The sequence below is a fragment of the Streptomyces sp. NPDC091376 genome (assembly GCF_044757085.1).
Lineage (GTDB): Bacteria > Actinomycetota > Actinomycetes > Streptomycetales > Streptomycetaceae > Streptomyces > Streptomyces pratisoli.
Window position 1 is genome coordinate 675,213 of record NZ_JBIVUF010000002.1, and the last position, 56,783, is coordinate 731,995.

The window sequence follows — 56,783 nt, forward strand, 5'->3', positions numbered from 1 at the left end:
GCGGAGCTTGCCGAGGTTCACGCCGTGATCGTCACCGCGCTTCTCGTTCGCCTCGCGCATCTTCGGGTCCTCGAGCACGGCCAAGTCGGCCATCACCTCGGCCACCGTCGTCCCGGCCACCTCAGTCTCCTGTCCGTCGCGCATGAGGCCCCAGCCTACGGCTGACGGTGACCTCGCACCGGTGCCGTACGCCGAAGTACCGGACACCCCCTACGGCGACGGCCTCCGTGGCGTCGGGTTCGGTATGCCCAGGAGTCCCCAGGGCGCGCAGATCTCGCACATCTCCAGGTCCGGGAACTGATCGAACGCGATCACGACATGCTCTTTGTCCAGGTATCCGGTCAGGGTCTTGAAGAGCCCGCAGTTGCCGCGGTGCAGCATGGGCTGCGCGCCGTCTGCGCGCGGCGGCTGGAGCTTCCAGCTCATCTCGACGCGGGCCACCTCGCGACGCCGCCGGTCTTCCTCCACCTGTCGCTCAAGGCGCCGAATCGCTTCGTCGGACTGGGAGAGCTGCCACCGAAGCCAGTCGCGCAACGTCCTCTGCTTGTCGAGACGCTCCTCCGGCGTCAGCTCGGGCATGGCTCGCCGCCTCGTTACGCGGTCGTGGTGTCCGCCGGCGCGGTGTCGGGGTGGTTCTTCAGCGTCATACGGGCCGTCACCCGCGGCTCGCCCTCCACGGTCGACCAGTACGGGTGCGTCGACACCTCGATCGACAGCTCCCGAACCAGGGCCCAGAGTCGAGCCTCTTCCGTCTTCTGCTCGTCGGTGTAACCCGGACTCCCCGCGCGGCCCCCGGTGACGACGCCGGTATGCGGGTGCTCCTCGCCCGCCCAGCCCTCCAACGGCTCCACCGACCAGGGCAAGGCCCGGCACAGGGCCCTGTACTCGGCGTTGGCCCGGTGGAGACGACGCTGGGCGTCGATCAGGTCGGACGGAAAGGTATCAGCCACAGCCGGAATGATACGCCTGTTCGAATACGTGCGGGGGAGCGGCGCGCCCGGAGGCGTCATCGCCGGTGTCTGGCGAAGAGATCGAACGCGAGTCGGAGTCGAGGGGGGAGCTGGCCCGGGTCAGGCGCCGCCCGCACCCCGGGAGGCCCGGTCGCAGCCTCGAATGCCGCCCGGGCTCGCCGCCGCAGCTGGGGCGGGCCCAGAAACGGGGTCCGCATCACGCACAACGCGAAGAAGGCCTGGCCCGCGACGGGGATGAACAGGATCTCCGGAGAGCCTCCGAAGAGGAGGAACCAGATGGGCAGGAGCAGGAGCCCGGCCAGCGGGACTCGGAACGCTGCCCCTGTACGGGGGTTCTTGAGTCCGTAGAGGAAGCTGATCAGGATCGACGGAATCCCGATCACCGAGAAGAAGCTCAGCCAGTCACGATCTGCACATCCGCCGGTAGGGATGCATCCACAGCGGCCCAGGTGATGGCGAACGTGACGGCATAGCGCACCGCCAGATCGACGAGCCGTAGCCCGATGACGCCCAGGTTCCGCCAGGGTGTGCTCTCGTTCACAAGCCGGCCCTCTCCCGGCACAACAGATCGCGGCATGCCTGCCGACCGTGCCGAGAGCCCATCCTGCCAGGAAAGTTGAACGCGTTCAATTGCTGGGAGTCGGATTGCTCGGCCCGGAACCACGATCGTGGGCGCCTGTCGAACCCTTCTGAAGTGCTGGCGCCTCCTGACCGGCAGGGAGTCGGCGACGCCTACTCGATCACGGGTATGGGAGCCGCCAGGCACGGACCGGCACGAACCGCGAAACCAACTGAGACGGAAAGGGGACGCTGCTGGGCGGGGGCGAATGAGGCCAGGGCTGAGGCCACAGCTGAGGCCAGGGCGCCGGGTCAGACCTTCTTGACGACGATGGTGTCAGGGACGAGCTTCTCCAGGTCGTCCACGTCCGAGGTGAACACGGTGACCTGTCCCTTCTGTTGGCGTGCGATGACAGCGAGCACGGCATCGATCGCGTACTTGTGACCGTGCAGCTCGGCGTCGGCCAGGAGGCGCCGGGCCTGGCGGGCCTCGTCCTTTCCGATGTCGGCGACCTTGAGCCGGGAGAGCACCCAGTCCCAGCGCTGCTCGGTGGTTCTGCCGTCGTACGCCTCGACCAGCGCCATGGGAGACGTCACCACCTCTGCCTCGCCCTCGGCCGCGAGGTCGAGCCAGGCGATCATCTTCCGGTCGCCGCGCACGGCCAGGGACAAGGCCTCGGAGTCGAGCAGGAAGACGCGCAGGGGCCGTTGGCCGTGCTCACGGGCGCGCTTCTTCACGCGGCTTCTCCGGCGTTGTGTCCTCCTGTGGTGCGGCGGCGCTCGTGCTCGGCGTCGAGATCTTCCAGTTCCGCGAGGGCTGCAGCGCGCTCGTCCTCGGTGACCGGGCCGTGTTCCTCCTGCAGCCAGTCGACCAGCTCCAGCAGCCGGTCCCGGTCGCGCTTGAACCGCAGTGCTTCGGCCACATACGCCGAAAGTCCCCGCTCAGCCGCCTCGGCGCGGATCTCGTCCAGGAGATCCTCGGGGATCGTCACTGTCACTTTCTTGGTCGCCATACAAGAGACCATACTCTTGGTGTAAACGCTCCTACCAGCGAGTTGCTGTGAGTCAGTCAGACCCAGGCGGGAGACGGTCAACCGATGAGCCTTTCCCGCACATGGCCGCGCGGCCATGCCGCGCCACTCGGTCATCTCATTCCGTTCACTCTTACCGGCGCATGCACCGGCTGATGCGGATGGCCGCCCTTCCCTGTTGGCGAGCCTCCTGCGGTCGGCGGAACGACCAGGAGGAGTCCATGTCCTTGCTGCCTTCGGCAGACGCCTTCAGATCGGCGGCTGGAGCTGAGTTCGCGAGGCCATGGGACTGAGGACCGGCTGCCGGAAGTTGAGAACACGTCGAAGGGCCCCACCGCGAACGGTGGGGCCCTTCGACTTCGTGCCCGGTGAGGCACTGGCGGAGGATACGAGATTCGAACTCGTGAGGGGTTGCCCCCAACACGCTTTCCAAGCGTGCGCCCTAGGCCTCTAGGCGAATCCTCCGCTGGGAACATTACATGACGGGGAGGAGTGCTCGCGAACTCGTTCCCTGCCCCCGTCATCAGGTACTCTGTGCGGAGCCCCTCACGTGGCGCTATCTGACTGAACTCCCCCAGGGCCGGAAGGCAGCAAGGGTAAGTCGGCTCTGGCGGGTGCGTGAGGGGCGTCTGCGTTTCGTCGCGTTCGCCGCCGGGTTTCCCGCGAGGTGGCTGCCGGGGGGACGGTGGGCGGGGCCGGTTGTCGGTGGGCCCCGATAACCTCGTATGCGTGTCGTCCCTTGCGCTGTACCGCCGCTACCGACCCGAGTCCTTCGCCGAGGTCATCGGGCAGGAGCATGTCACCGACCCGCTGCAGCAGGCGCTGCGCAACAACCGGGTCAATCACGCGTACCTGTTCAGTGGGCCGCGCGGCTGCGGAAAGACGACCAGCGCGCGCATCCTCGCGCGGTGTCTGAACTGTGAGCAGGGGCCCACGCCGACCCCCTGCGGCGAGTGCCAGTCCTGCCGCGACCTCGCTCGGAACGGGCCGGGGTCGATCGATGTCATCGAGATCGACGCCGCGTCGCACGGTGGTGTGGACGATGCCCGCGAGCTGCGGGAGAAGGCGTTCTTCGGGCCCGCGTCCAGCCGGTACAAGATCTACATCATCGACGAGGCCCACATGGTCACTTCGGCGGGCTTCAACGCCCTGCTGAAGGTGGTCGAGGAGCCCCCGGAGCATCTCAAGTTCATCTTCGCGACGACCGAGCCCGAGAAGGTCATCGGGACGATCCGTTCGCGTACGCACCACTATCCGTTCCGGCTCGTGCCGCCCGGGACCCTCAGGGACTACCTGGGAGAGGTGTGCGCCAAGGAGGCCATTCCCGTCGAGGACGGGGTCCTGCCCCTGGTCGTGCGCGCCGGGGCCGGGTCGGTGCGTGACTCGATGTCCGTCATGGACCAGCTGCTCGCCGGTGCCGCCGAGGACGGTGTGACGTACGCGATGGCGACGTCCCTGCTCGGGTACACGGACGGGTCGCTGCTGGACTCGGTCGTGGACGCGTTCGCTTCGGGCGACGGGGCCGCGGCGTTCGAGGTCGTGGACCGGGTCATCGAGGGCGGCAACGATCCTCGGCGCTTCGTCGCGGATCTGCTGGAGCGGCTGAGGGACCTCGTGATCCTCGCGGCGGTGCCGGACGCGGCGGAGAAGGGGCTCATCGACGGCCCCTCGGACGCGGTCGAGCGGATGCAGGCGCAGGCCCAGGTCTTCGGGGCCGCCGAGCTCAGCAGGGCCGCCGACCTGGTCAACACCGGGCTGACGGAGATGCGGGGCGCCACCTCGCCCCGGCTGCAGCTGGAGTTGATCTGCGCCCGGGTGCTGCTCCCCGCGGCCTTCGACGACGAGCGTTCCCTGCAGGCGCGGCTCGACCGGCTGGAGCGAGGCGGCGGTGCGGCGTTCGTGGCGCAGGGCTCCGGGCCGGCGATGGGGTACGTACCGGGGCCGGAGGCTCATGCGCCGATGGTGCCGGGCGGCGGTCCCGCTGCCGCGCGCGCGGCGGTCCGGGGCGGGGGAGCGGCCCCCGAACCCCAGCCTCAGGTCCAGCCCCAGTCCCAGTCCCAGTCCCAGCCTCAGGTCCAGGCCCAACCCCAGGCCGAGCCACGGCCGCATTCGGTTCCGCAGGCGCCTGCGGAGCCCGCCGAGCCCGCGGCCCCCGCTCCCCAGCCGTCGCCCGCGATGCCCGTCGCCCCTGCCGAGGAGCCCTCCGCTCCCCGTCCGGGGGCCTGGCCGGGTGCCGCGAGCCCCGGCTCCGGTGCGTCCGCCGCGTCACGGCCCGGTGCCTGGCCCTCCGCGGCCGCGCCCGGCCAGGGCCAGGGTCAGAGCCGTCCGGAGCCCGCACCCGCGGTCACGCCCACCGTCACACCCACACCCCCCGCCGCGCCTCCGCCCCAGCCCGCGGCCCTCGCCCCCGGCGCGGCTCAGGGAGCGGCCCAGGTGCGCAGCATGTGGCCGGACATCCTGGAGGCGGTGAAGAACCGCCGCCGTTTCACGTGGATCCTGCTCAGTCAGAACGCACAGGTGGCGGGCTTCGACGGCACCACCCTGCAGCTCGGGTTCATCAATGCCGGCGCGCGCGACAACTTCGCGAGCAGCGGCAGCGAGGACGTGCTCAGGCAGGCGCTCGCCGAGCAGTTCAACCTCCAGTGGAAGATCGAGGCGATCATCGATCCGTCGGGTGGCGCGGGACAGCCCCCGGCGGGCTCGCCCGGCGCGGGCGGAGGCGGTGGATACGGCAGCGGCGGCAGCGGCGGATACGGAAGTGGCGGCGGAGGCGGAGGCTACGGAGGCAGGCCCGACCAGGCCCCCCCGGCGGCGCCCGCCCAGCAGCCGGCCGGCCCGGTGCAGCAGGCTCCGCAGACCCCTTCGGCGGCCCCCGCGCCCGCTCCACGGCAGACGCCGTCCGCCCCGGAGCCCCCGCGTGCGCCCGCCCCGCAGGCACCGGCCGCTCCGCGCTCCGTCGCACCCGAGGACGACATCCCGGAGGAGGACGATCCGGACCTTGTGGACTCCGCACTGTCGGGCCACGACCTGATCGTCCGTGAGCTCGGTGCCACGGTTGTGGAGGAATACACAAACGAGTAGGTGTCGGCGCTTCGGTGGCCCGCACAAGGTCACGAGTGGCGAGCGGGCTACCCTGGCTGCCGTGAAGGTCCTCGTCATCGGCGGCGGCGCCCGCGAACATGCCCTGTGCCGCGCTCTCTCCCTCGACCCCGACGTCTCAGCTCTGCACTGCGCGCCCGGCAACGCCGGAATCGCGGGGGTCGCCGAGCTGCACCCGGTGGACGCCGTCGACGGCGACGCCGTGGCCGCGCTCGCCACCGAACTCCGGGCGGAGCTGGTCGTCGTCGGCCCCGAAGCGCCGCTCGTCGCCGGTGTCGCCGACGCCGTACGGGCCGCGGGCATCCCCTGCTTCGGCCCGTCCCGGGAGGCGGCACAGCTGGAGGGCTCCAAGGCCTTCGCCAAGGAGGTCATGGCAGCGGCGAACGTCCCGACCGCGCGCAGCTACGTCTGCACGACGCCCGAGGAGATCGACGAGGCGCTGGACGCGTTCGGTGCGCCGTACGTCGTCAAGGACGACGGTCTCGCCGCGGGCAAGGGCGTCGTCGTGACCCCCGACCTGGAGGAGGCGCGCGAGCACGCGCTCGCCTGCGGCCGCGTCGTCATCGAGGAGTTCCTGGACGGACCCGAGGTCTCCCTCTTCGCCATCACCGACGGCGAGACGGTGCTTCCGCTGCAGCCCGCGCAGGACTTCAAGCGTGCCCTCGACGGGGACGAGGGCCCCAACACCGGTGGCATGGGCGCCTACTCGCCGCTTCCCTGGGCCGACCCGAAGCTCGTCGACGAGGTCATGGAGACCGTGCTCCAGCCCACGGTGGACGAGTTGCACCGCCGCGGCACGCCCTTCTCGGGCCTGCTGTACGCGGGGCTCGCCATCACCAGCCGTGGCGTACGGGTCATCGAGTTCAACGCCCGTTTCGGTGACCCCGAGACCCAGGTGGTCCTGGCCCGGCTGAAGACGCCGCTCGCGAGCGTCCTCCTCAACGCCGCACAGGGCACGCTCGACGACGAGCCTCCGCTGAACTGGCGCAACGAAGCCGCCGTCACCGTCGTCATCGCCTCCCACAACTACCCGGCCACACCCCGCACCGGCGACCCGATCGAGGGACTGGACACCGTCGCGGCGCAGGACGCCCCCGACGCGTACGTCCTGCACGCCGGGACCAGGAAGGAAGGCGACGCGATCGTCAGCGCCGGCGGCCGGGTGCTGTCGGTGACGGCGACCGGTGAGGACCTCGCCCAGGCCCGCGACCGGGCGTACGCCGCGGTGGACCGCATTCACCTGGACGGCTCGCACCACCGCAAGGACATCGCCGCGAAGGCCGCGCGAGCCTGACCGCGGGGCCGGTCACGCACCGGCCCCCCGGCACCGGACCCCCACAGGCCCCGGCACCACTTGTCGCCGGGGCCTGAAGGCCTCTTCACCCCATGTCAGCGGCTGTCAGCAGCTTTGCCCAAAGGCATTCCATCGAGTGACCGCTGCCCCATCCGGATGACGCCCGCTCGCGCCCCAACTAGGGTGCGGCGCAAGCGTTCCGGCACTTGGCCCACCGGCATTGCGATGTCTGTGGCGGGTGCCACAGTGGGGGAGTGAGCAACGCCGCCGTAGGGCAGAGGGGCAGAGGGGGTGAGTCCGGCCGTGTCCGGAACCGTATTCGGTGAGGAAGCGGGCGCGCTGGCCGCGCGCTCCCGGGCTCTCGCCGTGCTGCGCGTGCGCAGCAGGGCGCTGGCCCTCGCGCTGGTTCCCGCCGCCGTCGCCGTAGTGCTGCTCGTCGGCGAGGTCACCGGCCGGATCGGCGGCGGATCCTGGGACACCGCACGCTGGGCGGTGACCTCGACCGCCGTGGTCGTGCTGCTGACCGCCGCCGTCGTCGCCGCCGTGATCGCCAGGGCCAGGCCCGCCGTCAGCCCGACGGTGCCGCTGGCCGAGGCCTCCGCCCCGGATCTGTACCGGCTGGTGGAGGATCTGGCCGACCGCCTGGACGTCCCGGCGCCCTCCGCGATAGCCCTCACTCCTGACTGCGACAGCTGGCTCGAGGACCGTACGCATCCGTCGCACACCCCCCGGGGCACCACCGGTGACGGTGCTCCCGTCCTGGTCATCGGCTCCCCGTTCCTGTGGTGGATGCGGGTCGCCGAGCTGCGCGCCGTCCTCGCCCCGGTCGTCGCCGGTACGGGCCCCTCGGCGCATCCGGACATAGCCGCGGCCCGTCGCTTCGTCCGTGGCCTCGACGCGGCGGTGGGGCTCGGCGCCCGCCCCGGTCTCGATCCGGTGCGAAGGCTCGCGTTCGGTTTCGTCGGCCGGATCGCCCGGTTGCTGCTGCACGGCTGTCGCCGCCACGCCGCCGAGATGGAGCGGGGTGTCGCCGCGGCAGGGTCCGAGCGTGCCCAGGCGGTGGACTACGGTCTGCGGATCGTCGCCCAGGAGCAGGTCGGCCTCGCCTACGCGGGCTGGGACCGGCTGCTGACGCGTGTCGCACTGCCCGCCTGGCGGATGGGGCGGTGGCCGAGTCGCCTCGACGCCGGTGTGGTCTCGGCGCTGACCGAGCTCTCCCGCCGTGACCGGCTCGCCGAGGGCTTCGCGTCGCGGCTCGGTGAGCGTCCCGCCTGCGATCTGCTGGAGGAACCGGGCGCGGTCGACGAAGCGGCGTCGCTGCTGGCCGCGCGACTCTTCCACGGTGGGCCCGCCGAGGCCGGACCCGATTGGTCCCCGGTGGACTGGCAGCAGTACCCGGAAGAGGTGGTGGACCGGAAATGGCGCACGGAAGCCGCGAGGCTGCACCGCGTTCTGGACGCGATGGGAGTACGGCCCGCCACCGGCGTCCCGGCGGGGCCGACGCTCGCCCGGGTGATGGAGCACCTCTCCGGCGACGGTCCGGTCACCGCCACGGGCCCGCCCGAGGGCGTGCCGGAGGCCATGGCGCAGGGCGTTCCCGAGGCCGATCCGAACGTTCCGAACGATCCTGCCGACCTCGACGATCCGCACCAGCCGGCCGACCTCGCCGATCCGAACGATCCGCACGATCCGGCCGATCCGGCGGCGGGCGACGCCCCGGGCGCCGCCCTCGCCGCCCGGATCAGCGCGGACGTGGCCCGAGAGGAGGCCGCCCGTGAGCGCTCGGCGGTGCCGCGGGTCGCGGACTCCGCGCCGGACGCCCTCGACGTCTGGGGCACCGACCCGCTGCCGCTCGTACCGCTCCAGCCGCCCCGTACCGCGCGGGAGCTGCTCGCCGACCATGTCACCGCGATGGTCTGCTGCGCCGCCGTCGACACGGCAGGCGCCGTTCCCGGCATGGACTGGCTCGACGGGCCGGCCCTCCTGATCGACGGCGAGCGGCGTACGGACCTGGGCTCCCGGGTGCTGAGCCTGGTCGAGGACGGCGACCCGGAGCCGTTGCGCGCCTGGCTCACGACGACGGGCATCCGCCCGGAGAAACCCGTCCGGCTGGTCTGACCACCCCGCTGCCCCACCCCGCCACCTGACACGGCCCGGCTGCATCGCCGCCCTGCCGCCCCGTCGCCCCGTCGGTCCCACCCGCTTCACCCGCTTCACCCGCGCCGGCCGCCCCATACACACCTTTTGTGCCGTCGAAACAGGAATAGTGAGTTCCGTTCACGTCAATTCGCGACGAACGGTGACGGAGTGCGCGCGTTATGTGATGTGCTGGGGAACGACGCTGACAGTCGGCGTGACAGGACAGGTTCCGGGGGGCGAGGGAGGGGCGCACCATGGGGGCGGAGGAGATTCGTCGGGCTGAGCAGATTCGACGATGGGAATCGGGCGCCCTCGCCCATGCCGTCACGGATCCGTTCGGCCAGGGCCCGCTGCCCTGGCTGCGCGGCAGCGAGCACTACTTCGACGACACCGGCCAGGTCGTCCCCTGGTACGCGGACCCGGACCCGCTCGCCGGCAGCGTCAAGCGTGCCCGGGGCCTGCGTACCGCCGACGACGTGCACCGTCAGATCAAGGGCTTCGCGTCCACCGGCGCCGTCGCCCCGGGCGAGGCCATCGACTTCCATGTGACGGTCGATCCGCCGCAGCGGTTCTCCGTCGACGTCTACCGGATCGGTCACTACAGCGGCGACGGCGCCGCCAAGATCACCACCAGCCCCCGTCTCGCGGGCATCGTCCAGCCGCCCCCGCTCGCCGCCGACCGCACGGTCTCCTGCCACCACTGGTGGCTCTCCTGGCGCCTGCAGATCCCGTCCTACTGGTCCATCGGCGCGTACGTCGCCGTGCTCACCACCGCCGACGGCTACCGCTCGCACATCCCCTTCACCGTCCGCGACAGCCATCCGGCCGACCTGCTCCTGCTGCTGCCCGACATCACCTGGCAGGCGTACAACCTCTATCCGGAGGACGGGCGGACCGGCGCCAGCCTGTACCACGCATGGGACGAGCAGGGCAGGCTGCTCGGCGAGGACGACGCGGCGATCACCGTCTCCTTCGACCGTCCGTACGCGGGCGCGGGCCTCCCGCTCCATGTCGGGCACGCCTACGACTTCATCCGCTGGGCCGAGCGGTACGGATACGACCTCGCGTACGCCGACACCCGCGATCTGCACGCCGGCAGGGTCGACCCCACCCGCTACCGGGGCCTCGTCTTCCCCGGCCACGACGAGTACTGGTCGGCGCCCATGCGCCGCACCGCCGAACTCGCCCGCGAGCACGGCACCTCGCTCGTCTTCCTCTCCGCCAACACCATGTACTGGCAGGTGGAGCTCGGCCCGTCCCCGTCCGGCGTCGACGACCGGCTGCTGACCTGCCGCAAGCGCCGGGGCCCCGGCCGCTCGGCACTCTGGCGCGAGGTCGACCGGGCCGAACAGCAGCTGCTCGGCATCCAGTACGCGGGCCGGGTCCCCGAGCCCCACCCCCTGGTCGTGCGCAACGCCGACCACTGGCTCTGGGAGGCGACCGGCGCCGGCGACGGCGACGAGATCCCCGGCCTGGTCGCGGGCGAGGCCGACCGCTACTTCCCGCGCACCCCGCTCCCCGAGCACGAGGGCCGCATCCTGCTCGCCCACTCGCCCTACGCGGACGGCGAGGGCGCCGTCCGCCACCAGGAGACCTCCCTCTACCGGGCTCCCTCGGGCGCTCTCGTCTTCGCCTCAGGCACCTTCGCCTGGTCCCCGGCGCTCGACCGGCCGGGCCATGTGGACGAGCGGATCCAGCGGGCCACGGCCAACCTCCTCGACCGGATCTGCAAACGCGACTGACCCGCGACCGGCCGCGCTCCCAGGGTGCGAGAGAATCGAAGCGCTCCTGGATCAACCTACGCGGAGGAACCGTGTCCGGATTCGTAGAAAAGCCCGAGCCGATTCAGGTTCCGGGGCTGACCCATCTCCACACGGGCAAGGTCCGCGACCTGTACGAGACCGGGACCGGTGACCTCGTGATGGTCGCCAGCGACCGCATGTCCGCGTACGACTGGGTGCTGCCGACCGAGATCCCCGACAAGGGGCGGGTGCTCACCCAGCTCTCCCTCTGGTGGTTCGAGCGTCTCGTGGACCTCGTCCCCAACCATGTGATCTCCACCGACCTCCCGGCCGGCGCCCCCGCCGACTGGGCCGGCCGCACCCTGATCTGCAAGGCGCTCGAGATGGTGCCGGTCGAGTGCGTCGCCCGCGGCTATCTGACCGGCTCCGGCCTGGCCGAGTACAACGAGACCCGCACGGTCTGCGGCCTCGCCCTCCCCGAGGGGCTCGTGGACGGCTCCGAGCTGCCCGCTCCGATCTTCACCCCCGCCACGAAGGCGGCCGTCGGCGACCACGACGAGAACGTGTCGTACGAGGAGGTCGCCCACCAGGTCGGCGCCGAGACCGCCGCCGTGCTGCGCCGGACGACCCTCGATGTCTACGCCCGCGCCCGTGACATCGCCCGGGAGCGCGGGATCATCCTCGCCGACACCAAGTTCGAGTTCGGCTTCGACGGCGAGCAGCTGATCATCGCCGACGAGGTGCTGACCCCGGACTCCTCGCGCTTCTGGCCCGTCGACCAGTGGCGGCCGGGCCGCGCCCAGCCCTCGTACGACAAGCAGTACGTACGCGACTGGCTGACCTCGCCGGCCTCCGGCTGGGACCGCAAGAGCGAGCAGCCGCCGCCCGCACTGCCGCAGGACGTCGTGGACGCGACCCGCGACAGGTATCTGGAGGCGTACGAGCTGCTGACCGGCACCGCCTGGTCGTAGTCACGAAGAAGCCCCCCGGCCGATCGGCCGGGGGGCTTCTTCTCTGGAGCGGACGACGAGATTCGAACTCGCGACCCTCACCTTGGCAAGGTGATGCTCTACCAACTGAGCCACGTCCGCATGCGCCGTAGCGCGAGGACCACTATACCCAACCGCGCTCGCGTGCGAGACGCACCGCGGTGTGCCGGTTCTCGGCGCCCAGCTTCACGGCTGCCGACGACAGATAGTTACGGACCGTTCCCTGCGACAGCGATGCCCGCTCGGCGATCTCCGCGATGGGCGCGCCGTCCCCGGCCAGTTCCAGCACCTCGGCCTCGCGCGCGGTCAGCGGGGAGTCCCCGGCGGAGATCGCGTCGGCGGCCAACTCGGGGTCGACGTAACGGTTTCCCGCGTGGACGGTGCGGATGATCTCGGCGAGCCGCTGCGCGCTGACGGTCTTCGGTACGAAGCCGCGCACACCGGCGGTGAGCGCGCGCTTCAGATGCCCCGGGCGTCCGTGACTGGTCACGATCATGGTCCGGCACTCCGGCAGCTCGGCCCTCAGCGATGTGGCGACCTTCACACCGTCCCCGCCCGGCATCTGCAGGTCCAGTACGGCCACATCGGGCCGGTGTGCCCGCGCCATGGCCAGTGCCTCGGATCCCGACGCGGCCTCCGCGACGACGAGCAGATCGTCCTCCAGCGCGAGCAGCGCGGCGAGCGCGCCGCGGATGAGGTGCTCGTCATCGGCGAGCAGCAGCCGCACGCGATCCTGGCTCACGGTCGTCCTCCTGTTCTGGGGCACCGCCGGTCTGTTCTGGGGCACCGCCGGTCTGTTCTGCGGCGCCGCCGGTTCCTCCGGCGTTCGGGGACGGGCACTCCGCGACCGCTCGCGGTAGCGGAACCTCCGCCGTGAGGCGGAATCGCTCGCCCGCCGTGCGCTTCGCCTCCAGCGTGCCGCCCAGCACGGCCAGCCGCTCCCGGAGTCCCGTGAGGCCCGAGCCCTGCCCCCGCGCGACATCCGGAGCAGTCGAGTTGCGTACGCCGTCGTTCTCCACCGTCAGCACCGCGGAGCCGGTGGACACCGCGAGGCGGATCGAGCAGCGCGCCGCGTCCCCGTGCCGCAGCACGTTGGTCGTCGCCTCGCGGACGACCCACGCCAGCGCCGACTGGACCTCGGCCGGCAGGTCCGAGTCCGGCGACCCGATCGAGCAGTTGATTCCCGCGGCCGTCAACACGCCGCGCGCTCCCGCGAGTTCCGTGGGCAGGTCCGCCGCACGGTATCCGCGTACGACATCGCGCACCTCGCGCTGCGACTCCTGTGCCGTGCGCTGGACCTCGGCCATCTGCTCCACGGCCTCCGGCCGTCCCCGCCGGGCCAGTTGCACGGCGAGTTCGCTCTTCAGCGCGATCACCGCGAGATTGCGCCCCAGCACGTCGTGCAGGTCCCGTCCGAACCGCAGCCGTTCCTCGGCGACCGCGAGACGCGCCTGCACGTCGCGTGCCTCGCGCAGCTCCCACATCACCGCGAGGACCCACATCGAGACGCGGATGGTGAAAGCGGTCCACGCGATGGTGAACCCGGCCACAGCGGCGAAGTGCGCCACATCGGCCGACGTGGCCCCGCGCAGGGGAAGCAGCCCGGCGATCACGGCCAGCACTCCCCCCTGGGTCAGAGCGAGGGTGCTGCCCTTCGTGATCAGGCACTGGCTGATCACGAAGGGCAGCAGCGCCGTCGCCAGCATCATGACCAGCAGCCCTGTCGACGGGACGGCCGTGGCCAGCGCCAGCACGGTCCCGACGACCGCGGCCGTCGTCGCCGCCGCACAGCCGATTACCCGGCGTGGCACCGCTCCCCGGCCCAGATACGCGTCCATCGACCGCCGCGCCAGCCGGGCGCAGACCGCGCCCATCGCGAGCGCGAGCGGCGGCCCGGCCACGACCAGCGCCGGTGCGCCGCCTTCCCGGACCGGCTCCGTCAGCAGGAGCAGCGCAAGGCCGACGGCCGCGGCCCAGACGAGTCCGTAGACCGTGCCGCGCGTATAGAGGTCGACCTTGGCCGGCCGGCTGCGGCCGCTCCAGCCCTTCACCCGCACAGTCACTCCCGAAAGCTCACGAATCAGCGCCGCGGCTCCCAGCGGAACCACCGCCGCACAGCAAACACCGAGATCACGGTCCAGGCCAGTGCGCTCAGCGCCGCGCCCGCCCAGTCCGCCGCGTCCGCCCCGCCGAGCAGACCGGCCTCCACCAGCCGTACCGCACCGGTCATCGGCAGCAGCTCGCACACCGACGCGATCCGCTCCGGCAGCAGATCGAGGGGGACGAACAGCCCCGAGCCGGCCGCGGTGACCAGGAACAGCGGCATCGTCGTGATCTGTGAGCTCTCGACGGTACGGGTGATCGCGGAGGTCGCGGCGGCCAGCGCCGTCATCAGGACCGTGCCCAGCAGCACGCCCGCGAGGAGCAGTTCGGGCCGTGGTGGCGCACCCGTGCCGAGGAACGCGGCGCCCGCGACGACGATCAGCGCACACTGCACGAGCGCCAGCGCGGCGGCCGGCAGCGCGGTCCCGGCGAGGACCTCCAGGTCGGACACCTCGCCCGTCCGCAGCCGCTTGAGCACCAGCTCCTCACGCCTGGCCACGAACGCGGAGGTGAGGTTGAGGTACACGACGAGGATCAGCACGAGCCCGATGGCGCCGGTCAGCAGCGCGCCGCCGACGGTCACTCCGGTCCCGGCGAGGTCGAAGCGGTCGAGCGTGGACCGCAGCGGGACGACCATCGCCACGGGCATCAGCAGCGCGACGAACAGCGCGGTCCTGTTCCGAACGAGGAGGGTCAGCTCGGCCCTGCCGAGCGCCGTCAGCCGGCCGGCCGCCGTCGTGGTCGTGACCGTGGTCGTGGTGGTCATGCCTGCCGTGGTGGTCGTTCCGGTCGTGGTGGTCGTGTTCACAGGGCACCTTCCAGTTCCGCGTCCGTCCGTGACCGGGCGATGTCGAGGAACGCCTCTTCGAGCGAGGCGGAGCGGGCGTCGAGCCCCTCCAGCCGTACGTCTGCCTCCTCCGCCCAGCGGAGCAGTTCACCGAGCGAGCGCTGCAGGTCGTGCGTACGGATCTCGACCCGCTGCCCCTCGGCCGCGGCACGCAGCGCGAGCGGCAGCCGCGCCGCCGGTACCTCCCGCGGCAGGACGAAGCGGATACGGGACGGACGCGAGGCGGTCACCTCGGCCGGGGTGCCGGTGGTGACGATCCGCCCCTCGTGCATGATGGCCAGCCGTTCGGCCAGCGTCTCCGCCTCCTCCAGGTAGTGCGTGGTCAGCAGCACGGTCGTCCCCGTGTCCCGCAGCTCCCGCACCAACTCCCAGGTGTCCCGGCGACCTTCCGCGTCCAGGCCCGTCGTGGGCTCGTCGAGGAAGAGGACCTCGGGCCGGCCGAGCAGGGCCAGTGCCAGGTCGAGCCTGCGCCGCTCACCGCCGGAGAGCTGCTTGACGCGTACCCGGGCCCGGTGTCCGAGGCCCACCAGGTCCAGTGCCTCCGGCACGGGCCGCGCCCCACTGGTGCAGCCGGCCCACATCCGCACGGTCTCCGTGACCGTCAGATCGGAGGGGAAGCCGCCCTCCTGGAGCATGACCCCGATCCGGGGCCGTACGGCGGCGCGTTCGCGGTACGGGTCGTGGCCGAGCACCCTTACGGTCCCGGCGCTCGGAGCGGCGAGTCCCTCCAGCAGCTCGACGGTGGAGGTCTTGCCTGCGCCGTTCGTCCCGAGCAGCGCGAACAGTTCGCCGCGTGCCACGGAGAAAGTGATTCCGCTCACGGCCTCGTAGCCGCCCGTGTAACTGCGGCGCAGCTCGGCCGCCTCGATCACGTACCCGTCGGTCCCATCGGTTTCCATGCTTCGAGGGTTCCGCCGGACCGGGGCCGGGGGCAGTGCGTGCTGTCATCGCCGCACATGACAAATGTCAGGCGCGCTCATACCGAGGTCGCGCACATACGACGAAGGCCCCGGTCGTGTTGACCGGGGCCTTCGTTCACCTGAGCGGACGACGAGATTCGAACTCGCGACCCTCACCTTGGCAAGGTGATGCTCTACCAACTGAGCCACGTCCGCATTGCTGCCGCTCAGCTCTCACTGGGCGGTGCGTCACCACTGTACCTGATCCACCGGAGTGGTCGGTGAGCGGTGCGGAGCGGGTGACAGGAATTGCACACTGCGCCTTCCCTCTGGAAGAGGGCTGTTCTACTACTGAACTACACCCGCACGCTCCGTGAGGTCCGGCCTTCCGGCCTCGCCCCTCGGCGTGCTCCAGACTTTAGCCCACCTGCGGGGGTGCAGTGCAACTCGGTTCACCGCGGGTGCCGGTCCGCGGGTGCTTCTCCCCGTGTCCTGCCGGTTGTTCAGCTCGCCTCGCGGAACGCCTCGTAGACGCGCTTGGGGATGCGGCCGCGGGCCGGCACGTCCATCTTGTTGGACTGGGCCCAGGCGCGGACGGCCGCCGGGTCGGGGGCGAGGGCGGTGTGGCGGTACTCCCTGTGGGGTCTGCCCGAGTGCTTGCCCGCCTTGCGTCCCGCCGCCACGTACGGGGCGAGGGTCTTGCGCAGTTTCTTTGCATTGGCGGGATTGAGGTCGATCTCGTACGACTTCCCGTCCAGGCTGAACGAAACCGTTTCCGTCGCTTCTCCGCCGTCGATGTCGTCGGAGAGTGTCACCACTACGCGCTGCGCCACGGATATCGGTCCTTTCCTGCGGTTCGCCGTGCCGCGTCGGTACAGGTCAGTACTGACACGGGGCGATACCGGTATTCCGGCTGCTGCGGGGCATTGCTGCTTTCCGCCGTATTCCTTTGTACAGCGGACGGCAGCGCATTGTGAAGCCCAGCCAATTGCATCCGCGTGTCCTCCGCAATGGGTCGGCGGAGTTTTTCTCTGGATTTTCACATGGGGTTCTCCCGATATCTATGCGCGTAGATTTTTCGGGCGGGTACGCTGAGGGAACCGCCTTCAGCACCACACCATCGGGAGTGCCAGTGGCACGCGTCGTAGTCGACGTCATGCTCAAGCCGGAGATCCTCGACCCGCAGGGCCAGGCGGTGCAGCGTGCACTGCCCCGCCTGGGCTTCGAGGGGATCGCGGACGTACGTCAGGGAAAGCGCTTCGAACTCGAGGTGGAGGGACCGGTCGACGATGCCGCCCTCGCCCGTATCCATGAGATGGCCGAGACGTTCCTCGCCAACACCGTCATCGAGGACTTCGTCGTAAAGGTGGAGTCGTGACCTCTCGTATCGGAGTCGTCACATTCCCTGGAACGCTCGACGACCAGGACGCCCTGCGGGCCGTCCGCCTCGCGGGCGCCGAGCCCGTTTCGCTGTGGCACCGTGACAAGGACGTCAAGCAGGTCGACGCGGTCGTCCTCGCGGGCGGCTTCTCCTACGGCGACTATCTGCGGGCGGGTGCCATCTCCCGCTTCTCGCCGGTGATGGAAACGATCATCGAGCAGGCGAAGGCCGGGCTGCCGGTCCTCGGAATCTGCAACGGCTTCCAGATCCTCACCGAGGCCCATCTGCTGCCTGGCGCGATGCTGCGCAACAACCATCTGCACTTCATCTGCCGCGACCAGAAGCTGCGGGTGGAGAACGCGGAAACCGCCTGGACCGCCGATTACGAGCAGGGCCAGGAGATCTCCGTTCCGCTGAAGAACATGGACGGGCGCTACGTCGCCGACGAGCGCGTCCTCGACGAGCTCGAGGCCGAGGGCCGGGTCGCGTTCCGCTACCTGGACGGCAACCCGAACGGCTCGCTGCGCGACATCGCGGGCATCACGAACGCCGCGGGCAACGTCGTCGGCCTGATGCCGCACCCCGAGCACGCCGTGGAGCCGCTGATCGGCACCGGCGGCACGGACGGCCTCGGATTCTTCACCTCGATCATCAAGAAGCTGGTCGCCGCATGACTCTCGACACCGTCAAGCACGCAACCGTGACGCCCGGGACCGAGCAGCCCTGGAAGGAGCTCGGCCTCAAGGAGGACGAGTACACGCGCATCCGCGAGATCCTCGGCCGCCGCCCGACCGGTGCCGAGCTCGCGATGTACTCCGTGATGTGGTCCGAGCACTGCTCGTACAAGAGCAGCAAGGTCCATCTGAAGCAGTTCGGCGAGAAGGCCCCCGAGAACGACGCGCTGCTCGTCGGCATCGGCGAGAACGCGGGCGTCGTGGACGTCGGCCAGGGGTACGCGGTCACCTTCAAGGTCGAGTCGCACAACCACCCCAGCTACATCGAGCCCTACCAGGGCGCGGCCACCGGCGTCGGCGGCATCGTCCGCGACATCCTCGCCATGGGCGCCCGCCCGGTCGCGGTGATGGACCCGCTGCGCTTCGGCGCCCCTGACCACCCCGACACCAAGCGCGTCCTGCCGGGCGTCGTCGCGGGCATCGGCGGCTACGGCAACTGCCTGGGCTTGCCGAACATCGGCGGCGAGGTCGTCTTCGACCCCTGCTACCAGGGCAACCCGCTGGTCAACGCGCTGTGCGTGGGTGTCATGAAGCACGAGGACATCCACCTGGCGAAGGCGTCCGGCGCCGGCAACAAGGTGATCCTCTACGGCGCCCGCACGGGCGGCGACGGCATCGGCGGTGTGTCGGTGCTGGCGAGCGAGACCTTCGAGTCGACCGGTCCTGCCAAGCGCCCGGCCGTCCAGGTCGGTGACCCGTTCCAGGAGAAGCTCCTCATCGAGTGCACCCTGGAGATCTTCGGGGAGAAGCTGGTCGCCGGCATCCAGGACCTCGGCGGCGCCGGTCTGTCCTGCGCGACGAGCGAGCTGGCGAGCGCCGGGTCCGGCGGTATGCGGGTCGAGCTCGACACCGTTCCGCTGCGTGACGCGACCCTCTCGCCCGAGGAGATCCTCATGAGCGAGTCGCAGGAGCGCATGTGCGCGATCGTCGAGCCGCGGCACGTCGACCGCTTCCTGGAGATCTGCGAGAAGTGGGACGTCATCGCCACGGTCATCGGTGAGGTGACGGACGGCGAGCGGCTGGAGATCTTCTGGCACGGCGAGCAGATCGTGGACGTGCCGCCGGGCACCGTCGCCCACGAGGGCCCGACCTACCACCGGCCGTACGCCCGCCCCGAGTGGCAGGACGCCCTCCAGGCGGACGACGCGGGCAAGCTGCCCCGGCCGGCCACGGGCGAGGAGCTGCGCGAGCAGGTCCTGAAGCTGGTCGCGTCCCCGAACCAGGCGTCGAAGGCCTGGGTGACGGACCAGTACGACCGCTTCGTGCAGGGCAACACCGTGCTGGCCCAGCCCGAGGACTCCGGCATGGTCCGGATCGACCCGGACACCAACCTCGGTGTCGCGGTCGCCACGGACGGCAACGGCCGGTACGCGAAGCTCGACCCGTACACGGGCGCGCAGCTCGCGCTGGCGGAGGCGTACCGCAATGTCGCCGCCTCCGGTGCCAAGCCGCTCGCGATCTCCGACTGCCTGAACTTCGGCTCGCCCGAGGACCCGGCCGTCATGTGGCAGTTCGCCGAGGCCACCCGTGGTCTGGCCGACGGCTGCCTGCAGCTGGGCACTCCGGTGACCGGCGGCAACGTCTCGCTCTACAACCAGACGGGCGAGACCGCGATCCACCCGACGCCGGTCGTGGCCGTGCTCGGTGTGATCGACGACGTCACGCGCCGTACGCCGATCGCGTTCGCCGAGGAGGGGCAGCTGCTCTACCTGCTGGGCGACACGCGTGAGGAGTTCGGTGGCTCGGCCTGGTCGCAGGTGATCCACGACCACCTCGGCGGCATGCCGCCGAAGGTCGACCTGGACCGGGAGAAGCTGCTCGGCGAGATCCTGATCTCGGCCTCCCGCGACGGCATGATCGACGCGGCGCACGACCTGAGCGACGGCGGTCTGGTCCAGGCGGTCACCGAGTCCTGCCTGCGCGGCGGCACGGGTGCGCGGCTGGTCGTCCCGGACGGTCTCGACGCCTTCACGTTCCTCTTCTCCGAGTCCGCGGGCCGTGCGGTCGTCGCCGTGCCGCGCAGCGAGGAGCTCCGCTTCACCGACATGTGCGGTGCGCGGGGGCTGCCGGCCACACGGATCGGTGTGGTCGACGGGGACGCGGTGGACGTACAGGGCGAGTTCGCCATCCCGCTGAGTGAGCTGCGCACGGCTCACGAGGAGACCATCCCGGCCCTGCTCGCCTGACGCACAGCGCGGCACAGCACGCCACAAGCCCCCGTCCGGACGGATCGCCGTCCGGACGGGGGCTCTGCCGTGCGGCCGCTTCACCGCTCAGCCGGCGGGGCCCCAGAACGCGTCCGTCTCGTCGATGTCCTGAACGCACTCGTCGATGTCGGTGATCTTGCCCCCGACGATGGTGAACCAGAGGCCGCCCGGCATCTCGATGCCACGGTCGCCGCGCTCGGCGTAGTACTTGTGGACGGCCATGACGTGTCCCCGGCCGTCCGGATAGGCGCCGTGCAGTTCGACTCGCAGGCTGCCGCCGGCGAGCTCCATGCGCTCGCCGTACATCTCCAGGATGTTGTCCTGCCCTTTGTAGTGACCCGAGAGCCGGCTGCTCCCCGGGATGTGGTGGATGCAGTCCGCTGTCAACAGGGTGCGGAGGGTTGCCATGTCGCCCTTGTTGAAGGCGTCGTAGCCCCGGCGTACCAGGGCACTGTCCGGGTGCTCAGACATGCTGTGTCACACCTTTCGTACCGGTATTCCCGCCATCTCTCATCTTCTGACGGCTCCCGTACCCGTGCCATGCGACAGGGAACTGCCCCGTGCCGAGGACTAACCTCGGCCCCATGCCACCGGCCAGAAAGCGCACCCGCAGCTATGACTCCGCCAAGATCCGCGCCGCCGTCCTCACCCAGTTCGGACATGTCCGGGAGGCGGTAGGGACGTTGTCCCCCGAGCAGCTGGAACTGCCGACCAGGCTCGGCGACTGGACCGTCCGCGAGCTGGCCACGCACATCGCGATCGGATTCGCCTCCGTCGCACGTGCGGCCGGGCTGCCGGAACCGGCGAAGGCGGAAGTCGCGCTGCTGGACTGGCCGTCCACGACGGCCGCGCGTGCCGAAGCGGTCGACGAGGCGGTACGGGCGGCGGCGGCCGACGCCTCTCAGGACCTCGCCGCGCTGTACGGACGGACCGCCGAGGAAGTCGGCGAAGTACTGTCGGGGACGCCCGGTGACCGGCTGGTCCAGACCCGCGGGGGTGCCCTCCGCCTCGATGACCACCTCGTCACCCGCGCCGTCGAACTCGTGGTCCACACCGACGACTTGAACGCTGCGACCGGGCTGGGCATCCCGTACGACCGGCAGGCGCTCGCGGCCTGTGTGCGGCTCCTCGCGGACGTGCTCGCCGCGAAGGCGCCCGGTGGTTCGGTGGAGGTGCGGATCCCGCCGTACGCCGTGGTGCAGTGCGTCGAGGGTCCCCGGCACACCCGTGGCACCCCGCCGAACGTGGTCGAGACCGACCCGCTGACCTGGGTCCGGCTCGCGACGGGTCGCACGCGATGGGACACGGAGCTCGACGCGGCCGCCGTGAGCGCGAGCGGTGAGCGCGCCGATCTGTCGGCGCTGCTCCCTCTGATGAGCTGAGAGCCGCCGCGCCGCCCTGATGGGCCGAGGTCGGGGCCCTGGGGGAACCGGAGCCCCACCCGTCCCGTCACAGAGACATGCGTACTCAGCTGATCGTTCCCGCAATGGCCGCCCTGACGGCCGTCCTCACGCTCACCGCCTGTGGCACGGAGACGGGCTCGGGAAAGGGCGCGGGCGACGGCTCAGGAGACTCCGTACAGCCCGCCGCGCCCCTCACCGGCGTGCGCTGGACCGTGGAGAGCGTCACCGTCGACGGGAAGAAGACGGCGGCCCCGGCCGGCGCCCACGTCGAGTTCGAGAAGGGCCGGGCCGAGGGCAACTACGGCTGCAACCACTTCGGGGCCGACGCGAAGATCGAGGGCGACACGATCACGGTCGGGCAGGCCCAGATGACGGAGATGGGCTGCGCGAAGGACGTCCAGGGCTTCGAGAGCGCGCTGAGCAAGGCACTCTCGGGCGAGCTCGAGGCGAAGGTGTCCGGCGCCTCCGGCGAGGCGGGCAAGAGCGCCAGGAGCCTCGTCCTGACCACGGCGGACGGCGACTCCGTCGCGCTGGCCGCGCAGCCCCCGGCGCCGCTCGTGGGCACGAAGTGGACGGTCACGTCCCTGCTCAAGGGCGAGGTCGCGTCCTCCCTGCCCGCCGGCACGGAGAACAAGGCCCACCTCGTCATCGGCAAGGACGGATCCGTCCGCGGCAACCTCGGCTGCAACACCTTCCGCGGCGAGGCGAAGGTGTCCGGCTCGACGATCACCTTCGGCCGCCTGTCGACCACGCGCATGATGTGCACCGGCACCTCGGCGATGGTGGAGCGGTCCGTGACCGAGGCCCTCACGGGCAAGGTGACGTACGAGCTGAACCACCGCAGCCTGTCCCTCACCGCGGAAAGCGGCAGGGGACTGTCGGCGACGGCGGGCTGACCGCGGGGCGTCGGGCTGACCCCGGGGCGTACGCCCCGGGAAGGGGCCGGGCATGCCCCCGGAAGCGCCCGGAAGGGACCGGTACATGCCCGGGCGTCCTTCGGAACGGACGGTGCGGAGAGTGATGTGCGGCACGCCTCAACGCGCGTCACCACCACCCGTATGTCCCGCCAAAGGCTTCATTACGCGGCTTTTGTGCGAACATCTGACCTGATCAACGACTGTCCGTCGCCATCCCCAATTCGGACCAGTGGTCGATCTCGCCTACACTCGGTGCCGTGCCACGTGGTGACGGACGACTCAACCACGACCTGCTCCCCGGCGAAAAGGGCCCCCAGGACGCTTGCGGCGTCTTCGGTGTCTGGGCTCCGGGCGAAGAGGTCGCCAAGCTCACGTACTTCGGGCTCTACGCCCTTCAACACAGGGGCCAGGAATCCGCGGGAATCGCGGTCAGCAACGGCTCCCAGATCCTCGTCTTCAAGGACATGGGCCTCGTGTCCCAGGTCTTCGACGAGACCTCACTCGGCTCCCTCCAGGGTCATATCGCGGTCGGTCACGCCCGCTACTCGACCACGGGTGCCTCCGTGTGGGAGAACGCGCAGCCGACCTTCCGGGCGACCGCCCACGGCTCCATCGCGCTCGGCCACAACGGCAACCTGGTCAACACGGCCAAGCTCGCCGAGATGGTCGCCGACCTGCCCCGCAAGGACGGCCGCGCCACCCAGGTCGCCGCCACCAACGACACCGACCTCGTCACCGCGCTGCTCGCGGGCCAGACCGACGACGACGGCAAGCCGCTCACCATCGAGGAGGCGGCCGCCAAGGTCCTCCCCGACGTCATGGGCGCCTTCTCCCTCGTCTTCATGGACGAGCACACGCTCTACGCCGCCCGCGACCCGCAGGGCATCCGCCCGCTGGTCCTCGGCCGGCTGGAGCGCGGCTGGGTGGTCGCCTCCGAGTCCGCCGCGCTCGACATCTGCGGCGCGAGCTTCGTGCGCGAGATCGAGCCGGGCGAGCTCATCGCGATCGACGAGAACGGACTGCGCACCTCCCGCTTCGCAGAAGCGAAGCCCAAGGGCTGTGTCTTCGAGTACGTCTACCTCGCCCGCCCCGACACCGACATCGCCGGGCGGAACGTGTACCTCTCCCGGGTGGAGATGGGCCGCCGCCTCGCGAAGGAGGCGCCCGCCGAGGCGGATCTCGTCATAGCGACGCCGGAGTCGGGCACCCCCGCCGCCATCGGCTACGCGGAGGCCTCCGGCATCCCCTACGGCGCCGGACTGGTCAAGAACGCCTATGTCGGCCGGACCTTCATCCAGCCGTCCCAGACCATCCGTCAGCTCGGCATCCGCCTCAAGCTGAACCCCCTCAAGGAAGTCATCAAGGGCAAGCGCCTGGTGGTCGTCGACGACTCGATCGTCCGCGGCAACACCCAGCGCGCACTGGTCAGGATGCTCCGCGAGGCCGGCGCCGCCGAGGTCCACATCCGGATCTCGTCCCCGCCCGTGAAGTGGCCGTGCTTCTTCGGCATCGACTTCGCGACGCGCGCCGAGCTGATCGCCAACGGCATGACGATCGACGAGATCGGCACCTCGCTCGGCGCCGACTCGCTCTCGTACATCTCCATCGACGGCATGATCGAGGCCACCACCATCGACAAGCCGAACCTCTGCCGCGCCTGCTTCGACGGTGAGTACCCGATGGAGCTGCCCGACCCCGAGCTCCTCGGCAAGCAGCTTCTGGAGACCGAGCTTGCGGGCGGCGCCGACGCCGCCGACGCGCTCCGTCGTCCGTGATCAAGCCCCGTAATCCCAACCGAAAGATCCCAGGCAATGTCTGAGACAGGTGCTTCCTACGCGGCCGCGGGCGTCGACATCGAGGCAGGCGACCGCGCCGTCGAGCTGATGAAGGAGTGGGTCAGGAAGACCCGGCGCCCCGAGGTCCTCGGCGGCCTCGGCGGCTTCGCCGGCCTCTTCGACGCCTCGGCTCTCAAGCGCTACGAGCGTCCGCTGCTCGCCTCCGCCACCGACGGCGTCGGCACGAAGGTCGACCTCGCCCGTCAGATGGGCGTGTACGACACGATCGGCCACGACCTGGTCGGCATGGTCGTCGACGACCTCGTCGTCTGCGGCGCCGAGCCGCTCTTCATGACCGACTACATCTGCGTCGGCAAGGTCCACCCGGAGCGCGTCGCCGCCATCGTCAAGGGCATCGCCGAGGGCTGCGTGCTCGCCGGCTGTGCGCTGGTCGGCGGCGAGACCGCCGAGCACCCGGGCCTGCTCGGCCCGGACGACTTCGACGTCGCGGGCGCCGGTACGGGCGTGGTGGAGGCCGACCGGCTGCTGGGCGCGGATCGTATCCGTACGGGGGACGCGGTCATCGCCATGGCGTCCTCCGGCCTTCACTCGAACGGGTACTCGCTCGTGCGGCACGTGGTCTTCGACCGGGCCGGTTGGGCGCTGGACCGGGAGATCCCGGATTTCGGCCGCACTCTCGGCGAGGAGCTGCTGGAGCCCACCAAGATCTACTCGCTGGACTGCCTGGCGCTGACCAGGACCACCGAGGTGCACGCCTTCAGCCACGTCACCGGCGGCGGGCTCGCCGCCAACCTGGCCCGGGTCGTCCCGGACGGGTTGCACGCGGTCGTCGACCGGTCCACCTGGACGCCGGGCGCGGTCTTCGACCTCGTCGGCACGGCGGGTCAGGTCGAACGCCTGGAGCTGGAGAAGACGCTCAACATGGGCGTCGGCATGATCGCCGTCGTTCCCCAGGAGTCCGTCGACGTGGCCCTGACGACGCTCGCGGACCGGGGCGTGGACGCCTGGGTCGCCGGCGAGATCACCGAGCGCGGCGAGCACACCACCGGCGCGGCCCTGGTCGGCGACTACGCGAGCTGAACAGCACAGAACCCGGTCCGGGGTCGGGCCCCGGACCGGGTCTGAAGTAAGCAGGTGCAGGCGTCAAGCACCGCGACGCTGCGACGACGGATCGGACTCTTCGTCCTCGTCATCGTCGTCGTTGTACATATCCGCGTAGCGGGCGTACGGGTCGTCTTCCTCGTCGTCGTCCTCGAACGGCTCGCCGTTCGGCGGCTGACTCGAAATCGGACTCGAAGTCGATGCGCCCAGCTCGTTGGCCAGACGCGACAGGTCAGTCCCGCCGCTGTTGTACTTCAGCTGGCGGGCGACCTTCGTCTGCTTGGCCTTGGCCCGGCCGCGCCCCATGGCTCGACCCCCTCGGTGACGGGGCTCGACGGCCCCAGAGTCTTGACACGCGTTCATGGTTCGGAGCGGGCTCTCCTTGGAGAGACCGTGTCCGTAGAGCTTCAACGGTACCTGCTTCCGCGGCCATACGGTACGCCGCCCGCATCACGTGCCACCTCGCAGGACCGGCGAGGCGCCCCGTCCTCGCTGGTCAACCGCGATTTTAACCTGTTCTTGGCGGGCGGCTCGCCGACCGGCGTGAGTCTTGTCTCCCCGGTGTGCTCCGTCCCCGGTGCGCGCTGCCCGGCGCGCACCGGGGACGGTCGGCGAGACCGCCCGCGAGGTACTACCGGCGGCGCGCCTCGGACATGCGCTGCTCGGCGATCCGGTCCGCCGCCGCGGCCGGCGGAATACCGTCGTCCTTCGCACGTGCGAATATCGCCAGCGTGGTGTCGAAGATCTTCGACGCCTTCGCCTTGCACCGGTCGAAGTCGAAGCCGTGCAGCTCGTCGGCGACCTGGATCACCCCGCCCGCGTTCACGACGTAGTCGGGCGCGTAGAGGATGCGGCGGTCGGCGAGGTCCTTCTCGACACCCGGGTGCGCGAGCTGGTTGTTGGCGGCGCCGCACACGATCCTGGCGGTCAGCACGGGCACGGTCTCGTCGTTCAGCGCACCGCCGAGCGCGCACGGGGCGTAGATGTCCAGGCCCTCGGTGCGGATCAGCGCATCGGTGTCCGGCGCGACCGTGACCTGCGGGTACTTGTCGGTGACACGGCGCACCGACTCCTCCCGCACATCGGTGACGACGACCTCGGCGCCGTCCTCCAGAAGATGCTCGACCAGGTAGTGGCCGACCTTGCCGACTCCCGCAACACCGACCTTGCGGCCGCGCAGCGTCGGGTCGCCCCACTCGTGCTGGGCGGAGGCGCGCATGCCCTGGAAGACGCCGTACGCGGTGAGGACGGACGAGTCGCCGGCGCCGCCGTTCTCGGGCGAGCGCCCGGTGGTCCAGCGGCACTCGCGCGCCACGATGTCCATGTCGGCCACGTAGGTGCCGACGTCGCACGCCGTGACGTAACGACCGCCGAGCGAGGCGACGAACCGGCCGTAGGCCAGCAGGAGCTCCTCGGACTTGATCCGCTCCGGGTCACCGATGATCACGGCTTTGCCACCGCCGTGGTCGAGGCCGGCCATGGCGTTCTTGTACGACATCCCCCGGGAGAGGTTCAGCGCGTCGGCGACGGCGGCTTCCTCGGAGGCGTACGGGTAGAAGCGGGTGCCGCCGAGGGCGGGGCCCAGGGCGGTGGAGTGGATGGCGATGACGGCCTTCAACCCAGTGGCACGGTCCTGACACAGCACGACTTGCTCATGTCCGCCCTGGTCCGAGTGGAACAGGGTGTGCAGGACGCCGTCGGTCACATCGGTCACGGTGGTGACTCCCAAGTACGAAGCGGCGATTGAGGGCCCTCCTGCGGGTGGGGAGGGACCTGATGGGCAAGAGAGTAAGTCCTACGCGGGGGTAGATCGCTCGCAGTGCTCAGGATCACCCCCTCCCGGAGTACGCGCGTGGAAGGATCTGTGACATGCCGCCCGCCACTTCTGTGCTCGTCCCGTACGCGTCCTACCTGCGGGTGTACGAGCCGTTGGCGGCTTTCCCCGAACCGGAGCGGGGCCACTGGGCGCGGTACGCCCGGCGCGAGCGCACCCCCACGGCCCAGGACGAACTGCGACGGTCGCTCGCGGACCTGCTGCCGACCCCTCCCGTGGCCGTTCCGGTCCACGAGAGCGCCGACGCCTTCGTCACGGAGGCCGACGGCGTCGTCTGCGTCTGTCCCTGGCGTACGCGGCTGCGCGGCTGGCTGGCCCTGGAGGAGCTGACGGAGCTCTTTCCCCCCACGGTGCTCGACGCGGTCCTGCCGCCGGTGGTGCGCGGCCAGGCCGCCGCGGACTACGAGGCGTGGCGCGAGCGCAACCCGGACGCGCGGCCGTGGATCAGGACGGCGGTGTGGCAGGTGCCGGTGCGCTGGTTCACGCTCTTCGCGGACGACGAGCGTGAGTACGAGCCGGGGGACGTGGCGGGTGTTGCGCCCGTACTGCGCTACCGGACGCCCATGGTGCAGGCCAGGCGCCGGCTGGCGCGCTCGCTCAAGGCGCTGAGGGAGTCCGTCGACGAGGGGCCTCTCACGGAGGGCCTGGTAGATGTGGGGCGGTGGCTGGAGGAGTTCCATCCGCGTTCCCTGGTCGAGCTCGACTACGGCGGACTCGTCCACGCCCTGTCTCCGGCACAGCTCGCCGAGGACCACTCGGCCGCCGATGTGGCCGAGGGGATCGCGGCGCTGCGGGACGGGGACGGCGAGGGCGCCGGAGAGGCCTACGGCCGGCTCACGGACCGCTGGCGGGCGGTACGCGATCGTCAGTTCGCCAACTGACGATCCGGCCTCCGCGGGCTGAACGAGGAGTGTCCGGGACGTAGGTCCCGATCCGGGCCTTTGTCTCAAGCGTGACGGACAGCACTAAGTCGTCCCTTGCGTCGCTCGCCCACCCTCGTGCCAAAATAGGACAAGGAGTCCGGGGAGGGTTCCTTCCGCCTACCTAAGGGCGGATATCTCAGCATTGCACTCTATGGGGGGTCTGATGACTCCTGATCGCTCTGTGACTGATCGTCACTGTGACGTGACTGTCCGTTATGGCATGAACCATCGGCTTCCGCCGCTGATGAACACCTGAGAGGGCAATTCCATCGGTTTGGCCGACGTGGCTGGACAGATGGTGTAGTTGTAGTGCCGAGGACAAGCCGTTCGTCCTATAACCGACTCGGCCCGCGTCCGCCATTTCGGGCAACGCGGGTCAAGGTGCAGAATTTAGAGGAAAGAACCGAGAAGGTTCGGTTCTCCCGAGGAGGCCGCTCATGACCGCTCGCACCCCTGATGCCGAGCCGCTGCTGACCCCGGCTGAGGTTGCCACGATGTTCCGCGTGGACCCGAAGACGGTCACTCGCTGGGCAAAGGCAGGCAAGCTCACGTCCATCCGTACGCTCGGTGGACACCGCCGGTACCGCGAGGCAGAGGTCCGCGCACTGCTTGCGGGTATTCCGCAGCAGCGCAGCGAGGCCTGACACCCCGATAGCAGGGCACAGCCGGGTCCCCCAACCCCGCAGCCCGAACTGAGCTCGACACGGCGGGCGCCTGCCCCAACAGGTTTCGTCGTCGATCGCGCTGGACTCCGCCGGGTCCAGCGCGATCTTTTTTATGCCCGGAAGGAGCTCCCGCGAGGGCGCGTTCGCAGGTGGGCGCGGGGTTCGCGCACGGCCGGCGCAGGGCGTCGGAGCACCCTTCGGAGCCGGGCGGAGCCGCTCACAAGGGGGTGCAATTGCACGTATTTGATTTTTCGGCTGTAGGGAGGGTGTAAGTTCCCCTGTTTCCCAAACAACTTCGGTGACTCCCGTCACATGCCGACGGTCTTGCCAAGGCGAGCCTGCCACGTGTGCGGATCGGGACAAGGCGCCATTGGTCACGCATGGGAGGGACCTTCGTCCTCGGGGCCGGTGCCCGGTTCGGGCCCCGGCATCGGTCCCCGCTCGGCGGGCACCGCCCCCGGCTCCGTCCCTCGCTCCGCCCTCCACTCGGCCGGCCTCGGCTCCGGGAGCGGCTCAGGCCCCTCCGGGGCGCTCTCGTAGGGATCCATCGGGACGGTCTCGGACGGATCCATGGCGAGGCGCAACAGCCGATGGCAGACCGGACAGTGCCGGGTGAGGTGCCGATAGCCGGAAACGGCCGCCAGATGGGCGCGCAGCAACGCCCTGGTCTCGTGCCTCGCTGTGGATGCCGCCATCGCGCCACCTCCGCGGTCGGGGGCCCCGCAACCCCTGTCTTGACTGGGTACCGGCGGCAGGCCACCGCAGTCAATACGCCGGAAGGCCCGCACCACTTGGGCGGGCCTTCCGATGACGGCACGACGAAGGCCCGCACCAGCTGGTGCGGGCCTTCGGTGATACGCGCGGTCCTGACGGGATTTGAACCCGCGGCCTCCACCTTGACAGGGTGGCGAGCACTCCAAACTGCTCCACAGGACCAGGTTTCGCAGCCCCACTGCTCGTTGGCTGCGAGAGAGACTGTACAGCAGGTCAGAGGGTCCGGTCGAACTCACTCAAGGCGACGGCCGCGTCACGGTGCCGCCGCGTCGATCGCCTTGACGATGCGCTTGTCGGAAACGGCGTACGCGGTGCCCAGGGCGTGGGCGAAGTAGCTCACCCGCAGTTCCTCGATCATCCAGCGGATGTCCAGGACCTCCTGCGGCACCGGCCGCCCCTTGGGCAGCTGTTCCAGCAGCCAGGCGTACTCGTCCTGCATCTCGTGGACCTTGGCCATACGGGTCGTGTCGCGCTGGACGGCCGTCGGCATCTGCTGCAGCCGGCGGTCGACCGCGACCAGATAGCGCATCAGGTCGGGCAGCCTGCGCACCCCTGTGCGCGTCACGAAGCCGGCCGGCATCAGGGCCGTCAGCTGCTGCCGTACGTCCTGGACGTTGTTCATGAGGGCCAGGCTGTTGGTGGCCTTGAGCCGACGCTCGCAGGCCTGCCAGGCTGCGAGGATCTGCCCGACCTGGTCGACGGTCCGCACGGTCGCGTCCACGAGGTCCGCGCGGACCTTGTCGTACAGCTTCCGGAACGATTCCTCATCCCAGGCCGGCCCGCCGTGGTCGGCGATCAACCGGTCCGCGGCCGCCGTCGCGCAGTCGTCGAAGAGCGCCTGGATCGAGCCGTGCGGATTGCGGGACAGAGCGAGCTTCTGCTGGTTCGTCAGCCGCTCGGAGGCGAACTTCGCGGGGTTCACCGGGATGTTCAGCAGGATCAGCCGGCGCGTGCCGCGCCACATCGCCTGCATCTGCTCGGCCTCGGTGTCGAAGAGCCGTACGGAGACGGTCTCGCCGTCGTCCACGAGCGCGGGGTAGGCCTTGACGGGCTGGCCCGCGCGCCGGGTCTCGAAGACCTTCGTGAGCGTGCCGATCGTCCAGTCCTTCAGGCCCGTCCGCTCGATGGCGTCACCGCCCGAGCGCCCGGCCGTGGCCGCGGCGGCCTTGGACAGCGCCTGGCGGGCCTTGGGCTTCAGCTGGAGCCTCAGGGCCTCCAGGTCCTTGTCCTCGGCCAGGTTGCGGCGCCGCTCGTCGATGATCCGGAACGTTATCTTCAGATGGTCCGGGACCTTGGACAGGTCGAAGTCGTCGCCCGTGACCGGGACGCCGACCATGCGCTGGAGCTCTCGCGCGAGCGTGACCGGCAGCGGCTCCTGCAGGGGCACGGCCCGCTCCAGGAACGCCTTCGCGTAGTTCGGCGCCGGCACGTAATGGCGGCGGATCGGCTTCGGCAGCGAGCGGATCAGCTCCGTGACGACCTCTTCGCGCAGGCCCGGGATCTGCCAGTCGAAGCCCTCGTCCCTGACCTGGTTCAGCACCTGGAGCGGGATGTGGACGGTGACGCCGTCCGCGTCCGCGCCCGGCTCGAACTGGTAGGTGACCGGGAACATCAGCGGTCCCTGCCGCCACGAGTCCGGGTAGTCGTCCTTGGTGACCGCCCCGGCCTTCTCGTTGATGAGCATCTCGCGCTCGAAGTCGAGGAGGTCGGGCTCCTCACGGCGCTTGTGCTTCCACCAGGAGTCGAAGTGCGCCCCCGACACCACGTGCTCGGGCACCCGCTGGTCGTAGAAGTCGAACAGCGTCTCGTCGTCCACGAGGATGTCGCGGCGGCGGGCCCGGTGCTCCAGCTCCTCGACCTCGGTGAGCAGCTTGCGGTTGTCCGCGAAGAACTTGTGGTGCGTACGCCAGTCGCCCTCGACCAGCGCGTTGCGGATGAAGAGCTCGCGGCTCGCCTCCGGGTCGATGCGGCCGTAGTTCACCTTGCGCTGGGCGATGATCGGTACGCCGTACAGCGTGACCTTCTCGTACGCCATCACCGCCGCCTGGTCCTTCTCCCAGTGCGGCTCGCTGTAGGTGCGCTTGACCAGGTGCTCCGCGAGCGGCTCGATCCACTCGGGCTCGATCTTCGCGTTGACCCGCGCCCACAGCCGGGACGTCTCGACCAGCTCGGCGGACATGACGAAGCGCGGCGGCTTCTTGAACAGCGCGGAGCCGGGGAAGACCGCGAACTTGGCGCTGCGGGCGCCCAGGTACTCGTTCTTCGCTGTGCTCTTCCCGCCATCCCCCCCGGCGTTCTTCACGTCCTTCATCCCGATGTGGGAGAGGAGGCCGGAGAGGAGCGAGACGTGGACGGACTGCTCGGCCGCGTCCTCCTCGTTCGGATGGATGCCCATCTGCTTGGCGACCGTGCGCAGCTGCGCGTAGATGTCCTGCCATTCGCGAATGCGCAGGAAGTTCAGGTACTCCTGCTTGCACATCCGGCGGAAGCTGGAGGAGCCGCGCTCCTTCTGCTGCTCGCGGATGTACCGCCAGAGGTTGAGGAAGGCGAGGAAGTCGCTCGTCTCGTCCTTGAAGCGGGCGTGCTGCTGATCGGCCTGCGCCTGCTTCTCGGCGGGACGCTCGCGCGGGTCCTGGATCGAGAGCGCGGCCGCGATCACCATGACCTCGCGGACGCATCCGTTCTTCTCGGCCTCGATGACCATCCGGGCCAGACGCGGGTCCACGGGCAGCTGCGCGAGCTTGCGGCCCAGCTGCGTCAGCCGCTTCCTCGGATCCTTCTGCGCGGGGTCCAGCGCGTGCAGCTCCTGCAGGAGCTGCACACCGTCGCGGATGTTGCGGTGGTCCGGCGGGTCGATGAAGGGGAACTTCTCGATGTCGCCGAGCCCGGCCGCGGTCATCTGGAGGATGACGGACGCCAGGTTCGTACGGAGGATCTCCGCGTCGGTGAACTCCGGGCGGGCCTCGAAGTCGTCCTCGGAGTAGAGGCGGATGCAGATGCCGTCGGACGTACGGCCGCAGCGGCCCTTGCGCTGGTTGGCGCTGGCCTGGCTGACGGCCTCGATCGGGAGGCGCTGGACCTTGGTGCGGTGGCTGTAGCGGGAGATACGGGCGGTGCCCGGATCGATGACGTACTTGATGCCGGGGACCGTCAGCGACGTCTCGGCGACGTTGGTCGCGAGGACGATCCGGCGGCCGGAGTGCGCCTGGAAGACGCGGTGCTGCTCGGCGTGCGAGAGCCGGGCGTAGAGGGGGAGGACCTCGGTGCCGCGGAGGTTCTTCTTGATGAGCGCGTCCGCGGTGTCGCGGATCTCGCGCTCGCCGGAGAGGAAGACGAGGATGTCGCCCGGTCCTTCGGACTGGAGCTCGTCGACGGCGTCGCAGATGGCGGTGATCTGGTCGCGGTCGGAATCGTCGCCGTCCTCTTCGAGGAGGGGACGGTAACGGACCTCCACCGGATACGTACGGCCGGAGACCTCCACGATGGGCGCGTCGCCGAAGTGCCGGGAGAAGCGCTCGGGGTCGATGGTCGCGGAGGTGATCACGACCTTGAGGTCCGGCCGCTTCGGCAGCAGCTGGGCCAGATACCCGAGCAGGAAGTCGATGTTGAGGGACCGCTCGTGGGCCTCGTCGATGATGATCGTGTCGTACGCGCGCAGCTCGCGGTCCGTCTGGATCTCCGCGAGGAGGATGCCGTCCGTCATGAGTTTGACGAAGGTCGCGTCCGGGTTCACCTGGTCGGTGAAGCGGACCTTCCAGCCGACCGCCTCGCCGAGCGGGGTGCGCAGCTCCTCCGCCACTCGCTCGGCGACGGTCCGTGCGGCGATCCTGCGCGGCTGGGTGTGCCCGATCATGCCGCGTACGCCGCGGCCGAGCTCCATACAGATCTTGGGGATCTGCGTCGTCTTGCCGGAGCCGGTCTCACCCGCGACGATCACGACCTGGTGGTCCCGTATCGCCGCCAGGATGTCGTCCTTCTTCTGACTGACCGGCAGTTGTTCTGGGTACGTGATCCCGGGCAGGCGTGTCGCGCGCTCGGCGGTCCGGGCGGCGGCCTGCGCGGCCTCGGCCGCGATCTCGTCCAGCACGGCCTGCCGGGCCTCGGGCGTACGGATGCGGCGGGTGCCCTCGAGGCGCCGCCCGAGCCGGTGCGCGTCGCGCAGCGAGATCTCGGCCAGCTGCTTCTGGAGATCGGCGAAGGAAGTAGACATACGGGATCCAGGATCGCACCCGTGCGAGCGGAGTGGCGAACCCATTTCCGGGTGGGTTTCCGGGGGCGGAGTGCGGGGGCCGCGCAGGGGGCTCCGGGCGGTGCTTCGGGGCGGTGCTTCGGGAGTGGCGGTCCGCAGGCCCGTACGATTACGGACACATCGATCAGCAGATCAAGCAGATCGAGAAGATCCAGAAGATCGAGCAGATGACGCCGATCAAGCCACGAAGCCGATCAAGCCGATGACGCCGAACACGTCGGTCGACAGGAGAGCACCCGCCCATGCCCGGCCTCAGCAGCAGGTGGCGCCGCGTCCTCGCGGTCGTGGCCGCGCTGACGGCGGTGCTGACCGGCGTGCTGCTCGGTACGGCGACGGGCGCCGCGGCGGACATCGGCCGGACGGTCGCGGTGGCGGACTCCGTCGCGGTGGCGGCCCCGGCCGGGGCGAGCGTCCTGACCGCGCTGGCGGCCCCTGCCGATGGGCGACAGGCACCCGGCTGCGACGACGGCTCCGGTGACGACGGCGGGTTGAGTCCCGCCACTCCGCCGCGCGGGTCGTCCGCGTACGAACTCCTGCCGGCCCTGCAGACCTCCGCCCACGGTGCGTCCGGCTGCTGGGCCGTGCACGGCGCCGTGCTCGATCTCGCGCCGGGGCGCGCTCCGCCGCCGGTCGCGGCTCCGAGCCCGATAGATCTCTCCGTCCTGCGCGTATAGGCGCGGCACAGCCGTGCCCAGCCCTTCCCCTCGCGTCCCGGAGAGAACACAGCCATGTCCGCTGCCCGTCGTACCCGCCTTCCCAAGTCGCAGACCACGTCCACGTCGCGGTCGCAGTCAACGCCGCAGTCAAAGCCCCGGTCAAAGCCGCAGTCCCGGGCCCGGTCCATGAAGCCGTTCGCGTTCGGCGCCGGAGTCGCCGCGGCCGCGGTCCTGCTCGGCGTCGTCTCGTACACCGCCACCAGGCCCGACGATTCCGCGGCCGGCGGGCGCACCGTCGCCGAGGAGTCCGCGGACCCGCAGGCCGACGTGTACGCCGAGCTGGAGAAGCTCGCCCGGCGCGATGCGCGCGACCCGCTCGCGCTGGGCCGCGCGGACGCACCCGTCGTGATGATCGAGTACGCCGACTTCAAGTGCGGCTACTGCGGGAAGTTCGCCCGCGACACCGAGCCGGCGCTGGTGAAGAAGTACGTCGACAACGGCACCCTGCGCATCGAGTGGCGCAACTTCCCGATCTTCGGCGAGGAGTCGGAGGCGGCGGCGCGCGCGGCCTGGGCGGCCGGGCAGCAGGGCAGGTTCTGGCAGTTCCACGAGGCCGCGTACGCCGAGGGCGCGAAGGAGAAAGGCTTCGGCGAGCCGCGACTGAAGGAGCTCGCCGCCCTGGCAGGGGTCAAGGACCTGGACCGTTTCGTGCGCGACGCCGACGGGGAGGCGGCCCGCCGGGCCGTGGCGAAGGACCAGCAGGAGGGGTACGGGCTGGGCGCGACGTCCACGCCGTCGTTCCTGGTCAACGGCCGGCCGCTCGCGGGCGCCCAGCCGCAGCGGGCCTTCACCGACGCGATCGAGGCCGCGCGGAAGGCCGCGACGGAGAAGGCGGCAGGATCGACGCCTTCGGGACCGAAGCCGTCGGGACCGGAGTCTTCGGGACCGGCGGGCGGCAAGTGAGCGACATCGGATACCTGGCCGCCTTCCTCGGCGGCCTCCTCGCCCTGCTCAGTCCGTGCAGCGCCCTCCTGCTGCCGGCGTTCTTCGCGTACTCGATCGACACCGCGACCAGACTCATGGCGCGCACCGGCATCTTCTACGCCGGTCTCGCGACCACGCTGGTGCCGCTGGGCGCCGCCGGTTCGTTCGCCGGCCGGCTCTTCTACGGCCACCGGGAGCTGCTGGTCACCACCGGCGGCTGGATGATCATCGCGCTCGGCGTGGCGCAGCTCGCGGGCCTCGGCTTCGCCTCCCGCAGGCTCGCCGCGGTCGGGGGCCGTATCCGCCCCACGACGGCGGTCTCCGTCTACGCCCTCGGCCTGGTCTACGGGCTCGCGGGCTTCTGCGCGGGCCCGATCCTCGGCAGCGTCCTCACAGTCGCGGCCCTCAGCGGCAGCCCCGCCTACGGGGGACTGCTCCTCGCCGTCTACGCCCTCGGCATGGCTGTGCCGCTCTTCGTCCTCGCCCTCCTCTGGGAGCGCTACGAGCTCTCCCGCCGCCGCTGGCTCCGCGGCCGGACCGTCCGCATCGCGGGCCGCTTCGAACTGCACACCACCTCGGCCCTGTCCGGCCTCTTCTTCATCGTGCTCGGCACCCTCTTCCTCGCCTTCGACGGCACCACTGCCCTCCCGGGCCTCCTGTCGGTCGACGACTCCTTCGCCGCGGAACAGTGGGCGTCCTCGGTGGGCCGCGCGATCCCCGACTGGGTACTGCTGACAACGGTGGTGGCGATCGCGGCGATCGTCCTCGCGGTACGGGGGTGGCGGAGCCGCGACCGGGCGTGAGGGGTCCGCTTCCGGTGGGGCGCGTCCGGGCGGACGGGCCCCACCGGTCGTCAGCCGACACGAGCGGTGGCGGGTGGTCTCGCTCAGCGGGACGTGCGCAAGGATGTGTCCAGGATGGTCATGAGTTGTGCAGCACGACTCTTACCGGTCGGTGCGAGGGGGTACCGGTTGAGGACATCGATCAAGACCGGTGTGGCGCGTTGTCGAGCCTGCTCGATCAGCTTGAGCCCTACGGCGACATCACCGCCGGCATTCAATTCCCCCACGAGCGCCGCGCTTGCAGCAGCTCGCAGGATGTGACCTACCTGAGTGGCTTTCGCGATCGGATGAAGGTAAGCCGCAGAGGCAGCATCGCCTGCGGCGCGCGCGGCGAGCCGTTCGGCTTCGGTGGCCGCTTCCTTCGCCGCGCGGTGAGCATCCAAGGAGGTGATTCGCTGGAGCTTGGTCCTTCTCGCGCCGTTCACGAACTCCCGTGCGGCGTCGATCGCTGCACGAGGTCGAGGATCGCCGGGGTTGGCAGCCTCGAACACAGGGAGAACTTCCTCAGCGCTCTCCACGACGTAACGTGCGACACCGCGCAGCTCATCCATGGTCAGCTGGAAGTCCCCGAATACGGTCGTCACGGATCCGATTCTCCCACCGATCAACCGCCTGAAGCCCAGTATCCGGACCGTGGACCGGGCCCTTCAGCGCGTCGGCGAGGAGCTCCGGCTGGTCGAGCGCCTACGCCGCAGTTCGTCATACGGCGGGTCCTCCTGGGGCACCGGTCTTGGTGCTGTCGGCGTACCGATTGGCGTAGCCGACACGAAAACACCCCCGTCGAAGATCTTCGGCGGGGGTGTTTGCCCTGGTAGGGCTGCGGTGGCTGGGGCCGGGGTCGAACCGGCGACCTTCCGCTTTTCAGGCGGACGCTCGTACCAACTGAGCTACCCAGCCACGCGACTCGCGAGGAGTCGCAGCGGTCCTGACGGGATTTGAACCCGCGGCCTCCACCTTGACAGGGTGGCGAGCACTCCAAACTGCTCCACAGGACCAGAGGTGATGCATTGTGCGAGAGCAAGTCTCGCACACGGTTGTACGTGCCCCCAACGGGATTCGAACCCGTGCTACCGCCTTGAAAGGGCGGCGTCCTGGGCCACTAGACGATGAGGGCTAAGGGCCCGCCTGGGCGCTTCGCAGCGCGTCGGGGACGTGAGAAGCATATGGGATGCGAGGACCTATCGCCAAAACGGTTTACGAGGCGGGGGAGGGCAGGGTCGTCGGGGGCGGGGTCCGCTGGGCGTCGGGGCCCTGGGGTGGCGGCTCGGTGGCCAGGTGGCGGCTGACCTCGGCCGTGGTGAGGCCCAGGCCGCCCAGGGTGATCTCGTCCCAGGCCTGGAGGGTGCGGGTGCCTCGGTCGAGGTAGAGGACGGAGGCGCGGACCTTCTCCGGTTTCTCGTTCTCGACGGCCCGCAGTCCGCCGCCCCCCGTGGAACCCTCGATCTTGAGGCGGGTGCCGAGCGGCAGGAGCTCGGTCTCGCGGTGGTGGACGTGGCCCGCGAGGACGAGCGGGACCTCGCCGTCGGTCTCACGGGCGGCGACGGGGTTGTGGGCGACCGCGATGTCGACGGGGGTGCCGGCACGGCTCTGGTCGCGGAGGGCGGAGGCGAGGCGGATCCCGGCCATGCGCTCGGCGGGGTCGCCCTGGGCAACCGTCGAGCGGTCCGGCGTGAACTGCGGGTCGCCCGTGCCCGCCACGCGCAGCCCCGCCACGGTGACCGCGCGGCCCTCGTCGAGGACGTGGACGTGCTTGAGGCGCTGGAGGTAGCGCTGGGTGACGATCGAGTCGTGGTTGCCGCGGACCCAGACGTACGGTGCGCCGAGATCCGGGATCGGGTCCAGGAAGGTGTTCTCGGCCGCGGTGCCGTGGTCCATGGTGTCGCCGGAATCGATGATCACGTCGATGTCGTACTGCTCCACGAGCGAGCCGATGATGTGCCACGACGCCGGGTTGAGGTGGATGTCGGAGACGTGCAGGACCCGCATGGTGCCCGGGTCCGGCTGGTAGACGGGGAGCGTGGAGGTCGCCTCGTACAGCTTGGTGACGTTGGTGACGAGGCGCGCCAACTCCTTCTGGTAGACGTCGAACTCGGTGACGATCGAGCGCGCGTTGCCGACCACCGAGGGGGCGCTGCTCAGCAGGCCGGAGAACTTCGGCTCCAGAACCGACTGCGGGTTCCAGGTGGTGTACGCGCTGATGCCGGAGGCCGCCAGCAGGGTGAACGCGAGGCCGCCTGCGGCGAGGGCGCGGCGCGGGCGGCGGAAGACCGCGAGGCCAAGGGCGGTGGCGCCGGAGACGACGGCGACGCAGGAGCGCAGGGCCAGCTCGCGGGTGCCGGCCGCGACGTCCTGGGTGACCTCCTCCTGAAGGCCGGCGAGACGCTCGGGGTGTTCGACGAGGGCCTGGGAGCGGACCGGGTCGAGCTGGTCGATGTCGACGTCGAGGCGGATGGGTGCCGTGTGCGAATCGAGTTCGAGGGCGCCGAGCGGGGACACGTTGATCTTCGTGCCGCCGGAGAGGGAGGGGCGGAGCGTCATGCTGGTGTCCATGGGGCCGACCGGCGTACGGACGGACCCCACGATCAGCAGGCCGAGCCAGGCCCCCAGCAGGACGACGACGATCAGCCCGAGGGCGCGGCCGTACGGGTGGGGTGTGTGGACGAGGGTGCTGGTGGGGCTTGTGTGGCGCGAGCGGTAGTGGCGCCTGAGGCGGGCGAGGCCGGCATGCAGCCGTTCATGAGCGGCCATTGGTCCCGTATGCCCATGTGCGCGTCAGGCTATGCCCGCCCACCGGGGCGCATGTGCGTGACAATGGCCGGGTGCTGGAGATGACGCGCGAGGAGTTCGAGGAACTGGTCGCCGAGGCGCTGGACAGGATCCCGCCGGAGCTGACACGCCTGATGGACAATGTCGCCGTGTTCGTCGAGGACGAACCCGACCCGTCCGACCCCGAGCTGCTCGGGCTGTACGAGGGGACTCCGCTGACCGATCGCGGGGAGTGGTACGCGGGCGTGCTCCCGGACCGGATCACGATCTACCGGGGGCCGACGCTGCGGATGTGCGACTCCCGCGAGGACGTGGTCGAGGAGACCGAGATCACGGTCGTCCATGAGATCGCGCACCACTTCGGGATCGACGACGAACGGCTGCACGCCCTGGGGTACGGATGAGTGAACACCCCGGTCCGGCCTCCCCCGAACCGGACCCGCACGATCCGCGATCCCGAGATCCGCGATCCCGAGATCCGCGTAGGCACGATCCTCAATCCCGCGATCGGCGTCCGCAGGCGATCGATCCTGATGTCGACCTCCATGTGCCGGCCCAGCGGGCGGAAACCGCGGGTGCCGCGAAGTGGAAGGTCCTCGCGGCGGTTTCGGCCGGCGGGGTGATCGGGGCGACCGCGCGGTACGCGGTGTCCCTGGCCTGGCCGTCCGTCTGGGCCACGTTCGCCATCAACGTTCTCGGGTGTGCGCTCATCGGCGTACTCATGGTGCTGGTGAGCGAGCGTCAGGTGGTCACGCGCCCGCTCGTGCGGCCGTTCCTCGGCGTCGGGGTGCTCGGCGGATTCACCACCTTCTCGACGTACGCCCTGGACTTCGCCGGGCTGCTGGAGCGTCAGCAGAGCGGCGCCGCCCTCGCGTACGCCGCGGCCACGATCGCGGGGGCACTGGGCGCGGTGTGGCTGGGGGCGTCGGTGACCCGCAGGGTGGTGGGTCCATGAATGTGGTGGGTCCATGAACTGGGTCCTGGTGATCGTGGGAGCGGCGGTGGGCGCCCCGCTGCGCTATGTGATGGACCGTGAGGTGCAGCTGCGGCACGACTCGGTGTTCCCTTGGGGCACCTTCGTCGTGAACGCGTCGGGGAGCCTCGTGCTGGGGCTGCTGGCCGGAGCCTCGGTCGGCTCGGGGACGTACGCGCTGCTGGGCACCGGGCTGTGCGGGGCGCTGTCGACGTACTCGACCTTCTCGTACGAGACGCTCAGGCTGGCCGAGCGCGGCTGGGGCTTCCTGGCGGTGGCGAACGTGCTGGTGTCGCTGCTGGTCGGGCTGGGCGCGGTGGTGCTGGGAGCGGGCCTCACCGGAGGGCTGGAGGGCTAGCGGGCTCGGAGCCGCCTCGCGGGGGGCGTGTCCCTTGCGGGGCAAAGGGAGTTGGGCAGGGCAACCCGTGTCCTGTGTCCCGTGCCCCGGAGGTGCCGCCCGTGCGCCAGTTGTCCGCCCCAGGCCGTTGTGCCGTTTGGATCGCCTCCGCCCTGGCAGCCGCGGCCTCCGCCGGCTGCATGAGCGTGAGCGACGGCGCCGACGAGCCGGTGCCCGTGAAATCCCCGCAGCGCGGCACCGCGGCCGAACCGGACGGCGGAGGCGCCGCGCCCGGCGGAGCCGGTGGCCACGGCCGTACGGGCATGGGCGGAGCCGCGCCTTCCGAGGCGGGGGCCAGGAGCGGGAAGCCCAGCGGCACGGCGAGCCCGGGCTCCACCGTGGCACCCCCGGCAACCCCGCCGAAGGGCGACGGCGGCCCGAAGCCGCTCGAGCCCCAGGGGCCCACGACGCCGGGCGATCCCACCTCGCCCACGGATCCCACTCCACCGGCCGAGCCGACGCCGCCCACGGACCCGAGCCCGCCCGGTCCGGACCCGGACCCGGACCCCAGCGAGCCCCCGACCGAGCCGCCGACCGCGTCACCGGCGGCCGATACGCAGATGGGCGCGATGCGGGAGGCCATCGACGACGAGGAGGATGAGCTGCGGATCGAGCCGGAAGCCTCGCCGCAGATGGGGCCGGAGTGACGGCCCGCCGGGTCACGGCGTAGCTGCCTGGCCTCGGGAAGGTGTGGCCACCGGGCCTCGGGAGGTGCAGCTGCCTGGCCTCGGGAAGGCGGAGCACCGGACCTCGGGCAGCCGAGCAGTGTGACGAGCGACGCAGGGCGGCGGTTTGCCATCGGAGGGTGAGGGTGCGTATGGTGGTAGATCGTTTGATCCCATTTGCCCGGCGCCAGCAGAAGCGCGCCGCGTGTGGCGCGTACTCTCCCTTGCCGTGGCTGACCGCATTGAGGCGGTCGAATTGCGAATCACGGAGTTTGGGCGCGTGCCGAGACTCCGGAAGGTTTCGCATTTCGCATGTCCATTTCCAGTACTGACCGTGCCGTCCTGCCCGAGAACGAGAACATCGACGACGCGCAGAGCGTCGAGAACGTCGAGAACGTCGTCGAGGCCGAGGCGGCCGACACGGCCGACACCGAGGCCCCCAGCACCCCCGAGGTGACCTTCGGCGACCTCGGTCTCCCCGAGGGCGTCGTCCGCAAGCTCGCCCAGAACGGTGTCACCGTCCCGTTCCCGATCCAGGCCGCGACCATCCCGGACGCCCTGGCCGGCAAGGACATCCTCGGCCGTGGCCGCACCGGCTCCGGCAAGACCCTCTCCTTCGGTCTGCCGACCCTGGCCACGCTGGCCGGCGGCCAGACCGAGAAGAAGAAGCCCCGCGCCGTCATCCTCACCCCGACCCGTGAGCTCGCGATGCAGGTCGCGGACGCCCTCCAGCCCTACGGCGACGTCCTCGGCCTGAAGATCAAGGTCGTCTGCGGCGGTACGTCCATGGGCAACCAGATCTACGCGCTCGAGCGCGGCGTCGACATCCTCGTCGCCACCCCGGGCCGACTGCGCGACATCATCAACCGTGGCGCCTGCTCCCTCGAGAACGTCCAGGTCGCGGTCCTCGACGAGGCCGACCAGATGTCCGACCTGGGCTTCCTGCCCGAGGTCACGGAGCTGCTCGACCAGGTGCCCGAGGGCGGCCAGCGCATGCTCTTCTCCGCCACCATGGAGAACGAGATCGGCACCCTGGTCAAGCGCTACCTGAACAACCCGGTCAGCCACGAGGTCGACAGCGCCCAGGGCAACGTCACGACCATGACCCACCACGTCCTCGTCGTGAAGCCGAAGGACAAGGCGCCGGTCACGGCCGCGATCGCCGCGCGCAAGGGCCGCACGATCATCTTCGTCCGTACGCAGCTGGGCGCCGACCGTATCGCCGAGCAGCTCGTCGACGCGGGCGTGAAGGCCGACGCGCTGCACGGCGGCATGACGCAGGGTGCCCGCACCCGTGTCCTCGCCGACTTCAAGGACGGTTACGTGAACGCGCTGGTGGCGACCGATGTCGCCGCCCGCGGTATCCACGTCGACGGCATCGACCTGGTCCTGAACGTGGACCCGGCCGGGGACCACAAGGACTACCTGCACCGTTCGGGCCGTACCGCCCGTGCCGGCCAGTCCGGCACGGTCGTCTCGCTGGCGCTCCCGCACCAGCGCCGCCAGATCTTCCGTCTGATGGAGGACGCGGGCGTCGACGCCTCGCGCCACATCGTCGGCGGTGCCGGCGCGTTCGACCCGGAGGTCGCCGAGATCACCGGCGCCCGTTCGCTGACCGAGGTCCAGGCCGACTCGGCGAACAACGCGGCCAAGCAGGCCGAGCGCGAGGTCGCCCAGCTCACCAAGGAGCTGGAGCGTGTCCAGCGCCGCGCCGCCGAGCTGCGCGAGGAGGCCGACCGTCTGGTCGCGCGTGCCGCGCGCGAGCGGGGCGAGGACCCCGAGGCCGCGGTCGCCGAGGTGACGGAGGCCGCCGAGGCCGAGGCCGTTGCCGCGGCCGCCGTCGAGGCGGAGCCGGTACGGGAGGCCCGCGAAGAGCGTCCGGCGTACCGCGACGACCGGGGCAACTACGAGCGTCGCGACCGCGGTGGCGACCGCGGCGGTGACCGTGGCGGCTTCCAGCGCCGTGACGACCGCCGGGACAACGACCGCGGCGGCTTCCGCCGCGACAACGACCGTCCCTCCGGTGGCTTCCAGCGCCGGGACAACGACCGTCCTTCCGGTGGCTTCCGCCGGGACAACGACCGTCCCTCGGGCGGCTTCCAGCGCCGCGACAACGACCGTCGTGACGACCGTGGCGGCTTCCGCCGCGACGACCGTCCGTCGGGCGGCTTCCGCCGGGACAACGACCGTCGTGACGACCGCCGGGACGGTGACCGTGGCGGCTTCCAGCGCCGTGACGACCGTCGCGACGACCGTGGTGGCCGTTCCTTCGAGCGCCGGGACAACGACCGTCCTTCCGGTGGTTTCCGTCGGGACAACGACCGTCCCTCGGGCGGCTTCCAGCGCCGCGACAACGACCGTGGCTTCGAGCGTCGCGACCACCGCGGTGGCAGCGACCGTCCGTTCAACCGCGACCGTCGTGACGACCGCCCCTCGGGCGGCGGCTTCCGCTCCGGCGGCCACGACCGTCCGTACGGCCGCCGCGACGACCACCGCGGTGGTGGCTCGAACTCCGGCTCCTTCGGAGGCGGCCGCCGCGACGACAAGCCGCGCTGGAAGCGCAACGGCTGACGCATGACGCACTGAGCAGGGCCCGTACCTCACGAGGGGTACGGGCCCTGCCGCGTTGTCGGCGGCCGCTGTTACGATCCGTCCACCTCGCAGTGGGGGGCACTGGAGGCGGGGCCGGGGGGCTCTTGATCATCTCGACGCGTATCCGGCATGCCGTGACGCGCCCTTGTCGAGCGCCACCCCGCAGGCCCGATCCGTCCGATCGAGGAGTGCGGAGTTCCGTGTACGGCAAAAGACCCATGCGTGTCATCGCCGCTGCCGTGGTGCTGGCGGCGGCGAGCATCGGCCCGGCGGTGTCCACCGCCCAGGCGGCGTCAACGGCAGAGGTGGTGATCCCGGCCGCGACGAGCGACCTGCCCGTGCGCAGCACGCTGCTCAACACCGGGCCCCACGGCTATCTGCGCCACGAGGCGGGGCTGGGCACCGTCTGGCGGGCCTACGGCGCCGCCACCGACATCCAGGTCGACAGCATTCAGGACCACGGAGGGTACGACTTCCAGCGGGGTACGGGCTCGGACGTCGTCGCCCGCCTGCTGGAGTCGCCCCAGAGGGTCGAGCTGCGGGACATGGCCGCGGGCGAGACCGTCACCGTGCCGGTGCCGGACGGCCACAACTATGTGGGCGCGTTCGGCCGGAACGTGCTCACCTACGACTCGCCCGGCGACGGGATGCGCTTCCATGTGCTCGACATGGAGACGGGACAGTTGCGTGACCGTCCGGTCGAGGGCGTGCCCGCGGGGGTCCACTCGTACGCCGTCCTTCAGGGGCTGGGTGACGCCGACGGTCTGGTGATGGCCCTGCCCGGTGCCGGGAACGTGTGGATGGACGTGACCCAGCGGCGCGTCGTACCGATCGGGAACGACGAGCAACTGGCGACGAAACGCTTCGCCCTGACACCGGACCGGCTGCTGATCTGGTCGGACGGCCAGGTGTCGGTGTTCGCGCGCGGCGCCCTCGCCGAGCCGGAGCGGACGCACCCGCTCGCCGAGGGCGACGCACGGCTGTTGGGCATGGTGGGCGGGGAACTCGTCGTCGCCCGGCACGACCCCGCGCTCGGCCGGCTCGACGAGAACCTGCCGGTGTGGCGGGTCGAGGCCCATCCGCTGGACGGGAGTGCTGTGCGCACGCTGCTGGCCAGGTCCAGCGGCAGGGCGACGTTCACGCCCGACGGCGGACTGCTGGTGCACGGCGGGGCGAGCATGGCCGACTGGGGCGTCCAGGCGCTCCGGGCCGACACGGCGGGGCGGGCCGCGGTTTCCCGCGAGACCCCCGTCCAGGTGAAGGCCGTGGTGAACACGGTCCATCAGATGTCGTTCCGGCAGGGGCGGCTGACGAGCGTGGAGGCGGACGCGGCGGCCGGCCGGGTCGGCCTCCACACGCGGACCACCGAGCACTCCGGCGGCGTGCCCGCCGCCGGTGAGCGTAAGGACCGCGGCTGGGTGCCCGACCAGCCCGACGCCTGCTTCCAGAGCTACTGCCCCACCTTCGTGGAGACGGGGGACGGGCGCATCGCGTACGGCGGGCGGACCCGCGTCTGGGGCGAACCCGTCGTGCCGCTGCACCGGCTGGCCGAAGGGGCCCGACTGCCGGCCACCAAGATCGACACGGGCACGGGGTACGGGGGCTTCATCGGTGCCTGGGGTCGCTGGGCCGTGGTCCGCGCGAACGCGGCGGACGGCTCGGGCGGCACGCGGGTCGTCGACCTCGACACCGGCAAGGTGGTGAGGACGCTGCCGGTGAGCGGGCTCTCCCTGTCGGGCACCACCCTGTGGACCGGCGCCGGCGGCTCCGCCGTCGGGTACGACATCAGGACCGGAGCGCAGACCCAGTCCGCCTACATCCCCGGCTGCCTGCTCGACGGTGCGACGGCGATTGGCCGCTGGCTGCTCTGGAACTGCGCCGGCTCGCGGGACGACGAGGGCGTCTTCGACCTGCAGACCCACACCATCACCCCGCTGGGCATCGGCTACGGGGCGGGCGCGCAGCTCGGCGACGGGTTCGTCGTGTACCCGGTCGGTGATTCCCTGAAGCTGAAGGACCTCCGTGACGGCGGCGCCGTACGGACCCTCACCGACGACCGGAGGTCGTATCAGCCGTGGGCCGTCGACCCGTCGACCGGCGCCGTCGCCTGGACGGACAGCGGCAGCGCCGTCCACCTGGTGGGCAGCGGTGTGGACCGGTCCGCGGCCGCCGTCGTCGACTCCGACGTCCCGGCGACGCAGGCGGTGAACGGCGGCGCCGCGCCATGGCGGCCCCGCTGGTGGCCGTCCACACCGATGGCCTCGTGGCAGCTGACCGTCAGGAGCTCGGCGACCGGCGCGGTGGTGCGCACGCTGAGCGGCGGGCAGACGCGGGGGATGGTCGCTCCCGTCTGGGACGCCAAGGACGCGTCCGGCCGTCTGGTCACCAGTGGCACGTACACCTGGTCGCTGACGGCCCTTCCGGCAGACGGACAGGGCCCCGCGCTGGTGCGGTCCGGCACGGTCCAGCTGTCCGGGGCCGGGGCGGTGCGGCGGGATCACAACGGTGACCTGGTCGGTGATCTGGTGTCGTTGAGCTCGACGGGTGCCGTGGCGTTCCGGTACGGGAACGGGTCGGGTGGGCTTTCGGGCGCGGTGACCGGTTCGGGCTGGTCGACGTCGGCGATCGTCGTGCCGTTCGGAGATCTGAGCGGCGACCGGTGCAATGACGTACTCGTTCGTCTCGGGGCCGAGCTGCGCGCGTACAGGCCGAAGTGCGGTGCGGCGTTGACGCCGTCGACGGCGTACACGTCGTTGGGCACGGTGTGGTCTCAGTTCAACGTGCTGACGTCACCGGGTGATCTGACGGGTGACGGTCGGGCGGACCTGGTGGCGCGGCAGGCGTCGACGGGTGACATGTATCTGTATGCGGACGACGGTGCCGGGAAGCTGAAGTCGCGGGGCCGGATCGGTACGAACTGGAAGCTGTACCGGGCGGTGTTCGGTGCCGGTGATCTGAACGGTGACGGCATCGGTGAGCTGCTTGCTGTGGACGGTGCCAACTCGTTGTGGCGGTACGACGGCACGCCGGCGGGCACGGTGAAGGCGCGGACTCCGGTGTTCGGCAACAACTGGGGCACCGGGCGGAATGTGTTCGTGGGCGCCGGTGATCTGAACAAGGACGGCAAGGCGGATCTGGTGTCGCGCAACGCGGCGGGCGACCTGCTGCGCAACTACGGCAACGGTGCGGGGTCGTTCGGGTCCACGGCGAAGATCGGTACCGGCTGGCAGGGCTACAAGGGCCTCTTCTGAGTCGCCGCTGACCAGCAAGGACCGGGCCCGGCTCCCTTCGGTGGGGGCCGGGCCCGGTCTGGTTGAACGAGTTCGAAAGTGCCTTCCGTCAGCCATCGGGCGGCTGTTACGATCCGCCGCATATGCAGGAGGGCGGGCTGGGGGGGCATTCGCTCGAACACAAGGCTTCGGCACGCTTCGCGTGTCCGGTCTGCCGTGCCCTCGTGCCCTTTTTCTTGTCCCTGGGGAGGGTTTCCGTTGGCGCGTGCCTTCGTGCGTGGAGCATTTGTCGTATCCATGGGGGCCGTACTGGCAGGCGGACTCCTGCCGCCCGGTACGGCCGGGGCGGCACGCGCAGCGGAAGTCGTGGATACCGACGAGGCGGTCATTCCTGCGTATGCCCCGAACCGGGTACGGGGCGGAGCCCTTGCCTTCGCCGAGAGTGGTACGAGCTCCGATGGGGCGGGCGCGCAGGGCGTGTTCCACACCGAGGAGGGCTATACCGGCCGGGTGTGGACCCGTTACGCGGACGGAAAGACCTTCCCCGTGAAGGTCCCTGCCACGGGGGCGATCACCGGGACGGGAAGTGATGCACTGGCGCACATCAACCTTGGGCGGGCCGACCTGATCGACGCTCCTTCGGGGTCGGTGCGCAGCATCACCGCGCCGGCCGGCCAGCAGATATCGCGGGTCTACGGCTCGACGGTCGTGACGTACGAGCAGACCACCGAGTCCGACGGCAGCACCGGACGCAGGACGCACCTGCTCTCCCTGGTCCCTGACGGATCCGTCAGGGACGTACTGGTCGGTGACGGGTCGCTCAACTGGCTCTTCCCCATGGCGGCGGATGACGGGACCATCGTCTTCCTGGGATCCGTCGACGGTGCCCGGCGCATGATCCTCGTGGACGCGGCCACGGGAGCGATCCGCGGCACCACCCCGCCCCTGCCCGCTGGGTACCAGCGCGCCACGCTGTCATCCCGTCACCTGGCGGTGTACAACCTCTCCTCGAGCACCGTCCTCGTTTCCGACGTCGCCGACGCCGCGGCCCCCTTCACCTCCGTGCAACTCGACAACGGGCAGAGCAAGCCCGACGATTCGCTCGCGGTCGTGGGCGACTGGCTGGTCCACCAGCCGCCGTCCGGTACGAAGGTCCAAGCCGTGCCGATCGCGGGCGGCGAGCCCGTCACCCTGCTGTCCAATGTCCCGGGCAGACTGTCGACGGGACCCGGCGGCACGGTCGTGGCCATCGGCGGTACGGGGCGGGACGACTGGGCCATCCGCCGGATCATGGCCGACGGCGACGGCAAGCCCGTGGTGTCCACGGTGAAGCGGCTGCCGCCGGTCCTGGGTGTGATCGAAGGGCTGGCGGTCTCACAGGGCCGACTGGCCTTCATCGACAACGGCATCGGCGGTCTGAAGCAGGACTACTCCCGCATTCTCGGGGTCGGCGACGGTCCGGTCACCTACGGTGAACGCAGCAGGCTCTCCACGAACACCTATCCCGTACCGAACTGTGCGGCGACCGACCCGGCCTGCGCGGTCTTCCGCGGTGTCGGGGAAGACCGCTTCGCGCGCCTCGTGCCGGACGGTGATGCCGAACGTGTCATCGTGGACGGACCGGCGCAGTACGACTTCGCCGAACTGAACGTTCCCAAGGGCGGCGAGATCACCGACGCCGACAGCGACTACTTGATCCACACCTCCAGCCACACGCAGAGTGTGTTCCGCATCGACTCGCGCACGGCCGTGATGCAGCGCACCCCGGTCGCCTCCGCGCTGTGGGACGGCAGGCTCTGGTCCGCTTCCCCGGAAGCGGGGAAGGTCACCGTGCTCGACCTGGCGTCGCAGAAGACGGTCGAGACCGTCCAGACCGGCGCGCCCTGCGTGCCCGCCGAGCTCCAGAACGTCGGACGCTGGCTGTACTGGAGCTGTGGCACGGCGGGGACGGGAGCGTCAGGCATCTTCGACCGCACGGCCAAGAAGTCGGTGACCGTGCCGTCCGGCGAAGCCCTGCTGGGCGACGGTTACGTGGTCACTCATGACACCGGGGCCGGGAAGCTGGTCCTCACGGACGTGCACACGGGGGCCGCCACCAGTCTCCCCATCGGCGATCTGCCCGACACGGGCGTCTCGCAGCGGCATGTGCGGTGGTCGGTGGACCGGTTCGGCGGACTCGTCGCCCATGCCGACACCGAGCAGCGGATCCACCTGATCCGGCCGGGAGTCCCCGCCGGGCCACTGACCCTCTCCGGTGCGGCGTCCACGGACGTCCGCGCTGACAGCACGAACGTGCGTTCCCTCATCGACGCCCGACTCAGCAAGCCCGCCTCGTCCTGGACGCTCGACATCGAGGACGTCGTCACCGGCCGTACCGTCCGCACACTGAGCGGCGGCGAGGTTCGTGGCAGGCTCGTGCCCGAGTGGGACGGCAGGACAACGGCCGGTGCGGTCGCCACCAACGGTGCTTACCACTGGACTCTCACGGTCGTTCCCGCCGACGGCCAAGGACCCGTGGCGGTCCGGGAGGCGAACGTCACGCTCCGCGGCGGCACCCCGCCGTGGCGGGACTTCTCCGGCAAGGACGCGACCGGAGACCTGCTCACCGTCGACCAGGACGGCTCCTTCACCTTCCACTGGGGCAGCACCACCGGAGGGCTCCGCAGGGACGGCATCCTCTGGGGACTCAACGCCTTCGTCGTACCGTTCAGCGACCTCACGGGCGACGGCTGCAACGATGTGATCGCCCGCAACTCGAACGGTGACCTCTACAGCCACGAATTGCTGTGCCGCTTCGCGAACAGCCCCCAGTTCGAAGGTTCCACGCTGCTCGGCAAGGGCTGGAACCAGTTCAACGTCCTCACCACGCCCGGAGACCTGACCGGTGACGGCCGGGCGGACATGGTGGCCCGTCAGGCCACCACCGGCGACATGTACCTCTACGCCAACGACGGGGCCGGCAAGCTGAAGGCACGCGGCCGCATCGGCACCAACTGGAAGCTGTACCGGACGATCTTCGGCGCCGGGGACATCAACGGCGACGGCATCGGCGACGTCCTGGCCGTCGACAAGGCCAACTCGCTGTGGCGGTACGACGGCACGGCCGCCGGCACGCTGAAGCCGCGCGTCCTGGTCTTCGCCGGCAACTGGGCCGTGGGCCGCAACGTCCTCGTCGGCGCCGGGGACATCACCGGCGACGGCAGGCCGGACCTGATCTCCCGCAACGCGGCCGGTGATCTGCTGCGCAACAACGGCACCGGCACCGGCGGATTCCGTTCGACCGTGAAGATCGCGACCGGCTGGAACCGCTACAAGGGCATCTACTGACGATCATTCAATCCTGTACAACCTGCAGCAGGTCCGGACGGTCATAGCTTCCAGGACGACGATGGGACGTCGCGTTCACCAGGGGGCCGACCATGACAACCCGCACCTTCAGACGTACACCGCTCACGATCGGGACCGCCGTCGCACTGGCCGCCGGCGGTCTCGGTCTCTCCCCGCTGACCGCGGCCGCCACGCCCGGGTCGGCGCGCGCCGCCGACGACGAGGTCGTCATCACGCTCGGCACCCGCGACGGCAGCCCGGCCAGGCCGGAGAGGATCGCCCTCGGCGGCGGCAAGCTCAGCGTCACGGCCTGGATCGACCCGGAGCAGTGGCGGGGACTGTACGAGTACGACCTCGCCGCCACCGGCACGCCCACGCCCGGCCCGCAGCGGCTTGCCGAGCCCCAATTCTGGGTGCAGTGGCCGTGCGGGCCGGGAGCCGGGGAGATGTGCGACGGCTTCGAGTCCCGGCTGTGGGCGCTCGGGGACGGCCGTGTCGCCTACAACGTGCCGATCGGCGTGGGCCAGGAGGCGGCCGGCGGTCGCGTACCGCAGAGCGAGGTCTCCCTGGGCTGGTGGGAGGCGCCCGACCTGGTCGCAGGAGCGGCGGGGCCGTACGTCGTCGTCAACAACACCAGACAGGGCAAGCAGTTCATCGGGTCGTTCGACGAGGCGGACCGCAATCCGTCCGGCGAGCCCCAGGGGCTCGTCCACACACGCTCCATCACCGCGTCCGCCGTGTGGGGGGACAAGCTCTGGAAGCCGGGGACGCGCGCCGGCACGGTCAACTCGTACGACCTGCGGACGAAGGCGAACTCGCCGGACATCGTGCTCGGTTCCGGCTGCCGGCCGGACGAGCTGCAGGCCGTGGGCCGCTGGCTGTACTGGCGCTGCACCGACGCGAACAAGTCCGGCGTCTGGGACCACTCCACCGGTCGCGGCATCCCGGTGCCGGTGGTGCAACGCGCCCAGATCGGCGACGGATTCCTCGTCTGGAAGGACCCCGACCCGACGAAGCTGCGGCTGCTCGACTTCCACCGGGGCGGCGGGCAGCCCACGTCCGAGCAGGTCATCGACGCCGGGCAGTACGTGTGGGACTGGACGGTCGACAAGTACGGCGGCCACCTCGCGTACACCGACGAGGCCGGCCGTATCCACATCAAGCCGGTGACCGTGCCACGCTCCCCGATGGCGCTCCTGGACGCGCGTACGGACGCGACGCTCGACCTGCGCAAGGAGTCGGCGCGCTGGTCGGGCCACTGGCGCCTCAGCCGGCCCGCCGGCTCCTGGAAGCTGACCCTCAAGGACGCGTACGGGAAGGTCGCGAGAGTGCTCTCCGGCACGGAGCGGGACGGCGCCGCGATACGGATCAGCTGGGACGGGCGCAGGGACGACGGCCGCACGGCAGCGAGCGGCCCGTACACCTGGGCCCTCACCGCGGACGCCGGCGACGGCACCGGCACGCGCAGCTTCGGCTCCGGCTCGATGCGGCTGACCGGCGGCGCGTCGGCGTTCCGGGACGCCAACGGGGACGGGCTCGGTGAGTACTACGCGATGACGACGGCGGGGAAGCTGTCCGCGCACCGCATCGGCGCGACCGGCTACTGGGCGACCGGTCCCTGGAACCCGGCGACGCGGTTCGTCCCCATGGGCGACCTCGACGGCGACGGCTGTGAGGACATGGTGCTCCGCACCGTGGACGGCAAGCTGTGGCGCATCGGCGGCCGGTGCGAGGGCGTGTACTTTCCGTCCGGCCAGGGCTCCACGCATACGCTCATCGGCACCGGCTGGAACAGCATGGACGCCCTCGCCGCGCCCGGCGACCTGACCGGCGACGGCCGCCCCGACCTGCTGGCCCGCAACGCCGCCACGGGCAAGCTCTACCTGTACCGCTCCAACGCCCGCGCGGGCCTCGACCCGGGCGTCGTCATCGGCACCGGCTGGAAGGGCTACCGGCTGATCGGCGCGGGCGACATCGACCGTGACGGCCACGCCGACCTCCTGGCCCGCGACCCGGCGGGCGAGCTGTGGCGCTACGGCGGCACCGGAACGGGCACGCTGAAGCCCCGCGCGCTGGTCTTCAGGGACTGGGGCGCCGGCCGCACCGACATCCTCGGCGTCGGCGACATCTCCGGCGACGGTCTCCCGGACCTCCTCTCGCGCGACGCGAACGGCAAGCTGCTCCGCAACAAGGGCGACGGCAAGGGGTCGTTCGGCGCGACGACGACACTCGCCACGGGCTGGCAGTACTACCGCACACTCTTCTGACCGGCCACGCTCCCCCTTCCCGGGCCCCTTTCCGCCTGCGACGACGCCCGGCAACCGATACCCGATCGGATGCCGGGCGTCGTGCGGCTATGCTCGGGGATGACTCGCCGAGGGCCGTTAGCTCAATTGGCAGAGCAGCGGACTTTTAATCCGTTGGTTGTGGGTTCGAGTCCCACACGGCCTACCTCCAGTGCCCGGCCGGACCCCAGGTCCGGCCGGGCACTGACACGTCATGGCAGACATGTCCGACCGGAAGGCCAACCCGCGGTCCGGGGCGTCGGCGACGGGTCTGCCCGGGTCCATGTCCTGTGGCCGAGCGGAAAGTTCAGGGAGCCGGCGCGCCCGGTGCGCCCGGCGAGTCCGGTGAGTCCGATGGCTGCGGCCGGGCGTGTTCGCCGGGGGCCGCGCGTGGCCAGTTCCGCAGCAGGTGGTCGAGTGCCTCGATGGCGCGCTCCCAGGATGCCTGCACGTCACGTTCCGCGCGGAAGCCGCCGTTCGCCTCCAGGCTGCTGTAGCCGTGGAAGGTACTGCGCAACAGGCGTACGGCGTCGGTCAGGTCCGGTTCGGGGAGGTCGTAGGCGCGCATCATGGCGTAGGTGGCGTCGATGATGCGGCGCGGACCGGCGGCGAGGTCCGGCGATGCGTCCGGGAGGGACGGGTCGAGGAGGGATGGGTCGAGCCGGCTCTGGGTCGCCGCGTAGCGGCCCGGGTGTTCCAGGGCGAACGTCCGGTACGCCCCGGCGAAGGCGGTCAGGGCGTCCTTGCCGGCCCGGCCCGCCACGGCGGAGGTGATGCGGTCGGCGAAGTCCCGGGTGGCGAGGAGGGCGACCCGGGCACGCAGGTCCGACAGGTTCCTCACGTGCGAGTAGAGGCTGGCGTCCCTGACGCCGAAGTGCCGGGCGAGCGCGGAGACCGTGACGCCGTCGAAGCCCACCTCGTCCGACAGGTCGGCCGCCGCACGCACCACGCGCTCGGTGTTCAGTCCGGCGCGGCCGTGAGCGCGGGTAGAAGCATCAGCAGGGCGCATGCACACCCTTCCTAGGGGGATTATTCGTTTGCCTAGGGATCCTAGGCAAACGTAGCCTCCCGCGTCATGAAGGCACTCACCGAGTCCGCCGTCCGAGCGTCGTTCATCAACTGCTCGAAGGGTGAGGCCAAGCGTCTCGCCCTCCCCCGCGACCTCGACGCGCGGCCCTGGGACGACCTGGACTTCCTCGGGTGGCGCGACCCCGGCGCCCCCGACCGCAGCTATCTCGTCGCCGAGCGGGACGACGGCCTGGCCGTCGGGATCACGCTGCGCTTTCCCGCCAGGCAGCGGGGATATCTGCATCGCAGCATGTGTTCCCTGTGCCTGACCACCCACCCGGGAGACGGCGTCTCCCTGATGACGGCCCGCAAGACGGGCCAGGCAGGCCGGGAGGGCAACTCGGTCGGGCTGTACATGTGCACCGACCTCGCCTGCTCCCTCTACGTACGGGGGATCAGGGCCCCGGTTCCCGGCGGCCGCCTCCAGGAGTCGCTCACGGTGGAGCAGCAGACCGAACGCACCCGGGCCCATCTCTTCGGCTTCCTGGACAAGCTCTCCGGATGAGCCGAACGGGTGCGCCAGGTGTGCTCCTGGTGCGCTCCGGGCGTGCGGGGTGGTCGCCTGAGTGGGAAAACTGGAGGTATGACTACCAAGGCACGCCTGGAGGGCGGGCCGGACGATCTGCAGGGGCAGATCGTCCCGATCACCCCTCCGGGACAGGAGCTGAAGATTCCCCACCGTGGCGGTTACGAGCACTTCAAGGCCACGACCCGGCACGAGGACAGCGCGGAGGGGCGGCTGACCGTGTACGAGTGGTGGGAGCGGACCGAAGTCGCCGAGTAGTCGCGGGCCGGGGACGTACGTGGTGGGCCGGTCGAGGGCCTGCTGGACCTGCTGCGGCCCGCTTCGGCCTGCTGTTTTCGGTGTTCTGAGGGGTCCGGCGGGAAAAGTGGAGTGGATCTTGCTCCGGATGGCGTAAGGTTGTGTTCACCGACGCGGGGTGGAGCAGCTCGGTAGCTCGCTGGGCTCATAACCCAGAGGTCGCAGGTTCAAATCCTGTCCCCGCTACTCAAGGCCGATGGCCCGGGACCACATGGTCCCGGGCCATCGGTGTTTCCCGGCTTCCCGCGTGGAGTTTCTCCGTGCTCCCGCGCGGTGCTCCTCCCGACGCCGGCGTTCCGGTCGGTGCCGGTCGGTTCCGGTCGGTCATGTCCGCCCGCCCGGCCTTGACCTTTACGCAACGTCAAGATTTAGCGTGAGGGCCATGGAGTGGTCCATCCAGGAAATCGCCAAGAGGGCCGGTACGACGAGCCGCACGCTCAGGCACTACGGCGAACTCGGCCTGCTCGCGCCCAGCCGGGTCGGCGGCAACGGCTACCGCTACTACGACCAGGACGCCCTGATCCGGCTGCAGCGGATCCTGCTGCTGCGCGAGCTGGGTCTCGGGCTGCCGGCGATCGCGCAGGCCCTGGAGGGGCAGCGGGACACGGCCGCCGCCCTGCGCGCCCATCTGGGGCTGCTGGAGCAGGAGCGGGAGCGCATCGGGCGACAGATCGCCTCGGTGCGGACCACTCTCGACCGCACGGAGAAAGGAGAGGAACTCATGGCGGAAGAAGTCTTCGACGGCTTCGACCACACCCGGTACGAGGAGGAGGTCAGCCGGCGCTGGGGCCGCGAGGCGTATGAGAAGGGCGATCGCTGGTGGCGCTCGCTGAGCGCGCAGGAGAAGAAGGCGTTCCAGGACCGTCAGCTCGCGATCGCCCGTGATTTCGGCCAGGCTCTGAAGGACGGGCTCCCGCCGGACAGCGACGAGGTTCAGGCGATCGCGCAGCGGCACTGCGAGTGGCTGTCGGTGACGGCCGCACCGACCAGGTCGTACGTCATCGGGCTCGGTGAGATGTACGTCGCCGATCCGCGCTTCACGGCGAACTACGACCGGCACGGGGACGGGACGGCGGTCTTCGTCCGCGATGCGATCACGATCTACGCGGAGCGCAATCTCAGCGACGACTGAGCCGCGCCACGTGTGGGTGTCACCAGGAGGGCCCCCTGGTGACGTCGGCACGGCCGGCAGCACGCCGACAGCACGGACGACGGCGTGGCACAACGGCATGGCACATCGACACGGACAACGGCATGGCACGTCGGCACGGTCAGGGGCAAAATGGCACAGCCGCCGGCCGCTGGTCCGGTTGGCCGATGGCGATTCGTCGTGCGGTGCGGTTACGGCCAGCCTGGAGAGGGCGCGGTACCGTCCGCAGCCGGGCGGACCTGGCAGGAGACCACTGGTGGGGCAACGAGAACGCGACGAACGACCGCGGCGCAACGGTGGCCGTAAGGTCGTCGGAGCGTTGCCGGTGCTGCTGATCGTGGCCGGGGTCTTCTTCGATCTGGGCACCCCGGAGTCGTTCACCGCCTCGCCTCTCTTCGCCGCGGCGCCACTGGTCGCCGCTCCCTTCTTCTCCGCTCTCTACACGCTGCTGACGGGCGTCGCCTCCGTCGCCACGGTGGCCGGGCTCCACGCCTACAACAGCAGGGCCGGCGAGATCCCTGCCGTGACGGAGCTGCTGACCGTGTTCACGGTCTCCGTGCTGGCCCTCTTCATCAACCACGTCGTACGCCGCAGCGGCGAACGCCTCGCGTCGGCGCGGGTCATCGCGGAAGCCGCGCAGCGGGCCGTGCTGCCCACGCCGGACGAACGGATCGGCGGGCTCCTGGTCGCGGCGCGGTACGAGGCGGCGCAGCGGGACGCCTTCATCGGGGGAGACCTGTACGCCGTGCAGGAGACTCCCCACGGGGTGCGGCTGGTCGTCGGCGACGTACGGGGGAAGGGGCTGGACGCGGTCGAGGCGGTGGCCGTGGTGCTCGGGGCGTTCCGGGAGGCCGCAGAACAGGAGTCCTCGCTGGAGGGTGTCGCCCAGCGGCTGGAGCGGGCGCTGGCGCGCGCGGGCACGGGGCGCTCCGGGTTCGACGCGTTCGAGGGTTTCACCACCGCGGTGCTCGCGGAGATCCCGCACGGGAGCGGCCTGGTCAGGATCGTCAACCGGGGTCATCCGCCGCCGCTGCTGCTGGGCGCGGACGGTGGGCTGGAGGTGCTGGAGCCGCCCGAGCGTGCCCTGCCGCTCGGCATGGGCGACCTGGACGCGTGGCCGGACCGGGCGTACGAGACCCCCTACCTGCCCGGTGCCACGCTCCTCCTCTACACGGACGGCCTGTCGGAGGCGCGGGACAGGCAGGGTGCTTTCTACGATCCGCGCACACGGCTGAGCGGCCGGATCTTTCCCGGGCCGGAGGAGCTGCTGGACGCGGTCGTCGAGGACGTACGGCGGCATACGCGCGGCAGGTCGACGGACGACATGGCGCTGCTCGCGGTCGGGCGGCCGGGGGAGCGCCAGCCGGAG

At 70.6% G+C, this 56,783-nt stretch carries 48 protein-coding genes, 10 tRNA genes and 1 other RNA gene (2 of these 59 cut by a window edge); 32 read left to right on the top strand and 27 right to left on the bottom strand.

The annotated features are described in order from the left end of the window. The 7 genes from ACIQMR_RS07420 to ACIQMR_RS07450 all read right to left on the bottom strand — a co-directional run. Positions 1-144 carry the start of a DNA alkylation repair protein gene (locus ACIQMR_RS07420; protein ID WP_401383927.1) on the bottom strand. The gene continues 552 nt to the left of window position 1, outside the view, so 144 of the gene's 696 nt are visible here — the first part of the coding sequence; the start codon lies at positions 142-144; its stop codon lies beyond the left edge, outside the window. Between the two features lie 66 nt (positions 145-210). Beyond that, on the bottom strand, positions 211-579 hold the full coding sequence (locus tag ACIQMR_RS07425; RefSeq protein WP_401383930.1) for a DUF6233 domain-containing protein: 369 nt from the start codon (positions 577-579) through the stop codon (positions 211-213). 14 nt (positions 580-593) lie between these two features. Beyond that, positions 594-950 (bottom strand): hypothetical protein, encoded by a 357-nt coding sequence (locus ACIQMR_RS07430; RefSeq protein WP_401383932.1) that lies wholly within the window; start codon positions 948-950, stop codon positions 594-596. 415 nt (positions 951-1,365) lie between these two features. Beyond that, positions 1,366-1,512 carry a hypothetical protein gene (locus ACIQMR_RS07435; RefSeq protein ID WP_401383934.1) on the bottom strand — a complete coding sequence of 49 codons (147 nt, stop codon included), beginning with the start codon at positions 1,510-1,512 and terminating at the stop codon, positions 1,366-1,368. Positions 1,513-1,841: 329 nt separating this feature from the next. Further along, complete coding sequence (locus tag ACIQMR_RS07440; protein ID WP_401383936.1) at positions 1,842-2,267, bottom strand: PIN domain-containing protein; 426 nt, start codon at positions 2,265-2,267, stop codon at positions 1,842-1,844. Next, positions 2,264-2,542, bottom strand: a complete 279-nt coding sequence (locus ACIQMR_RS07445; protein WP_401383939.1) for a CopG family transcriptional regulator — start codon at positions 2,540-2,542, stop codon at positions 2,264-2,266. Before ACIQMR_RS07445 ends, ACIQMR_RS07440 begins: the two co-directional genes overlap by 4 nt. A 395-nt stretch (positions 2,543-2,937) precedes the next feature. Beyond that, positions 2,938-3,025: transfer RNA gene (locus ACIQMR_RS07450), tRNA-Ser, on the bottom strand. A gap of 73 nt (positions 3,026-3,098) precedes the next feature. Between ACIQMR_RS07450 and ffs the strand changes: the two genes are divergently transcribed. From ffs to ACIQMR_RS07480, 6 genes are all read left to right on the top strand, one after another. Beyond that, positions 3,099-3,193, top strand: an RNA gene (gene ffs, locus ACIQMR_RS07455) — signal recognition particle sRNA small type. A gap of 96 nt (positions 3,194-3,289) precedes the next feature. After that, on the top strand, positions 3,290-5,641 hold the full coding sequence (locus ACIQMR_RS07460; protein WP_401383941.1) for a DNA polymerase III subunit gamma and tau: 2,352 nt from the start codon (positions 3,290-3,292) through the stop codon (positions 5,639-5,641). A gap of 61 nt (positions 5,642-5,702) precedes the next feature. Further along, positions 5,703-6,953 carry a phosphoribosylamine--glycine ligase gene (gene purD, locus ACIQMR_RS07465; RefSeq protein WP_401383944.1) on the top strand — a complete coding sequence of 417 codons (1,251 nt, stop codon included), beginning with the start codon at positions 5,703-5,705 and terminating at the stop codon, positions 6,951-6,953. A gap of 303 nt (positions 6,954-7,256) precedes the next feature. Next, positions 7,257-9,071, top strand: a complete 1,815-nt coding sequence (locus ACIQMR_RS07470) for a hypothetical protein (protein ID WP_401383947.1) — start codon at positions 7,257-7,259, stop codon at positions 9,069-9,071. Between the two features lie 275 nt (positions 9,072-9,346). Beyond that, the gene (locus ACIQMR_RS07475) at positions 9,347-10,834 is read left to right on the top strand and encodes a N,N-dimethylformamidase beta subunit family domain-containing protein (protein ID WP_401383950.1); all 1,488 of its coding nucleotides are present in this window, start codon (positions 9,347-9,349) and stop codon (positions 10,832-10,834) included. 71 nt (positions 10,835-10,905) lie between these two features. Continuing rightward, positions 10,906-11,805 carry a phosphoribosylaminoimidazolesuccinocarboxamide synthase gene (locus tag ACIQMR_RS07480; RefSeq protein WP_401383952.1) on the top strand — a complete coding sequence of 300 codons (900 nt, stop codon included), beginning with the start codon at positions 10,906-10,908 and terminating at the stop codon, positions 11,803-11,805. Positions 11,806-11,849: 44 nt separating this feature from the next. Here the strand turns inward: ACIQMR_RS07480 and ACIQMR_RS07485 are convergent. From ACIQMR_RS07485 to ACIQMR_RS07520, 8 genes are all read right to left on the bottom strand, one after another. Beyond that, a tRNA-Gly gene (locus ACIQMR_RS07485) sits at positions 11,850-11,925 on the bottom strand. A gap of 22 nt (positions 11,926-11,947) precedes the next feature. After that, positions 11,948-12,565: a response regulator gene (locus tag ACIQMR_RS07490; protein ID WP_401383955.1), complete on the bottom strand. Its 618-nt coding sequence runs from the start codon at positions 12,563-12,565 to the stop codon at positions 11,948-11,950. Further along, entirely contained in the window at positions 12,528-13,886 is a 1,359-nt protein-coding gene (locus ACIQMR_RS07495; protein ID WP_401383957.1) for a sensor histidine kinase, read from the bottom strand. Before ACIQMR_RS07495 ends, ACIQMR_RS07490 begins: the two co-directional genes overlap by 38 nt. 17 nt (positions 13,887-13,903) lie before the next feature. Then, positions 13,904-14,692 (bottom strand): ABC transporter permease, encoded by a 789-nt coding sequence (locus ACIQMR_RS07500; RefSeq protein WP_401384119.1) that lies wholly within the window; start codon positions 14,690-14,692, stop codon positions 13,904-13,906. 38 nt (positions 14,693-14,730) lie between these two features. Beyond that, on the bottom strand, positions 14,731-15,672 hold the full coding sequence (locus ACIQMR_RS07505) for an ABC transporter ATP-binding protein (RefSeq protein WP_401383958.1): 942 nt from the start codon (positions 15,670-15,672) through the stop codon (positions 14,731-14,733). Between the two features lie 143 nt (positions 15,673-15,815). Beyond that, positions 15,816-15,888: transfer RNA gene (locus ACIQMR_RS07510), tRNA-Gly, on the bottom strand. Positions 15,889-15,966: 78 nt separating this feature from the next. After that, positions 15,967-16,038 (bottom strand) — tRNA-Gly (locus ACIQMR_RS07515). A gap of 137 nt (positions 16,039-16,175) precedes the next feature. Next, on the bottom strand, positions 16,176-16,505 hold the full coding sequence (locus ACIQMR_RS07520; protein ID WP_401383960.1) for an Lsr2 family protein: 330 nt from the start codon (positions 16,503-16,505) through the stop codon (positions 16,176-16,178). Between the two features lie 299 nt (positions 16,506-16,804). Between ACIQMR_RS07520 and purS the strand changes: the two genes are divergently transcribed. Genes purS through purL form a run of 3 tightly spaced genes read left to right on the top strand, consistent with a single transcriptional unit; the run spans position 16,805 to position 19,973 of the window. Next, entirely contained in the window at positions 16,805-17,050 is a 246-nt protein-coding gene (gene purS, locus ACIQMR_RS07525; RefSeq protein WP_266379892.1) for a phosphoribosylformylglycinamidine synthase subunit PurS, read from the top strand. Next, entirely contained in the window at positions 17,047-17,727 is a 681-nt protein-coding gene (gene purQ / locus ACIQMR_RS07530) for a phosphoribosylformylglycinamidine synthase subunit PurQ (protein ID WP_266379890.1), read from the top strand. The genes purS and purQ overlap by 4 nt, the downstream gene beginning before the upstream one ends. Next, a complete protein-coding gene (purL, locus tag ACIQMR_RS07535) occupies positions 17,724-19,973 on the top strand; it encodes a phosphoribosylformylglycinamidine synthase subunit PurL (protein WP_401383964.1) in 2,250 nt (749 codons plus the stop codon). Before purQ ends, purL begins: the two co-directional genes overlap by 4 nt. An 87-nt stretch (positions 19,974-20,060) precedes the next feature. On the opposite strand, the gene ACIQMR_RS07540 is transcribed toward purL, so the two are convergent. Beyond that, on the bottom strand, positions 20,061-20,465 hold the full coding sequence (locus ACIQMR_RS07540; protein WP_266379879.1) for a nuclear transport factor 2 family protein: 405 nt from the start codon (positions 20,463-20,465) through the stop codon (positions 20,061-20,063). 113 nt (positions 20,466-20,578) lie between these two features. Here ACIQMR_RS07540 and ACIQMR_RS07545 point away from each other — a divergent pair, with 113 nt between their 5' ends. From ACIQMR_RS07545 to purM, 4 genes are all read left to right on the top strand, one after another. Beyond that, positions 20,579-21,376, top strand: a complete 798-nt coding sequence (locus ACIQMR_RS07545) for a sterol carrier family protein (RefSeq protein WP_401383966.1) — start codon at positions 20,579-20,581, stop codon at positions 21,374-21,376. A 77-nt stretch (positions 21,377-21,453) separates the two neighbouring features. After that, a complete protein-coding gene (locus ACIQMR_RS07550; RefSeq protein WP_401383968.1) occupies positions 21,454-22,293 on the top strand; it encodes an META domain-containing protein in 840 nt (279 codons plus the stop codon). Positions 22,294-22,571: 278 nt separating this feature from the next. Next, positions 22,572-24,089, top strand: coding sequence for an amidophosphoribosyltransferase (purF, locus tag ACIQMR_RS07555; protein WP_401383970.1), 1,518 nt, complete (start codon positions 22,572-22,574; stop codon positions 24,087-24,089). Between the two features lie 36 nt (positions 24,090-24,125). Then, positions 24,126-25,190 (top strand): phosphoribosylformylglycinamidine cyclo-ligase, encoded by a 1,065-nt coding sequence (gene purM / locus ACIQMR_RS07560; protein ID WP_401383972.1) that lies wholly within the window; start codon positions 24,126-24,128, stop codon positions 25,188-25,190. Positions 25,191-25,253: 63 nt separating this feature from the next. On the opposite strand, the gene ACIQMR_RS07565 is transcribed toward purM, so the two are convergent. Both ACIQMR_RS07565 and ACIQMR_RS07570 read right to left on the bottom strand, forming a co-directional pair. Continuing rightward, positions 25,254-25,517 carry a DUF3073 domain-containing protein gene (locus ACIQMR_RS07565; RefSeq protein WP_266379864.1) on the bottom strand — a complete coding sequence of 88 codons (264 nt, stop codon included), beginning with the start codon at positions 25,515-25,517 and terminating at the stop codon, positions 25,254-25,256. Positions 25,518-25,842: 325 nt separating this feature from the next. After that, positions 25,843-26,925, bottom strand: coding sequence for a Leu/Phe/Val dehydrogenase (locus tag ACIQMR_RS07570; protein ID WP_401383975.1), 1,083 nt, complete (start codon positions 26,923-26,925; stop codon positions 25,843-25,845). Positions 26,926-27,080: 155 nt separating this feature from the next. On the opposite strand from ACIQMR_RS07570, the gene ACIQMR_RS07575 reads away from it, so the two are divergent. Together ACIQMR_RS07575 and bldC are read left to right on the top strand one after the other, a co-directional pair. Then, positions 27,081-27,926 carry a hypothetical protein gene (locus tag ACIQMR_RS07575; protein ID WP_401383977.1) on the top strand — a complete coding sequence of 282 codons (846 nt, stop codon included), beginning with the start codon at positions 27,081-27,083 and terminating at the stop codon, positions 27,924-27,926. A 479-nt stretch (positions 27,927-28,405) separates the two neighbouring features. After that, a complete protein-coding gene (gene bldC / locus ACIQMR_RS07580; protein ID WP_003949541.1) occupies positions 28,406-28,612 on the top strand; it encodes a developmental transcriptional regulator BldC in 207 nt (68 codons plus the stop codon). Between the two features lie 395 nt (positions 28,613-29,007). Here the strand turns inward: bldC and ACIQMR_RS07585 are convergent, their stop codons facing one another. The 3 genes from ACIQMR_RS07585 to hrpA form a co-directional block, all read right to left on the bottom strand. Further along, on the bottom strand, positions 29,008-29,328 hold the full coding sequence (locus ACIQMR_RS07585; RefSeq protein ID WP_401383979.1) for a DUF6274 family protein: 321 nt from the start codon (positions 29,326-29,328) through the stop codon (positions 29,008-29,010). Between the two features lie 166 nt (positions 29,329-29,494). After that, a tRNA-Asp gene (locus tag ACIQMR_RS07590) sits at positions 29,495-29,569 on the bottom strand. Positions 29,570-29,660: 91 nt separating this feature from the next. Continuing rightward, on the bottom strand, positions 29,661-33,617 hold the full coding sequence (gene hrpA, locus ACIQMR_RS07595) for an ATP-dependent RNA helicase HrpA (protein ID WP_401383981.1): 3,957 nt from the start codon (positions 33,615-33,617) through the stop codon (positions 29,661-29,663). A 281-nt stretch (positions 33,618-33,898) separates the two neighbouring features. Between hrpA and ACIQMR_RS07600 the strand changes: the two genes are divergently transcribed. The 3 genes from ACIQMR_RS07600 (at position 33,899) to ACIQMR_RS07610 (ending at position 36,099) form a co-directional block, all read left to right on the top strand. After that, positions 33,899-34,330 carry a hypothetical protein gene (locus ACIQMR_RS07600; protein ID WP_401383984.1) on the top strand — a complete coding sequence of 144 codons (432 nt, stop codon included), beginning with the start codon at positions 33,899-33,901 and terminating at the stop codon, positions 34,328-34,330. A 168-nt stretch (positions 34,331-34,498) separates the two neighbouring features. Next, positions 34,499-35,275, top strand: a complete 777-nt coding sequence (locus ACIQMR_RS07605) for a DsbA family protein (protein WP_401383986.1) — start codon at positions 34,499-34,501, stop codon at positions 35,273-35,275. Next, positions 35,272-36,099 (top strand): cytochrome c biogenesis CcdA family protein, encoded by an 828-nt coding sequence (locus ACIQMR_RS07610; RefSeq protein WP_401383988.1) that lies wholly within the window; start codon positions 35,272-35,274, stop codon positions 36,097-36,099. The genes ACIQMR_RS07605 and ACIQMR_RS07610 overlap by 4 nt, the downstream gene beginning before the upstream one ends. 83 nt (positions 36,100-36,182) lie before the next feature. Here the strand turns inward: ACIQMR_RS07610 and ACIQMR_RS07615 are convergent, their stop codons facing one another. The 5 genes from ACIQMR_RS07615 to ACIQMR_RS07635 form a co-directional block, all read right to left on the bottom strand. After that, on the bottom strand, positions 36,183-36,722 hold the full coding sequence (locus ACIQMR_RS07615; protein WP_401383990.1) for a putative immunity protein: 540 nt from the start codon (positions 36,720-36,722) through the stop codon (positions 36,183-36,185). A 239-nt stretch (positions 36,723-36,961) separates the two neighbouring features. After that, a tRNA-Phe gene (locus ACIQMR_RS07620) sits at positions 36,962-37,035 on the bottom strand. Positions 37,036-37,058: 23 nt separating this feature from the next. After that, positions 37,059-37,133, bottom strand: a tRNA-Asp gene (locus ACIQMR_RS07625). A 46-nt stretch (positions 37,134-37,179) separates the two neighbouring features. Next, a tRNA-Glu gene (locus ACIQMR_RS07630) sits at positions 37,180-37,252 on the bottom strand. Positions 37,253-37,332: 80 nt separating this feature from the next. Further along, entirely contained in the window at positions 37,333-38,886 is a 1,554-nt protein-coding gene (locus tag ACIQMR_RS07635) for a metallophosphoesterase (protein ID WP_401383992.1), read from the bottom strand. 71 nt (positions 38,887-38,957) lie between these two features. On the opposite strand from ACIQMR_RS07635, the gene ACIQMR_RS07640 reads away from it, so the two are divergent. From ACIQMR_RS07640 to ACIQMR_RS07680, 9 genes are all read left to right on the top strand, one after another. Next, a complete protein-coding gene (locus tag ACIQMR_RS07640) occupies positions 38,958-39,308 on the top strand; it encodes a metallopeptidase family protein (RefSeq protein ID WP_266379841.1) in 351 nt (116 codons plus the stop codon). A gap of 119 nt (positions 39,309-39,427) precedes the next feature. Beyond that, positions 39,428-39,859 (top strand): fluoride efflux transporter FluC, encoded by a 432-nt coding sequence (locus ACIQMR_RS07645; RefSeq protein WP_401384122.1) that lies wholly within the window; start codon positions 39,428-39,430, stop codon positions 39,857-39,859. Between the two features lie 13 nt (positions 39,860-39,872). After that, positions 39,873-40,235 (top strand): fluoride efflux transporter FluC, encoded by a 363-nt coding sequence (locus tag ACIQMR_RS07650; protein ID WP_401383995.1) that lies wholly within the window; start codon positions 39,873-39,875, stop codon positions 40,233-40,235. Positions 40,236-40,414: 179 nt separating this feature from the next. After that, positions 40,415-40,921, top strand: a complete 507-nt coding sequence (locus tag ACIQMR_RS07655) for a hypothetical protein (protein ID WP_401383997.1) — start codon at positions 40,415-40,417, stop codon at positions 40,919-40,921. 330 nt (positions 40,922-41,251) lie between these two features. Then, positions 41,252-43,510, top strand: a complete 2,259-nt coding sequence (locus tag ACIQMR_RS07660; protein WP_401384000.1) for a DEAD/DEAH box helicase — start codon at positions 41,252-41,254, stop codon at positions 43,508-43,510. 221 nt (positions 43,511-43,731) lie between these two features. Then, a complete protein-coding gene (locus ACIQMR_RS07665) occupies positions 43,732-46,782 on the top strand; it encodes an FG-GAP-like repeat-containing protein (protein ID WP_401384003.1) in 3,051 nt (1,016 codons plus the stop codon). A 276-nt stretch (positions 46,783-47,058) separates the two neighbouring features. Beyond that, complete coding sequence (locus ACIQMR_RS07670; RefSeq protein WP_401384005.1) at positions 47,059-50,088, top strand: FG-GAP-like repeat-containing protein; 3,030 nt, start codon at positions 47,059-47,061, stop codon at positions 50,086-50,088. A gap of 92 nt (positions 50,089-50,180) precedes the next feature. After that, positions 50,181-52,355 carry an FG-GAP-like repeat-containing protein gene (locus ACIQMR_RS07675; protein ID WP_401384007.1) on the top strand — a complete coding sequence of 725 codons (2,175 nt, stop codon included), beginning with the start codon at positions 50,181-50,183 and terminating at the stop codon, positions 52,353-52,355. Positions 52,356-52,466: 111 nt separating this feature from the next. Further along, positions 52,467-52,539: transfer RNA gene (locus ACIQMR_RS07680), tRNA-Lys, on the top strand. Between the two features lie 141 nt (positions 52,540-52,680). On the opposite strand, the gene ACIQMR_RS07685 is transcribed toward ACIQMR_RS07680, so the two are convergent. Beyond that, positions 52,681-53,382 carry a WHG domain-containing protein gene (locus ACIQMR_RS07685; protein ID WP_401384010.1) on the bottom strand — a complete coding sequence of 234 codons (702 nt, stop codon included), beginning with the start codon at positions 53,380-53,382 and terminating at the stop codon, positions 52,681-52,683. 66 nt (positions 53,383-53,448) lie between these two features. On the opposite strand from ACIQMR_RS07685, the gene ACIQMR_RS07690 reads away from it, so the two are divergent. The 5 genes from ACIQMR_RS07690 to ACIQMR_RS07710 form a co-directional block, all read left to right on the top strand. After that, entirely contained in the window at positions 53,449-53,946 is a 498-nt protein-coding gene (locus ACIQMR_RS07690; RefSeq protein WP_401384012.1) for an FBP domain-containing protein, read from the top strand. A 78-nt stretch (positions 53,947-54,024) separates the two neighbouring features. After that, entirely contained in the window at positions 54,025-54,225 is a 201-nt protein-coding gene (locus ACIQMR_RS07695) for a DUF5988 family protein (RefSeq protein ID WP_328725666.1), read from the top strand. Between the two features lie 151 nt (positions 54,226-54,376). Beyond that, a tRNA-Met gene (locus ACIQMR_RS07700) sits at positions 54,377-54,450 on the top strand. 196 nt (positions 54,451-54,646) lie between these two features. Continuing rightward, a complete protein-coding gene (locus tag ACIQMR_RS07705) occupies positions 54,647-55,396 on the top strand; it encodes a TipAS antibiotic-recognition domain-containing protein (RefSeq protein ID WP_401384014.1) in 750 nt (249 codons plus the stop codon). 274 nt (positions 55,397-55,670) lie between these two features. Further along, a protein-coding gene (locus tag ACIQMR_RS07710) for a PP2C family protein-serine/threonine phosphatase (RefSeq protein WP_401384017.1) crosses the window boundary here: on the top strand, positions 55,671-56,783 show its 5' portion. Its footprint extends 30 nt past the window's final position; the window shows 1,113 of its 1,143 coding nt (coding positions 1-1,113); the start codon lies at positions 55,671-55,673; its stop codon lies off the right edge, out of view.

What these genes read in the sequence shown, in the direction of transcription:
- ACIQMR_RS07425 (WP_401383930.1), bottom strand. Translation starts at nt 579, where the DNA reads ATGCCCGAGCTGACGCCGGAGGAGCGTCTCGACAAGCAGAGGACGTTG.
- ACIQMR_RS07445 (WP_401383939.1), bottom strand. Translation starts at nt 2,542, where the DNA reads ATGGCGACCAAGAAAGTGACAGTGACGATCCCCGAGGATCTCCTGGAC.
- ACIQMR_RS07475 (WP_401383950.1), top strand. Translation starts at nt 9,347, where the DNA reads ATGGGGGCGGAGGAGATTCGTCGGGCTGAGCAGATTCGACGATGGGAA.
- ACIQMR_RS07500 (WP_401384119.1), bottom strand. Translation starts at nt 14,692, where the DNA reads ATGACCACCACGACCACGGTCACGACCACGACGGCGGCCGGCCGGCTG.
- ACIQMR_RS07505 (WP_401383958.1), bottom strand. Translation starts at nt 15,672, where the DNA reads ATGGAAACCGATGGGACCGACGGGTACGTGATCGAGGCGGCCGAGCTG.
- purL (WP_401383964.1), top strand. Translation starts at nt 17,724, where the DNA reads ATGACTCTCGACACCGTCAAGCACGCAACCGTGACGCCCGGGACCGAG.
- ACIQMR_RS07540 (WP_266379879.1), bottom strand. Translation starts at nt 20,465, where the DNA reads ATGTCTGAGCACCCGGACAGTGCCCTGGTACGCCGGGGCTACGACGCC.
- ACIQMR_RS07545 (WP_401383966.1), top strand. Translation starts at nt 20,579, where the DNA reads ATGCCACCGGCCAGAAAGCGCACCCGCAGCTATGACTCCGCCAAGATC.
- ACIQMR_RS07550 (WP_401383968.1), top strand. Translation starts at nt 21,454, where the DNA reads ATGCGTACTCAGCTGATCGTTCCCGCAATGGCCGCCCTGACGGCCGTC.
- purM (WP_401383972.1), top strand. Translation starts at nt 24,126, where the DNA reads ATGTCTGAGACAGGTGCTTCCTACGCGGCCGCGGGCGTCGACATCGAG.
- ACIQMR_RS07565 (WP_266379864.1), bottom strand. Translation starts at nt 25,517, where the DNA reads ATGGGGCGCGGCCGGGCCAAGGCCAAGCAGACGAAGGTCGCCCGCCAG.
- ACIQMR_RS07575 (WP_401383977.1), top strand. Translation starts at nt 27,081, where the DNA reads ATGCCGCCCGCCACTTCTGTGCTCGTCCCGTACGCGTCCTACCTGCGG.
- bldC (WP_003949541.1), top strand. Translation starts at nt 28,406, where the DNA reads ATGACCGCTCGCACCCCTGATGCCGAGCCGCTGCTGACCCCGGCTGAG.
- ACIQMR_RS07585 (WP_401383979.1), bottom strand. Translation starts at nt 29,328, where the DNA reads ATGGCGGCATCCACAGCGAGGCACGAGACCAGGGCGTTGCTGCGCGCC.
- hrpA (WP_401383981.1), bottom strand. Translation starts at nt 33,617, where the DNA reads ATGTCTACTTCCTTCGCCGATCTCCAGAAGCAGCTGGCCGAGATCTCG.
- ACIQMR_RS07600 (WP_401383984.1), top strand. Translation starts at nt 33,899, where the DNA reads ATGCCCGGCCTCAGCAGCAGGTGGCGCCGCGTCCTCGCGGTCGTGGCC.
- ACIQMR_RS07605 (WP_401383986.1), top strand. Translation starts at nt 34,499, where the DNA reads ATGAAGCCGTTCGCGTTCGGCGCCGGAGTCGCCGCGGCCGCGGTCCTG.
- ACIQMR_RS07635 (WP_401383992.1), bottom strand. Translation starts at nt 38,886, where the DNA reads ATGGCCGCTCATGAACGGCTGCATGCCGGCCTCGCCCGCCTCAGGCGC.
- ACIQMR_RS07650 (WP_401383995.1), top strand. Translation starts at nt 39,873, where the DNA reads ATGAACTGGGTCCTGGTGATCGTGGGAGCGGCGGTGGGCGCCCCGCTG.
- ACIQMR_RS07655 (WP_401383997.1), top strand. Translation starts at nt 40,415, where the DNA reads ATGAGCGTGAGCGACGGCGCCGACGAGCCGGTGCCCGTGAAATCCCCG.
- ACIQMR_RS07660 (WP_401384000.1), top strand. Translation starts at nt 41,252, where the DNA reads ATGTCCATTTCCAGTACTGACCGTGCCGTCCTGCCCGAGAACGAGAAC.
- ACIQMR_RS07670 (WP_401384005.1), top strand. Translation starts at nt 47,059, where the DNA reads ATGGGGGCCGTACTGGCAGGCGGACTCCTGCCGCCCGGTACGGCCGGG.
- ACIQMR_RS07675 (WP_401384007.1), top strand. Translation starts at nt 50,181, where the DNA reads ATGACAACCCGCACCTTCAGACGTACACCGCTCACGATCGGGACCGCC.
- ACIQMR_RS07685 (WP_401384010.1), bottom strand. Translation starts at nt 53,382, where the DNA reads ATGCGCCCTGCTGATGCTTCTACCCGCGCTCACGGCCGCGCCGGACTG.
- ACIQMR_RS07690 (WP_401384012.1), top strand. Translation starts at nt 53,449, where the DNA reads ATGAAGGCACTCACCGAGTCCGCCGTCCGAGCGTCGTTCATCAACTGC.
- ACIQMR_RS07695 (WP_328725666.1), top strand. Translation starts at nt 54,025, where the DNA reads ATGACTACCAAGGCACGCCTGGAGGGCGGGCCGGACGATCTGCAGGGG.
- ACIQMR_RS07705 (WP_401384014.1), top strand. Translation starts at nt 54,647, where the DNA reads ATGGAGTGGTCCATCCAGGAAATCGCCAAGAGGGCCGGTACGACGAGC.